Source organism: Lentzea fradiae (genome assembly GCF_900100955.1).
Classification (GTDB): domain Bacteria; phylum Actinomycetota; class Actinomycetes; order Mycobacteriales; family Pseudonocardiaceae; genus Lentzea; species Lentzea fradiae.
In genome coordinates, this window is record NZ_FNCC01000001.1 from 340,458 (window position 1) to 395,791 (window position 55,334).

General features: G+C 72.2%; 53 protein-coding genes (2 of these 53 cut by a window edge). 29 read left to right on the top strand and 24 right to left on the bottom strand.

Translation table 11 applies throughout. The features are described from left to right. The 5 genes in view from BLT23_RS01575 to BLT23_RS01595 are tightly spaced (at most 45 nt apart) and all read left to right on the top strand, a layout consistent with a single transcriptional unit that may run on beyond the window. A protein-coding gene (locus BLT23_RS01575; protein WP_090044718.1) for a GAF domain-containing protein crosses the window boundary here: on the top strand, nt 1-401 show its end. 721 nt of this gene lie to the left of the window's left edge; the window shows 401 of its 1,122 coding nt (coding positions 722-1,122); its start codon lies off the left edge, out of view; the stop codon is at nt 399-401. A gap of 23 nt (nt 402-424) precedes the next feature. Then, nucleotides 425-1,174, top strand: coding sequence for a hypothetical protein (locus BLT23_RS01580; RefSeq protein ID WP_090044719.1), 750 nt, complete (start codon nt 425-427; stop codon nt 1,172-1,174). A gap of 44 nt (nt 1,175-1,218) precedes the next feature. After that, nucleotides 1,219-2,082 carry a PfkB family carbohydrate kinase gene (locus BLT23_RS01585; RefSeq protein WP_245743430.1) on the top strand — a complete coding sequence of 288 codons (864 nt, stop codon included), beginning with the start codon at nt 1,219-1,221 and terminating at the stop codon, nt 2,080-2,082. A 45-nt stretch (nt 2,083-2,127) separates the two neighbouring features. Continuing rightward, nucleotides 2,128-2,871 carry a DUF4397 domain-containing protein gene (locus tag BLT23_RS01590; RefSeq protein ID WP_143035779.1) on the top strand — a complete coding sequence of 248 codons (744 nt, stop codon included), beginning with the start codon at nt 2,128-2,130 and terminating at the stop codon, nt 2,869-2,871. Nucleotides 2,872-2,881: 10 nt separating this feature from the next. Beyond that, nucleotides 2,882-3,406 (top strand): class F sortase, encoded by a 525-nt coding sequence (locus BLT23_RS01595; protein WP_090044722.1) that lies wholly within the window; start codon nt 2,882-2,884, stop codon nt 3,404-3,406. On the opposite strand, the gene BLT23_RS01600 is transcribed toward BLT23_RS01595, so the two are convergent. From BLT23_RS01600 to BLT23_RS01620, 5 genes are read right to left on the bottom strand one after another with little or no spacing between them, the layout of a single operon-like run. Next, complete coding sequence (locus BLT23_RS01600) at nt 3,378-4,010, bottom strand: ABC transporter ATP-binding protein (protein ID WP_245743432.1); 633 nt, start codon at nt 4,008-4,010, stop codon at nt 3,378-3,380. The two genes, BLT23_RS01595 and BLT23_RS01600, sit on opposite strands and share 29 nt — an antisense overlap. Beyond that, a complete protein-coding gene (locus BLT23_RS01605) occupies nt 3,992-4,894 on the bottom strand; it encodes an ABC transporter ATP-binding protein (RefSeq protein ID WP_218133599.1) in 903 nt (300 codons plus the stop codon). The genes BLT23_RS01600 and BLT23_RS01605 overlap by 19 nt, the downstream gene beginning before the upstream one ends. Next, complete coding sequence (locus BLT23_RS01610) at nt 4,888-5,772, bottom strand: ABC transporter permease (protein ID WP_090044728.1); 885 nt, start codon at nt 5,770-5,772, stop codon at nt 4,888-4,890. Before BLT23_RS01610 ends, BLT23_RS01605 begins: the two co-directional genes overlap by 7 nt. Next, nucleotides 5,765-6,739: an ABC transporter permease gene (locus tag BLT23_RS01615; protein ID WP_245743434.1), complete on the bottom strand. Its 975-nt coding sequence runs from the start codon at nt 6,737-6,739 to the stop codon at nt 5,765-5,767. The genes BLT23_RS01610 and BLT23_RS01615 overlap by 8 nt, the downstream gene beginning before the upstream one ends. Beyond that, nucleotides 6,736-8,301, bottom strand: a complete 1,566-nt coding sequence (locus tag BLT23_RS01620; protein ID WP_090044730.1) for an ABC transporter substrate-binding protein — start codon at nt 8,299-8,301, stop codon at nt 6,736-6,738. The genes BLT23_RS01615 and BLT23_RS01620 overlap by 4 nt, the downstream gene beginning before the upstream one ends. A 132-nt stretch (nt 8,302-8,433) precedes the next feature. Here BLT23_RS01620 and BLT23_RS01625 point away from each other — a divergent pair, with 132 nt between their 5' ends. Further along, entirely contained in the window at nt 8,434-8,619 is a 186-nt protein-coding gene (locus tag BLT23_RS01625; protein WP_090044732.1) for a zinc transporter Slc39a7, read from the top strand. A gap of 67 nt (nt 8,620-8,686) precedes the next feature. Here BLT23_RS01625 and BLT23_RS01630 read toward each other — a convergent pair whose 3' ends face one another. Further along, complete coding sequence (locus BLT23_RS01630) at nt 8,687-10,390, bottom strand: dihydroxy-acid dehydratase (RefSeq protein ID WP_090044734.1); 1,704 nt, start codon at nt 10,388-10,390, stop codon at nt 8,687-8,689. 184 nt (nt 10,391-10,574) lie between these two features. Between BLT23_RS01630 and BLT23_RS01635 the strand changes: the two genes are divergently transcribed. After that, nucleotides 10,575-10,949: a DUF6292 family protein gene (locus BLT23_RS01635; protein ID WP_143035780.1), complete on the top strand. Its 375-nt coding sequence runs from the start codon at nt 10,575-10,577 to the stop codon at nt 10,947-10,949. A 60-nt stretch (nt 10,950-11,009) separates the two neighbouring features. On the opposite strand, the gene BLT23_RS01640 is transcribed toward BLT23_RS01635, so the two are convergent. Then, nucleotides 11,010-13,169, bottom strand: coding sequence for an MMPL family transporter (locus BLT23_RS01640; protein WP_090044737.1), 2,160 nt, complete (start codon nt 13,167-13,169; stop codon nt 11,010-11,012). A gap of 5 nt (nt 13,170-13,174) precedes the next feature. Further along, nucleotides 13,175-13,747: a TetR/AcrR family transcriptional regulator gene (locus tag BLT23_RS01645; protein WP_090044739.1), complete on the bottom strand. Its 573-nt coding sequence runs from the start codon at nt 13,745-13,747 to the stop codon at nt 13,175-13,177. 129 nt (nt 13,748-13,876) lie between these two features. Between BLT23_RS01645 and BLT23_RS01650 the strand changes: the two genes are divergently transcribed. Continuing rightward, the gene (locus BLT23_RS01650) at nt 13,877-14,419 is read left to right on the top strand and encodes a hypothetical protein (RefSeq protein ID WP_090044741.1); all 543 of its coding nucleotides are present in this window, start codon (nt 13,877-13,879) and stop codon (nt 14,417-14,419) included. A gap of 14 nt (nt 14,420-14,433) precedes the next feature. Next, nucleotides 14,434-14,724, top strand: coding sequence for a DUF1905 domain-containing protein (locus BLT23_RS01655; RefSeq protein WP_090044743.1), 291 nt, complete (start codon nt 14,434-14,436; stop codon nt 14,722-14,724). A gap of 121 nt (nt 14,725-14,845) precedes the next feature. Here BLT23_RS01655 and BLT23_RS01660 read toward each other — a convergent pair whose 3' ends face one another. Both BLT23_RS01660 and BLT23_RS01665 read right to left on the bottom strand, forming a co-directional pair. Next, complete coding sequence (locus tag BLT23_RS01660) at nt 14,846-16,069, bottom strand: MFS transporter (protein WP_090045674.1); 1,224 nt, start codon at nt 16,067-16,069, stop codon at nt 14,846-14,848. 63 nt (nt 16,070-16,132) lie between these two features. Beyond that, nucleotides 16,133-17,266, bottom strand: coding sequence for an endonuclease/exonuclease/phosphatase family protein (locus BLT23_RS01665; protein ID WP_218133600.1), 1,134 nt, complete (start codon nt 17,264-17,266; stop codon nt 16,133-16,135). A 202-nt stretch (nt 17,267-17,468) separates the two neighbouring features. Here BLT23_RS01665 and BLT23_RS01670 point away from each other — a divergent pair, with 202 nt between their 5' ends. Continuing rightward, a complete protein-coding gene (locus BLT23_RS01670; protein ID WP_090044745.1) occupies nt 17,469-20,078 on the top strand; it encodes an AfsR/SARP family transcriptional regulator in 2,610 nt (869 codons plus the stop codon). Between the two features lie 81 nt (nt 20,079-20,159). Here BLT23_RS01670 and BLT23_RS01675 read toward each other — a convergent pair whose 3' ends face one another. From BLT23_RS01675 to BLT23_RS01685, 3 genes are all read right to left on the bottom strand, one after another. Next, complete coding sequence (locus tag BLT23_RS01675; RefSeq protein ID WP_176946544.1) at nt 20,160-20,705, bottom strand: DUF305 domain-containing protein; 546 nt, start codon at nt 20,703-20,705, stop codon at nt 20,160-20,162. Then, a complete protein-coding gene (locus BLT23_RS01680; protein WP_218133601.1) occupies nt 20,681-21,700 on the bottom strand; it encodes a DUF1996 domain-containing protein in 1,020 nt (339 codons plus the stop codon). Before BLT23_RS01680 ends, BLT23_RS01675 begins: the two co-directional genes overlap by 25 nt. A 104-nt stretch (nt 21,701-21,804) precedes the next feature. Next, nucleotides 21,805-23,640 carry a sigma-70 family RNA polymerase sigma factor gene (locus BLT23_RS01685; protein ID WP_090044748.1) on the bottom strand — a complete coding sequence of 612 codons (1,836 nt, stop codon included), beginning with the start codon at nt 23,638-23,640 and terminating at the stop codon, nt 21,805-21,807. A 284-nt stretch (nt 23,641-23,924) separates the two neighbouring features. Here BLT23_RS01685 and BLT23_RS01690 point away from each other — a divergent pair, with 284 nt between their 5' ends. The 5 genes from BLT23_RS01690 to BLT23_RS01710 all read left to right on the top strand — a co-directional run bounded on the left by BLT23_RS01690 (nt 23,925) and on the right by BLT23_RS01710 (nt 29,178). Further along, nucleotides 23,925-25,949, top strand: a complete 2,025-nt coding sequence (locus BLT23_RS01690) for a glycoside hydrolase family 76 protein (protein ID WP_245743436.1) — start codon at nt 23,925-23,927, stop codon at nt 25,947-25,949. 161 nt (nt 25,950-26,110) lie between these two features. Then, nucleotides 26,111-27,019, top strand: coding sequence for a DMT family transporter (locus BLT23_RS01695; RefSeq protein ID WP_090044752.1), 909 nt, complete (start codon nt 26,111-26,113; stop codon nt 27,017-27,019). Beyond that, nucleotides 27,016-27,657, top strand: coding sequence for a serine O-acetyltransferase EpsC (gene epsC / locus BLT23_RS01700; RefSeq protein ID WP_245743438.1), 642 nt, complete (start codon nt 27,016-27,018; stop codon nt 27,655-27,657). Before BLT23_RS01695 ends, epsC begins: the two co-directional genes overlap by 4 nt. Before the next feature lie 24 nt (nt 27,658-27,681). Then, on the top strand, nt 27,682-28,677 hold the full coding sequence (gene cysK, locus BLT23_RS01705) for a cysteine synthase A (RefSeq protein ID WP_090044754.1): 996 nt from the start codon (nt 27,682-27,684) through the stop codon (nt 28,675-28,677). 6 nt (nt 28,678-28,683) lie between these two features. Then, nucleotides 28,684-29,178, top strand: coding sequence for a cupin domain-containing protein (locus BLT23_RS01710; RefSeq protein ID WP_090044756.1), 495 nt, complete (start codon nt 28,684-28,686; stop codon nt 29,176-29,178). Nucleotides 29,179-29,231: 53 nt separating this feature from the next. Here BLT23_RS01710 and BLT23_RS01715 read toward each other — a convergent pair whose 3' ends face one another. After that, entirely contained in the window at nt 29,232-30,656 is a 1,425-nt protein-coding gene (locus tag BLT23_RS01715) for a hypothetical protein (RefSeq protein WP_090044757.1), read from the bottom strand. A 227-nt stretch (nt 30,657-30,883) separates the two neighbouring features. Further along, on the bottom strand, nt 30,884-32,230 hold the full coding sequence (locus BLT23_RS01720) for a glycoside hydrolase family 10 protein (protein ID WP_090044759.1): 1,347 nt from the start codon (nt 32,228-32,230) through the stop codon (nt 30,884-30,886). 417 nt (nt 32,231-32,647) lie between these two features. Here BLT23_RS01720 and BLT23_RS01725 point away from each other — a divergent pair, with 417 nt between their 5' ends. From BLT23_RS01725 to BLT23_RS01735, 3 genes are read left to right on the top strand one after another with little or no spacing between them, the layout of a single operon-like run. Beyond that, entirely contained in the window at nt 32,648-33,424 is a 777-nt protein-coding gene (locus BLT23_RS01725) for an SDR family NAD(P)-dependent oxidoreductase (protein ID WP_425434339.1), read from the top strand. A 7-nt stretch (nt 33,425-33,431) separates the two neighbouring features. Continuing rightward, nucleotides 33,432-34,376: a phosphotransferase family protein gene (locus tag BLT23_RS01730; protein ID WP_090044761.1), complete on the top strand. Its 945-nt coding sequence runs from the start codon at nt 33,432-33,434 to the stop codon at nt 34,374-34,376. A gap of 16 nt (nt 34,377-34,392) precedes the next feature. After that, nucleotides 34,393-35,214, top strand: coding sequence for a nucleotidyltransferase domain-containing protein (locus tag BLT23_RS01735; RefSeq protein ID WP_176946545.1), 822 nt, complete (start codon nt 34,393-34,395; stop codon nt 35,212-35,214). Between the two features lie 58 nt (nt 35,215-35,272). Here the strand turns inward: BLT23_RS01735 and BLT23_RS01740 are convergent, their stop codons facing one another. Further along, entirely contained in the window at nt 35,273-36,034 is a 762-nt protein-coding gene (locus tag BLT23_RS01740) for a DeoR/GlpR family DNA-binding transcription regulator (RefSeq protein WP_245743440.1), read from the bottom strand. Between the two features lie 365 nt (nt 36,035-36,399). Between BLT23_RS01740 and BLT23_RS01745 the strand changes: the two genes are divergently transcribed. From BLT23_RS01745 to BLT23_RS01770, 6 genes are all read left to right on the top strand, one after another. After that, on the top strand, nt 36,400-37,530 hold the full coding sequence (locus BLT23_RS01745) for an SIS domain-containing protein (protein WP_090044766.1): 1,131 nt from the start codon (nt 36,400-36,402) through the stop codon (nt 37,528-37,530). Between the two features lie 3 nt (nt 37,531-37,533). Then, nucleotides 37,534-38,496, top strand: a complete 963-nt coding sequence (locus BLT23_RS01750; protein WP_090044768.1) for an N-acetylglucosamine kinase — start codon at nt 37,534-37,536, stop codon at nt 38,494-38,496. 87 nt (nt 38,497-38,583) lie between these two features. After that, nucleotides 38,584-39,432, top strand: coding sequence for a DMT family transporter (locus tag BLT23_RS01755; RefSeq protein WP_245743442.1), 849 nt, complete (start codon nt 38,584-38,586; stop codon nt 39,430-39,432). Then, nucleotides 39,429-40,346 carry a 1-phosphofructokinase family hexose kinase gene (locus BLT23_RS01760; RefSeq protein WP_090044769.1) on the top strand — a complete coding sequence of 306 codons (918 nt, stop codon included), beginning with the start codon at nt 39,429-39,431 and terminating at the stop codon, nt 40,344-40,346. Before BLT23_RS01755 ends, BLT23_RS01760 begins: the two co-directional genes overlap by 4 nt. Then, a complete protein-coding gene (locus BLT23_RS01765) occupies nt 40,343-41,173 on the top strand; it encodes a class II fructose-bisphosphate aldolase (RefSeq protein WP_090044771.1) in 831 nt (276 codons plus the stop codon). The genes BLT23_RS01760 and BLT23_RS01765 overlap by 4 nt, the downstream gene beginning before the upstream one ends. 86 nt (nt 41,174-41,259) lie before the next feature. Then, nucleotides 41,260-41,445 carry a hypothetical protein gene (locus BLT23_RS01770; protein WP_090044773.1) on the top strand — a complete coding sequence of 62 codons (186 nt, stop codon included), beginning with the start codon at nt 41,260-41,262 and terminating at the stop codon, nt 41,443-41,445. Between the two features lie 6 nt (nt 41,446-41,451). Here BLT23_RS01770 and BLT23_RS01775 read toward each other — a convergent pair whose 3' ends face one another. From BLT23_RS01775 to BLT23_RS01785, 3 genes are all read right to left on the bottom strand, one after another. Then, on the bottom strand, nt 41,452-42,201 hold the full coding sequence (locus tag BLT23_RS01775) for an SDR family NAD(P)-dependent oxidoreductase (protein WP_090044774.1): 750 nt from the start codon (nt 42,199-42,201) through the stop codon (nt 41,452-41,454). 100 nt (nt 42,202-42,301) lie between these two features. Beyond that, on the bottom strand, nt 42,302-45,013 hold the full coding sequence (locus BLT23_RS41980; protein WP_090044776.1) for an ATP-binding protein: 2,712 nt from the start codon (nt 45,011-45,013) through the stop codon (nt 42,302-42,304). Nucleotides 45,014-45,040: 27 nt separating this feature from the next. Then, entirely contained in the window at nt 45,041-46,519 is a 1,479-nt protein-coding gene (locus BLT23_RS01785) for a family 43 glycosylhydrolase (protein WP_090045683.1), read from the bottom strand. Between the two features lie 151 nt (nt 46,520-46,670). Here BLT23_RS01785 and BLT23_RS01790 point away from each other — a divergent pair, with 151 nt between their 5' ends. From BLT23_RS01790 to BLT23_RS01800, 3 genes are read left to right on the top strand one after another with little or no spacing between them, the layout of a single operon-like run. Beyond that, nucleotides 46,671-47,723, top strand: coding sequence for a TetR/AcrR family transcriptional regulator (locus tag BLT23_RS01790; protein ID WP_090045685.1), 1,053 nt, complete (start codon nt 46,671-46,673; stop codon nt 47,721-47,723). Further along, nucleotides 47,720-48,319, top strand: a complete 600-nt coding sequence (locus BLT23_RS01795; protein WP_090044777.1) for a transcriptional regulator — start codon at nt 47,720-47,722, stop codon at nt 48,317-48,319. Before BLT23_RS01790 ends, BLT23_RS01795 begins: the two co-directional genes overlap by 4 nt. Then, nucleotides 48,307-49,632: a PEP/pyruvate-binding domain-containing protein gene (locus BLT23_RS01800; RefSeq protein ID WP_090044779.1), complete on the top strand. Its 1,326-nt coding sequence runs from the start codon at nt 48,307-48,309 to the stop codon at nt 49,630-49,632. Before BLT23_RS01795 ends, BLT23_RS01800 begins: the two co-directional genes overlap by 13 nt. A 137-nt stretch (nt 49,633-49,769) precedes the next feature. Here the strand turns inward: BLT23_RS01800 and BLT23_RS01805 are convergent, their stop codons facing one another. Beyond that, entirely contained in the window at nt 49,770-50,354 is a 585-nt protein-coding gene (locus tag BLT23_RS01805) for a histidine phosphatase family protein (RefSeq protein WP_090044781.1), read from the bottom strand. Nucleotides 50,355-50,447: 93 nt separating this feature from the next. Continuing rightward, on the bottom strand, nt 50,448-51,182 hold the full coding sequence (locus BLT23_RS01810) for a D-Ala-D-Ala carboxypeptidase family metallohydrolase (RefSeq protein ID WP_090044783.1): 735 nt from the start codon (nt 51,180-51,182) through the stop codon (nt 50,448-50,450). Nucleotides 51,183-51,330: 148 nt separating this feature from the next. On the opposite strand from BLT23_RS01810, the gene BLT23_RS01815 reads away from it, so the two are divergent. Continuing rightward, complete coding sequence (locus tag BLT23_RS01815; RefSeq protein WP_090044785.1) at nt 51,331-52,026, top strand: YqjF family protein; 696 nt, start codon at nt 51,331-51,333, stop codon at nt 52,024-52,026. Nucleotides 52,027-52,029: 3 nt separating this feature from the next. On the opposite strand, the gene BLT23_RS01820 is transcribed toward BLT23_RS01815, so the two are convergent. Next, nucleotides 52,030-52,257 (bottom strand): DUF2188 domain-containing protein, encoded by a 228-nt coding sequence (locus tag BLT23_RS01820; protein ID WP_218133602.1) that lies wholly within the window; start codon nt 52,255-52,257, stop codon nt 52,030-52,032. Nucleotides 52,258-52,505: 248 nt separating this feature from the next. Here BLT23_RS01820 and BLT23_RS01825 point away from each other — a divergent pair, with 248 nt between their 5' ends. After that, entirely contained in the window at nt 52,506-53,744 is a 1,239-nt protein-coding gene (locus BLT23_RS01825) for a PP2C family protein-serine/threonine phosphatase (RefSeq protein WP_090044788.1), read from the top strand. Nucleotides 53,745-53,755: 11 nt separating this feature from the next. Here BLT23_RS01825 and BLT23_RS01830 read toward each other — a convergent pair whose 3' ends face one another. Continuing rightward, nucleotides 53,756-54,655 carry an NAD-dependent epimerase/dehydratase family protein gene (locus tag BLT23_RS01830; RefSeq protein WP_090044790.1) on the bottom strand — a complete coding sequence of 300 codons (900 nt, stop codon included), beginning with the start codon at nt 54,653-54,655 and terminating at the stop codon, nt 53,756-53,758. Nucleotides 54,656-54,758: 103 nt separating this feature from the next. Next, nucleotides 54,759-55,334, bottom strand: partial view of a helix-turn-helix domain-containing protein gene (locus BLT23_RS01835; protein WP_090044791.1) — the 3' portion only. 9 nt of this gene lie beyond the right edge of the window; 576 of the gene's 585 nt are visible here — the last part of the coding sequence; the start codon falls outside the window, past its right edge; it ends in the stop codon at nt 54,759-54,761.

Here is a 55,334-nt window from a genome sequence, read left to right on the forward strand (position 1 = left end):
AGCGCGGCAACCCGACGACGGTCCGCGCCGAGCTGCACCGGCTGAGGGCGCAGCTCGGCGGTGTCCTGCTGACCAGGCCGTACCGGCTCGACGCCGAGGTGCGCGGCGACTTCCTGGACGTGCGGACCGCGTTGCGGTCCGGTGACGCCGGGAAGGCCACCCGGCACTACGGCGGGGAGCTGCTCGCCCGGTCGGACGCGCCGGTGGTCCGGGAAGAGCGGGTGGACCTCGCGGCGGCGGTGCGCAAGGGGGTGCTGGAGCGGGGCGACGTTGACGCGCTGCTGGCCTTCGCGGACAGCGCCGAGGACGCCGAGGTGCTCGAACGGCTGCGGCTGCTGCTCCCCGAGTCGGACCCCCGGCACGCGCTCGTGTCCTCGCGCCTGAGGAGGGCGTTGGAATAGTCTCCCCTTCCGGGGAGGCCGAAGTGAGGCAGTGCATCAACTGCTTGAGCCGGTTGCCGCGCAAGGACATCACCGACGTCGCGTGGTGCGGCCTGTGCACACCGTGCGTGCGCCTGGTCGAGGACCAGATGAAGGTCCTGCACGACCAGCCGGGCGGTGCGGCCGTGCGGATCCTGCGGTGCGGCTGGTGCGGTGTCACCCGGTCGTGCGGAGTCGGCCGGCGAACGCGGTGCCTGGTGTGCCTGGACGACAGGTCGGTGCCCGACCCCGCGATGGAGGGGGTGGCGCGGCGGCTGGAGCTCGACGGGACCTGGCGCGAGTGCTCGGAGCTGATTGCCGCCACGACGGTGAAGATCCGCCTCGCGAAGTACGCCCGGCCGGGCTGGACCGTGCTCGCCACCGACGTGCAGGGGTTGCCGTGGAAGAACTTCCGGTGGCTGACGAAGTCGCACGGCACGTGGGGCCGCGACGACGAAACGGGTGAGGTCCGGCGGCTGCGGCACTCGCGCGGTGAGGAGACGCTGCTGTACCTGGTGCGGTACGGGAAGGTGCTCAAGTTCGGGCGGGGCAACGCGGACCGCGTCGGCGGGCACGTCGCGCAGGGCGCGGTGCCCGTCCTGGTGCTCTCGGCGCCGCGGGAGCAGGTCGCCGTCGCCGGGGACCGGCTCCGGCGCCTGCACCGCGCCGAGCTGGTCTCGCACCGCACGCCCGTCGACCTCTTCGCCGTGCTGCCCGGCGGCCTCGACGTGACCGACCGGTACCAGCGGAGTTGATCGGTCCGCGACTGGGCGGACCGGCGACTGGGTAGCCCAGCGGCGTGGACGAGATCGTCGTGGTGGGACAGCTGGCCCGTGACCTGGTCCTCGTCGTCGACGAGGTGCCCGGCCCCGGTGGCACGACGCCCGTGCGGGAACGCCGCGAGATGCTCGGCGGCAAGGGCGCGAACATCGCGGTCGGCCTGGCCCAGCTGGGAGCGCCGGTCGCGCTGGTCGGTGTGGTGGGGGACGACGACGTCGGCTCCCGGCTGGTCGCGCGGGCCGCGGCGGACGGGATCGCGACCAGAGCCGTGGTGCGCAGGGCGGACACCGAGACCGGTCTGATCACGAGCGTCGTCGCCGACGGCTGGCGGTACCTGGAGCACCTTCCCGACGCCGTGCGGCTGCGGGAGGACGACCTGCCGATCGACGTGATCGAACGAGCGAGCGCGGTGGTGTTGCAGCTGCAGCAACCGCCGGAGGTGGCGTTGAAGGCCGCCCGTGCGGCGCGGGGCCTGGTGGTGCTGGACGGGTCACCGGAACGGCTGCGCGACGAGCTGCTGGCGTGCGCCGGTGTGGTGCGGGCGGACCACCAGGAGGCCGAGCTGCTGTCCGGGCGGTCGATCAAGAGCGCCGACGACGCCGTCGAGGCCGCCCGCGAGGTGCTGGCGAAGGGCCCTGACCTCGTGGCGTTCGCCGTGGACGACGTCGGCAACGTGTTCGTCTGGGAGTCCGGGCAGCTCGTGTTGCCTCTCGGCGACGTCGAGGTGGTGGACACGACCGGGGGCGGTGACGCGTTCGTGGCCGCGCTGACGTTCACCCTGGCGAGTGGCGGGAGTCCGGAGGAGGCAGCTCGCCGCGCCGTCGAGGCGTCCGGGGACACCGTCTCGCACCTCGGTGGGCGGCCGACGCTCACCGGACGCTGATCAGGCAAGTTATCGTGGTGGACGTCCGCTGAGAGGAGGGTCCGCGTGCGAGTGCTCGCTGTCGTGCTGATGTTGCTGCTCTCCGCCGCGCCCGCGCACGCCGCCTCCGGCACGTACGTGCGGATCGGCCACTTCTCCACCGACCAGGCCAGGGTCGAGGCTAGCTTCGACGGCGTCGCCGCCGGCACCCTCGACTACGCCGACCTCCAGGAGTACCGGCGCGTCGAGCCGGGGGAGCACAACGTCGAGTTCCGCGCGGCCGGGTCCGATCCCGGCGACCCGGTGCTGCGGTCCGTGCTCGTGATCGCGAGCCCGGGACGGGCGTACACGGTCCTCGACGTCGCGAGCACCATGAAGGTGCTGGAGGACGACGTCAGCCTGCCGCCCGGCGGGCAGGCGCGGCTGCGGGTGGTCAACGGCGGTGACGCCGAGACGGACCTCGTGCGCGGCGGCACGGCCGTGCACCGCGCCGTGCAGGCGCACTCCGCGACCGGCTACGTCGACCTGGCGCCCGGCACGGCCGCGCTGGAGGTGCTGCAGCGCGGCAAGGAGCCGACCACGCTGGAGGCGCCCGTCGAGGCGGGGGCTGTCTACTCGTTGCTGGTCAGCGCCCGGCGCATCGAGCTGCGCACCGACGCCAAGGCCGCGGAGGTCGTGCCCGGCGGCGGGCAGGAGACGGGGTTCGGCGGCATGGCGGGCGGCTGGGACTGGCTCACCGCGCTGGTCATCGCGCTCATCGTGGGTGTCGCGATGTTCTCGGTGCGCGGCAGGCTCTTCCGGTTCGGCTGACGGGGCCGGCATGGGCAAGGGCAAGCTCGTGATGGGCTCCGCGGTCCTCGTGACGCTGATCTACGTCGTGAAGGGGCCCGGCGCGGACGAGGCGCCCGAACCGGTGACGGTGCGCATCCCGTCGATCGGCGTCGAGACCTCGCTCGAAGCGCTGGACGTCGACTCCGCCGGGGCGCTGGAGCCGCCCTCGCGCACCGACGAGGCCGGCTGGTACGCCAAGGGCATCACCCCCGGTGACGCCGGACCGGCCGTGATCGCGGGGCACGTCGACTCGAAGACCGGGCCCGGCGTGTTCTTCCGGCTGCCCGAGCTCCGGCCGGGCGCGGAGGTGCTGGTCGAACGGGAGGACGGCAGCACGCTGACGTTCGTCGTGAGCAGCAGCTACACGACGGAGAAGACCGCGTTCCCGACCGCCTCGGTGTACGCGCCGACGCCGTTGTCGGAGCTGCGGCTGGTGACCTGCGGCGGTGAGTTCGACCGGCTGGCGGGCAGCTACCGGGACAACGTCATCGTGGAGGCGGTGCTGAAAGCGTGACAGTCTCGTCCGCCCACCTGGCCAGCAGGCGGGAGTCGTGCGAGATGGCCAGCACGCCCGCGTTCGTCCGCTCCTGGTAGGCGCGGATCACGCCGACGAGCGCCGCCGTCGTGGAGGCGTCCAGCATCGTGGTCATCTCGTCGCAGATCAGGTAGCGCGGGTTCAGGGCGAGCGCGCGGGCGAGGCACGCGCGTTGCAGCTGGCCGTCGCTCACCTCGTGCGGGCGGCGGTCGAGCAGGTCGCCGGTGAGCATGACCAGGTCGGCCAGCTCCTCGACGCGGTCGCCCGCCGGTTCCGCGATGGCCCGCCGGAGGGTGAAGCGCGGGTCCACCGAGAGCCTCGGCTGCTGGAACAGCACGCCGATCCTGGTGCGCTGAGCCGCCTTGAACCGGAACCCGGTCACCTCCTCGCCGTCGATCTCGACGGTGCCGGCGAACGGCTTGTGCAGCAACGCGAGCACGCGCGCCACGGTGGACTTGCCGGAGCCGCTCGGACCGGCCAGGCCGACCGTCTGTCCCGGCCGGACGGTCAGGCTGACGCCGGTGACCACCGGCTCGCGATACCCGGCGGTGATGCCGGTGCCGGTCAGCACGGGACGTGGCACGCGACGGCGTGCGGGTCGTCGGTGAGCACGGGGCGTTCCTCGCAGAGTGCGGTGGCCTGGGCGCAGCGCGGGGCGAACGCGCAGCCGTCCGGCAGGTCGGTGAGCAGGGGAGGCTGGCCGGGGATCGGGAGGAAGTCCCGTTCCGGCAGCGCGTTGGCGAGGCCGCGCGCGTAGGGGTGCCTCGCTGCGTCGAGCACCTCGTGGGCGGGGCCGACCTCGACGATCCGGCCCGCGTACATCACCGCGATCCGGTCGGCGATCCGGTGGGCCGCCGCGAGGTCGTGGGTGATCAGCAGGACGGCGTGGCCGTCGTCGGCGAGCCTGCGGAACTCGTCGAGCAGCCCGTCCACCAGGTCGCGGTCGAGGCCGGTGGTCGGTTCGTCGGCGATGAGCAGCCACGGGTCGCCGACCAGCGCCAGCGCGTTCGCGACGCGTTGCGCCATGCCGCCGGACAGCTCGTGCGGGTAGCGGTCGAGGTGCTCGGGCAGCAGACCGGCCCGTCGCGCCGCGCTCTCCGCGTCACCGCCCAGCACGCGGGCGGCCTCCTCCAGCTGGGACCGCGCGGTGCGCACGGGCGTCAGGTGGCTCGCCGGGCTCTGCGGGACCAGGCCGATCTGCCGGCCGCGGACCGTCCTGGCGAGCTCCTGGTCGGTGGCCGCCAGCAGGTCGAGCTCGCCCAGCCGGGCGCTGCCGGTGGTCTCGGCGTTGCCGGGCAGGAACCCGAGCAGGGCGCTCGCCAGCACCGTCTTGCCGCAGCCGCTCTCGCCGACGAGCGCCACGCACTCGCCGGGCCGGATGCGCAACGACACGTCGTTGACCGCCTCGACGGTCGCGCCGCCGAGCGCGAACCGCACCGAGACGCGGTCGATCTCCAGGTTCACCACGTCAGCTCCGTGCGTCGCTTGGGGTTGAGCCGGTCCCGCCACACGCCGCTGACGCCGGAGATCGCCAGCGTCGTGACGACGAGCAGCAGGCCGGGGGCGAGCGACATCCACCAGCCGCCGGTCAGCAGCGACCGCTGGGCGTCGTTGATCATGTTGCCGACGCTGGCCGCGTGCGGCGGCAGGCCGAGGCCGAGGAACGACAGCGCCGTCTCGTGCCACACGGCGTGCGGGACCATCAGCGTCGTCGCGAGCAGCACCTGCGGGGCGACGTTGGGCAGCAGGTGCCGGGTCAGGACCTGCGTCCTGCTCGCCCCGCCGACGATCGCCGCGTCGATGAACGGCCGGGAGCGCAGCGACAGCACCTCCGAGCGCACGATGCGCGCGGCCGTGAGCCAGTGGGTCAGCGCGATCGAGACGACCACGGCGGTGAGGCTCGGCCGCAGCACCGCGACGATCACGATGCCCAGCAGCAGGTGGGGGACCGACGCGATGGTGTCGACCAGCCGCATCAGCAGCCGGTCGAACCAGCCGCCGATCGCTCCCGCCAGCGCGCCGACCGCCGTGCCGACGACCGCGGAGATCACCGCCGCGACCAGGCCCACCGTCAGCGACACGCGCAGGGCGTAGACGCAGCGCAGCAGCACGTCGCGGCCGAGCTCGTCGGTGCCGAACAGGTGGGCCGCGCTCGGCGGCCGGTTGGCGAGCGTGAGGTCGACGTACTGCTCGTTGAGCTCGACGACCAGCGGGACGACCACCACGACCAGCGCGACGACCGCGAGCACGGTCGCCGACGGCAGCAGCCGCCACTTCGGCGCGCGGGGCGGGCTCGCCGCGGTGAGGCGGCTGCGCGGCGCGGGACGCCAGGTCAGGTCAGCCATCGAGCGCCACCCTCGGGTCGGCCAGTGCGTACAGGACGTCGGCGAGCAGGTTGCCGAACAGCACCACGCCCGTCGCCATCACGGTGAGAGCGCCGAGCAGCGCGAAGTCGACGTTCAACGCCGCCTCGACCGTCGCCCGCGCGATGCCGGGCCACGAGAACACGGTCTCCACCAGCAACGCGCCCGTGATCAGCTCCGGCAGCCTGGCGCCCAGCAGCGTGAGGAACGGCAGCAGCGACGTGCGCAGGGCGTGGCCGGACACCACCAGGTGGTCGGGCAGCCCGCGGGCCCGCGCGCCGACCACGTGGTCCTGCGTGAACGACTCCAGCAGGTTCTGCCGGACGAACAGCACGAACCACGGCGCCTGCGAGATCGCCAGCACCGTCACCGGCAGCACCATGTGCACGGCCACCCCGCCGACGGACACCGGGTCGGACCCGGTCGTCACGCCGCCGCCGGGCAGCCACCGCAGCTGCAGCGCGAACACGTACAGCACGGCCAGCCCGACCCAGAACACCGGTGCGGCCTCCAGGGTGTAGCAGCCGCCGGTGACGAGCCGGTCGAGCCACGAGCCCTGCCGCCACGCGGCGAGGGTGCCGAGCAGCAACCCGAGCAGCAGCGCCAGCGTGAAGCCGACCGACACGAGCAGCACCGTCCACCCGAGACGGTCGCCGATCACCTCCGACACCGGTTGCTGCAACGACAGCGAGTCGCCGAGGTCGCCCGTGACCGCGTGCCGCAGCCACGCCCAGTACTGCGCGACGACGGGTTCGTCGACGCCCCAGTTCTCGCGCAGCTGGGCCACGCGTTCCGGCGAGGCGCCGATGATCCGGACGCCGAAGTAGCGCTCGACGGGGTCGAACGGGGACGCCTTGGCCAGTACGAACAACGCGAAGCTGACCACGAGCAGGACGGGGACGGCGAAGGCGAGGCGCCGCAGCGCCATCCGGGCGATCGACCTGGTCACGACTTCGGCGTCCAGCGTTCGAGGTTCCACCACACGGCGTGCGCGAGGCCGTGGTCGTGCGGCTCGACCTGGGTCTCCTGCCCGTTCCACCGGTCGCGCAGGACGTAGGTGTGGTCGAGGAACACCAGGAAGGCCCAGCCGGGGTCGGCCGCGTAGGCGCGCTGGAAGTCGTCGTACGCCTGCTTGCGGACCGCGGGGTCGAGGCTGCGGCGCGCGGTGTCGAGCGCGGTGTCCACAGTGGAGTTCCGGTACAGCGACATGTTCACGTAGCCGTCCTGGCCCGCGTACCTGCTGTGCAGCAACGTGTACGCGGCGGTGTCCGGGTCGTACGGGTCGCCGCCGCCCCAGACCGACGCGGCCTCGCCGCGGCGCTGGAGCATGACGTCGAACGTCGTCGCCTCCACGGGGGCGTCGATGCCGAGCTTCGCGATGTCGGATGCCGCGGCGAGCGCGAGCTCCTTGCGCAGCACGTCCGGTGCCGGGTAGAGCACGGGCAGCCTGGCCGGTTGGCCGTCCTTCGCGCGCTTGCCGTCCGCGCCCTTGCGCCAGCCTGCCGCGTCGAGCAGCCGTTCGGCCTCGGCGACGTCGTAGGGGAACGCGGAGTCCTCGCTGTACCAGTCCTTCAGGTGCGGCGAGATCGGCGTGGACGCGGGCGTGCCGGAGCCCACCAGCACGGCGTCGATCATCGCCTGGCGGTTGATGCCCAGGTTGATCGCGCGCCGCACCTCGGGGCTGGAGGTCAGCGGCAGCTCGGACGGGATGCCGATGCCGCGGTAGTCGGCGGACGGGCTCTGCACGATCTTGTACCCGGCCCGGTCGCGGTAGGTCCCCGCGAGCTTGGGCGGCAGCACCGTGCCGTCGAACTCTCCGGCGGCCATGCGTGTCGCGCGGGCGTTGTCGTCGGGCACGAAGACCACGGTCACGGACTTGATCGCGGGTGCGCCGCCCCAGTAGTTCTCGTTGGCGCGCAACACCATCCGGTCACCCTTGCGCCACTCGGCGACGGTGTACGGGCCGGTGCCGACCGGGGCGGTGTTGAACGGGGCGGCGTTGACGTCCACGCCGGAGAACTTCGCGGCGGGCACGATGCCGAGCGCGAGTTGCTGCGCGAACGGCGCGTACGGGTGGGAGAGCCGGAACTCGACGGTCTGCTGGTCGACGGCCACGACGTCGCTCATCGCGTCGAACCGCGACGCGATCGTGGAGTTCACCTTCGGGTCCAGCACCGACTTGTAGGTGAAGACGACGTCCTGCGCCGTCAGCGGTGTGCCGTCGGAGAACGTGATGTCCGTGCGCAGCTTCGCGGTCCACGTCAGGCCGTCCTCGGACGCCGTCGGCAGCTCCGAGGCCAGCGCGGGCTTCAGCGCCAGCGACGCGTCCCTCGTGACGAGGCCGTCGAAGATCTTCGCCGCGCCGTCCGGCGCGTAGCCGAGGATCGGGTTGAGGTTCTCGGGCTCGCTGCCCGCGCCGATGACGATCGACGTCGCCGGACCGGTCGTCTCGCCGTCGGGTGACGAGCACCCGGCCAGCAGGACGACGGCCAGCAGTAAAGCGCGCCGCATCCAGGTTCCTCCCCAGCAAGGCCCGTGTTCACGGACGATCTTGTCGCCAGCCGTAGCTAACAGCAAGTCAGTTGCAACAAGCAAGACCTTGCACGACTGCGGTCGTGTGACACTCGTGTCAGCATCAGAACCATGACCAACGGAGTGCACTCGCACGAGCACAGCCACGGCGACAAGACCCACACGCATCCCCACGGCGCGCACGAGCACGACCACGTCGAGCACTCGCACACCCACGTCCACGGCGGGGAAGAGCACTCACACGCCCACGTGCACGACGCGGGGCACCTGGAGGAGCACGAGCACTCTCACTCCTGAGCCTGGCCGGACGTCCTCAGGGCAGGTGCGGGCTCGCTGAAGTGCCGTCGCACCACCGGATCACCGGTCAGTGCGACTCGCGGGTGACCTCGCTGCCGCTGGAGCCGACCAGGAAGTCGAGGTCGGCTCCGGTGTCGGCGCCCAGCACGTGGTCGATGTAGAGCCGCTCCCAGCCGCGGCGCGGTGCCGCGAACGCCGCCGCCATCGCCTCGCTCGGGGTGCGGGTGAGGAAGTCCGGGTCCTCCACGTCGATCCGGCGGTTCGCGACGTCGAGCACGATGACGTCACCGGTGCGGACCAGGCCGAGCGGCCCGCCCGCCGCGGCCTCCGGCGCCACGTGCAGGACGACGGTGCCGTACGCGGTGCCGCTCATGCGCCCGTCGCAGATCCGGACCATGTCGCGCACACCCTGCTCCAGCAGCTTCCTGGGCAGCGGCATGTTCGACACCTCCGGCATGCCCGGGTAGCCGCGCGGTCCACAGCCGCGCAGCACCAGCACGGAGTCCGCGTCCACGTCGAGGTCCGGGTCGTCGACGCGCGCGTGGAAGTCCTCGATGCTGTCGAACACCACGGCCTTTCCCCGGTGCCGCAACAGGTGCGGGGACGCGGCGGCCGGTTTGACCAGCGCGCCGGACGGGGCGAGGTTGCCGCGCAGCACCGCGATCCCGCCCTCGGCGATGATCGGCTGCCGCCTGTCCCTGATCACCTCGGGGTCCCAGATCGGCGCGTCACCGAGGTGGTCGACCAGCGGGGTGCCGGTGACCGTCAGGGCCGAGGGGTCGAGCAGGTCGCGCACCTCCCGCAGGACGGCGAGCAGGCCGCCCGCGCGGTGGAAGTCCTCCATCAGGAACCGGCCCGCGGGCTGGAGGTCGACCAGCAGCGGGACGCCGGAGCCGATGCGGTCGAAGTCGTCGAGGGAGAGGTCGACACCGAGCCGTCCGGCGATGGCGAGCAGGTGCACCACCGCGTTGGTCGAGCCGCCGATCGCGGCCAGGGCGACGATCGCGTTGTGGAAGTTCGCCTTCGTGAGGAACGTGCTGGGACGCCTGTCCTTCTCGACCAGCTCGACGACGAGGCGGCCGGTGCCGTGCGACGCCTCCAGCAGCCTGGTGTCCGGCGCAGGGGTGCCGGCCACGCCGGGCACGACCGTGCCGAGCGCCTCCGCCACCAGTGCCATCGTGGACGCGGTGCCCATCGTGTTGCAGTGGCCGCGGCTGCGGATCATCGCCGACTCCGACCGCAGGAACTGCTCGCGCGACAGCGTTCCGGCGCGCACCTCCTCGGACAGCCGCCACACGTCCGTGCCGCAGCCCAGCGGCACCCCGCGGAACGTGCCGGTGAGCATCGGCCCGCCGGGCACGACGACGGCGGGGACGTCGACGGACGCCGCGGCCATCAGCAGCGCGGGGATCGTCTTGTCGCACCCTCCGAGCAGCACCACGCCGTCGACGGGGTTGGCGCGCAGCATCTCCTCGGTGGCCATCGCGGCCATGTTGCGCCACAGCATCGCGGTGGGGCGGACGTTCGTCTCGCCCAGTGACACCACCGGCAGGTTCAACGGGATGCCGCCCGCTTCGCGGATGCCGTTGGCGACGGAGGCGGCGACCTCGTTCAGGTGCGCGTTGCACGGGGTGAGGTCGCTCGCGGAGTTCGCGATGGCGATCTGCGGCCGCCGGAAGGCGTCGTCCGGGCCACCGCGGCGCATCCAGGCCCGGTGGATGTAGGAGTTGCGGTCGTCACCGGCGTACCACTGCTCGCTGCGAAGTCCCACTGCGCCTCCTCGCGGTCCCCGCCGACGATAACCACCTCGGAGGGTCCGGCGGCAGCCGCGAATGACGTAGATCGGCCCGCACATCTGACCGGTGGTGGAGACCGGGTTCTGGCCGAGCACCGCGTTGTCGGTGCTCTCGGCTCCTGTGACGAGTTTGCGTTCCCCCTGCCGGGGTAACCGCGTCGTGCGTCAAACAGTCGGCGCGGCTACCCCCGGTGGGCGGAAGGCGGTCGTCGTGATGGCGTTGGTGCTGGATTACGCGTTGCGGGTCACCAGGGAGCTCGGTCTCAGCGGCGAGTCGTCCTGCGTGGACCGGGACAAGCCGGTGCGCGTGTACATCGCGGTCGACGGCGAGCTTCCCGCCCATCCCGGACTGCACGTCGCTCTGCTGTGGACGCGGAGCCACGGCTGGGCGATCGCCGTGGAGGAGCCGGGCGGATCCGAGCTGAAGGTCGTGGCGCACCTGGGCGGTGTGGTGGAACCACCGCCCGCGACGGTCGCCCGCTGGGTGCGGCGGCAGCTCGCCGCCGGCCCCGCACCGGCAGGTCACGTGGCCTGACAGGTCCGGCCCCCACCCGCGCGAGCGAGTGGGGGCCGGACCTTCTTCACGTGGTGCGGGTCAGCCGACGGCGACCGGCTCCTTCTCGTCCTTCTTCTCGGACAGGCCGTCGAGCGCGGTGCCCTCGACGTCGAGCTCCGGCAGCCAGCGCAGCCACTTCGGCAGCCACCAGGCGCGCTCGCCGATCAGGGCCAGCGCGGCGGGCACCAGCACCATGCGGACGACGAACGCGTCCACGAAGATGCCGACGGCCAGGGCGAACGCGATCGACTTCACGGTCGGCTCGCCCGCGGGGACGAAGCCCGCGAAGACCGAGAACATGATCAGCGCCGCGGCCACGACGACCGGGGCCGCCTGGCGGAAGCCAGTGGTGATGGCCTCGATCGGCTTGGCGCCGCGGTGGTGCGCCTCGTGCATGCGGGACACCAGGAAGATCTGGTAGTCCATCGCCAGGCCGAACAGGATGCCGATCACCAGGATCGGGGTGAGGCTGATCAGCGGGCCGGTGCCGTCGAGGTTGACCGCGTCGGCGATCCAGCCCCACTGGAACACCGCGACGGTGGCGCCGAGCGACGAGCCGATGGTGAGCAGGAAGCCCAGCACGCCCACGAGCGGCACGAGCAGCGAGCGGAACACCAGGACCAGCAGCACCAGGGCGAGCCCGACGACCACCGCGAGGTAGATCGGCAGCGCGCGGTCGAGCGAGGTGGCCACGTCGACGCTCACGGCGGTGGCACCGGTGACGGACGCCTTGGCACCGTCCAGACCCGCCAGCTCGGCGCGCAGGTCGGCGACGAGCTGCTCGGTCTCCGCGCTGTCCGGGCCGGACTTCGGGATGACGGTGAGCATGGCGGACTGGCCGTCCTGGCTCGGCTGGGCCGGCGTCACGAGGGCGACGTCGGACAGCTTCGCGATCGGCTCGGCGGCCTTGGTGGCCGCCGCGGCGGCGTCGTCACCCTCGACGAGGACGACGATCGGGCCGTTGAAGCCCTCGCCGAAGCCCTTCGCGAGGATCTGGTCGGCGCGTTCCTGGGTGGAACCGGCCGGCGGCCGCTGGATCAGCGTGGTGTCCATGGACGCCACGGGGATCGACACGATGCCGAGCGCCACGACCGACAGCAGCAGGGCGACGAGGCGGTGACGGGTGATCGCGTTGCCCCAGCCGCGGATGACGCCGCGGTCCTTCGGCTCGACGGCCTCGGCGGCGCGTTCCTTGCGGGTCAGCACGCGGCGGCCGAGCATGGCCAGGACGGCGGGCACCAGCGTGATGGCGATCAGCACCGCGACGATGATCGTGGCGGCGGCCGAGACACCCATCTGCGTGAGGAACGGGATGTCCGCGATCGCGAGGCCCACCAGCGCGATGACGACGGTCAGACCGGCCGTCACGACGGCGGAGCCGGCCGTGCCGACCGCGGTGCCGACGGCGTGGCCGACGTCCGAGCCGTGGCGCAGCTCCTGGCGGTAGCGGTTGATGATGAAGAGCGCGTAGTCGATGCCGACCGCGAGACCCAGCATCGAGGCGAGGATCGGGGTCGTCGACTGCAGGTCCATGAACCCGGTCGCGATGGTGATGCCCAGCACGCCGATGCCGACGCCGATGCCGGCGCTCAGCAGGTTCATGCCCGCCGTCACCAGCGAGCCGTAGGTCAGGGCGAGCACGACCAGCGCCAGCACGACACCGATGGCCTCGGTCGGGCCGCCGACGTGCGGGATCTCCTGCATCGCGGTGCCGGAGACCTCGACGGTCAGGCCCGCTGCGCGCGCCTTGTCGACGGCCTTGAGCAGCTCGGCGCGCTGGTCGTCGGTGACCTCACCGGGCTTCGCGTCGTAGGTGACGGTGCTGTAGCCGACGTTGACGTCCTGGTTGACGCTCGGGGCCGCCGGGTCGAGCGGGTTCGTCGCCGACTTCACGCCCTGCAACGCGGACGCGTCGGTCACCAGGTCGGTGATCGTCTGCACGTGCTGCGGCAGCTTCTCGCCGTCCGGCGCCTGCAGGACGACGCGGGCCGCGGCGGACTCGCCGGTGCCGAACTTCTCCTGGATGCGCTCCAGGGCGGTCGTCGACTCCTGGCCGGGGATGGACATCGAGCTCGACGTCTCGCCACCCAGCGTGAACGCGCCGATGCCGGAGCCGACCAGCACGAGCAGCCAGATGAGGACGACCAGGAAGCGGTGCCGGTGGGCACCCTTCCCGAGTCGGTAGAGCAGTTTCGCCATGGTGGTCAGTTCTCCCGGTGCCCGAGTGCGTCGTAGCAGGTAGCGAGGATCAAGGGGCGCCACGTCGCCTTGTCGCCGCCCTCCTGGTTCGCCAGGAGGGTGAGCACGGCGACGGCGCTGAGCGCGCCGACGACGCGGATCGCGCGTGGCAGGTCGTTGTCGGGGTCGAGCACGAAGATCTCGTTGAGCAGCAGTTCGTCCTGGGCCTGCAGCGGGTCCCGCGCCGGTCGCTTGGCCTCGTCGGGGGCCGTCATGAAGCGGAACAGCAGGGAGACCATGCCGGGCCGGTCCAGCGCGTAGTCGGTGAGCAGCTCGATCGCCCGCCGTTCCCGCACCGGCCCGGTGGGCAGGTCCCGCACCAGGTCGAGCACGTGCCGGCAGATGACGCGGCTCTGCTCCCAGGCCGCCTCGAAGAGGGCGTCCTTGCTGGGGAAGTGGTGCAGCAGACCGGCTTTGGACAGGCCGACGGCGTCGGCGAGCGACTTCAACGACGTCTGCTCGAACCCGTGCCGCGCGAAGAGCGCGGCGGCGGCGTCGAGGATCTTCTCGTCGACGCCGGCTCGGAGCTGTCGTGACATGCGCTCGACTTTACGACGTTTACCGACCGGTTCGGTAGGTAAACCGACCGAATCGGTCGGTGGCGTTCGTCACTCCAACGGGGGAACGAATGACAACCAGCGGTAACCGGGGGCCATCACAATGGGCGGGTGATCGAGATGCGCGCCGTGGTCGAGGTGCCCGGCGGTTACGTGGAGCTGTCGGGGCGGATGACCCAGGACGACGTCGGCACCGCACTGGCCGCGATCGCCGGCTACGTCGTGGGCGTCGACGCCGAACCCGGTCCGGAACAGCTCCGCGCGCTGCTGGCCGAAGAGATGATCGTCATGGCCGGCGGCCTGTCCGTCCTCGACACCACGACCGGCGTGCGGATCGTGCCCGGCTGCTGCGCCGGTCTGGAGAGCTGGCGCGACTGGGCGCTGTTCCTCGACGGCGAGGTGCCGTGGCTCGGCCACTCGCCCGCGCCGGGCGTCGAGCTCACCGCGGACGTGGTGCGGCTGTGGCAGGACGAGGACGCCCAGGAACCGCCCTCGTGCGAGATCCCGCTGGCCGACCTGCCAGGCCACCTGCGGGGGGTGCGGCGGGACCTGGACGCTTTCCTGTGGCTCGTCCGGACGTGGGCGCCGCACGGGATGGGCGAGGACCTGGCGGCCCGGTTCGACGAGGACTTCGCCGTCAGCGCCCCGCTCTGAGGGAGAATGCGCGGATGTTCGTCTTCGACGCGGAACTGTGGCTGTGGGACGCCCGCCGCATGGACACGTGGACCTTCGTGACGCTGCCGGAGGACGTCTCGGACCAGATCCGCGACGTGGCCGCACCCGGCGCGGGCTTCGGGTCGGTGAAGGTGCGCGCCGGGGTCGGGGCCAGCACGTGGTCCACCTCGGTGTTCCCGGACAAGCGGTCCGGGTGCTACGTGCTGCCGGTGAAAGCGGCCGTGCGCAAGAAGAACGACGTGGCTCCCGGCGACGTCATCCAGGTGACGGTCGAACTGGTCTAGGCGCGCCCGGTCGAGGTCAGGACCCGAGGGGCCGGCAAGTGGTCGTTCTTCCCGCCGCTGTCAGCCTGACAGGTCGATGCGGGTGCCGGAGTGCGGACAGGGACCCATGTGCCGGTGAGTCCTAGGTGGCGCGACTCGCCTCGGGGTGCAGTCGTGCGCGGATGACCAAGGCGGCGACCAGCCCCGCCGCGGTGACGGCGGCGGTGGTGGCGAAGACCGCTCCCGTTCCCGCGACGCCCCCGACGACCCCGGCCAGGACGGGACCGGCGACCTGGCCCACGTACCCGGCGGAGACGTTGTAGCCGAGCACGAGGCCGACGGTGTCGTCCGGGAGGAGCCGGCGGATCGTGGCGACCACGGTCGGCGTGACCCCGCCGAGGGCGAGGCCGGTCGCGAACCGGAGCGCGGCGAACGAGATGATCTCCGGTGCCACCGCCTGCAACGCGAGGAGCACCGTCGCGGCGGCGAGGCTGCCGGCCAGCACCCTGAGGTGTCCCGCCCGGTCGGCGATCCTGCCCAGCCACGGTCCGGACAGGATCGTCCCGGCCGCGGTGAGCGAGAACGTCACCGCGGCGAGCAGGGCGACGTGGCCGGTGCCGCCGGTGAGGTGCTCGACGTGGACGGTGATGATCGGCTCGACCGAGATCGCCGCGAACACCAGCAGTGCCGACAGTCCCAGCAGGGCCAGCACGAGCGGTTTCCTGGTGACCCCTGCCCAGCCCCCGGTCCTCACCGACGCGGAGCCGCGGGGCGCGGACCGGGTCTCCTTCAACAGGAACGCGGTGCCGAGGAACGCGCAGAAGATCAGCACGCCGGTGGCGAGGAAGGCGACGTCGACACCGGCCGTCTGGGCGATCGTGCCGCCCAGGAGCGGCCCGGCGACGTTGCCCGCCATGATCGCCGACGACAGCACCCCCAGCGCCCAGGCCGACCGGTCTTCCGGGGTCTGCGCGGCGACGAGGATCGTCGACCCCGAGGCGTAGCCGCCGAGCAGTCCCGTGAGCAGGCGCAGCGCGACGAGCTGCCCCACGTCCTGGGCGAGCCCGGTCAGCGACATCGCGACCGCCATGCCGAGGCTCGCGCGGATCAGCATGGGCTTGCGCCCGTACCGGTCCCCGAGTCGGCCCCACAGCGGAGCGGTCAGCGCGGCCGTGAGGAACGTGGCCGCGTAGGCGATGCCCGACCACGTGGTGACCGCCGCCGGATCGGTGACGCCGAGGTCGCGGACGTACAACGGCAGGATCGGGAGGATCAGCGTCATCCCGACGATGGTCGTGAACGACCCCGCCGCGCAGACGGCGAGGTTGCGGCGCCAGTGCGGTGCGGTGCTGGTGGAAGCGCTCATGATGAGCGCCAACCTACGAGTGCGCAGGTCACCCGGCGTACGTGAGAATGGTCGCAGGCCCGCTCACCGCGTCCAGTCGATGTCGGCGTAGATCGCGGCGTGGTCGCTGGCCGCGTGCACCTCGCTGGTCATCGTCTCGTAGACGTCCCAGCGGTTCCTGGTCCGCGGGCCGCGCCAGACGCCCTTGCGGAACACCCCGCCGCCGACGGCCTTCGCGAACAGCGGCGGGGTGAGCAGCACGTAGTCGATCTTGCCCTGCTCGTTCACGCCGCGGTACGTGCCGAGGCGGTGGTCCCAGTCGAAGTTCTCGTGCTCGCTGATGTCGCGCAGGCCGGTGCGCTCGAACAGCGGGCGCAACGCCTCGCTGTCCGCCGTGTCGTTGAGGTCGCCGACGACGGCGACGTGCTCGTGGCCCTCGTCGCGCAGGCGGTTCACGATGCGGGCGATGCGGACGGCCTGGCGGAAGCGGCGGCGGGCGCCGATCGGGTCGCCGGGGGCGCCGTAGCCCTTGGACTTCAGGTGGTTCACCAGCACGACCACCTCCGGGCCCGCCGGGGTGCGCACGTGGTACTCGGCGCAGTCGCGGGAGAAGACCACACCGGAGGAGTCCCGCGCATACACGTGCGTGCGGATGGTGATGACCTGGTGGGCGTCGCGGGTGAGCAGGCCGACGTTGATGCCGCGCTCGTCGTTGCCGTCGATCAGGTGGACCTCCTCGTACGGGGTCCAGCCGACGTTCTTGAGCATGCTGGCGGAGAACAGGTGCAGCAGCTCACGGGACTCCGCCTCGACGACGCCGAGGACGTGCGCGCCGACGTCGCGCATCACCTGGGCGGTGTGGCGGGTCGCCAGCTCGCTGATGGGTTCGGTGGTGAGCTCCACCCAGCCGACCCACGACTCCCTGCCGCTCGCCACGACCGACGTCTCGCCGGTGCGGTGCCTTGCCAGGAAGCGGCCCCGGATGCGGCGCAGCACCGCGTACCTGCTCCGGTCGGACCGCAGCAGCTCCAGGGTGGTCAGGAGCTCCTTGAGCTCCTCCTTCACCTCGGGCGTGTAGGTGTCGGCGGCGACCAGCTCGTTGAACCGGGCGTGGGCGGCGAGCACCGGGGCCGCGTGCCGGGTGGCGGTGCGGCCCATCACCTTGGGGCGCTCGAACATGTTCTGCACGTTGAACGACCCGATCCGGGTGGTGCTCACCACCTCAGGGTCGCATGTGGAGCAACGCGTCCGCCCTGGGCCGCTCGGGTGATCTTTGCGCAGGTCGCGGGGGTGGTGGGACGGCGGGAAGACCCCGTGGCTTGGGCTGCCGGGTCGTTGGTGACCGGGGCCTTCCCGTCCGGTGACGACGGTGCCGGGTGTACCTAGGATGAACCTTGAATCCGCTGCTGAGAGGTGATGAGTGGAGTTCGGGCTGCTCGGCGCCGTCGAGGTGCGCGACGGGGGTGCGCTGGTCGACGCCGGCCACGTCCGGCAACGGTCGGTGCTGGTGGCGCTGCTGGTGGAGCAGGGCAGGCCGGTTCCGGTGGAGCGCCTGCTCGACCGCGTCTGGGGCGATCGGGCGCCGCTGCGCGCCCGCGAGACGCTCTACGGGTACGTGTCGAAGCTGCGCAGGCTGCTCGGGCCGGCGATCGAGCGCTCACCCGCCGGGTACCGGCTGACGGTCTCTCCCGACCAGGTCGACCTGTTCCGGTTCCGCGCACTGGTGCGGCGGGGCGAGCTGGACGAGGCGCTCGCGTTGTGGCGCGGGCACGCCGTCGAAGGGCTGGAGTCGGAGTGGTTCGCCGCGTTGCGGGAGAGCCTGCACGCCGAACGCACGGCCGCCGAGCTGGACCGCAACGACGTGGCTCTGGCGGCGGGGCGGCACGCGGCGCTGCTGCCGGCGCTGCGGCAGTCGGCCGAGGAACGACCGCACGACGAACGCCTTGCCGCGCAACTGATGCTCGCGCTGCACCGGTCGGGCAACGACGCGGAGGCGTTGCTGCACTACGACACCGTGCGGCGGCGGCTGGCCGACGAGCTCGGCGTGGACCCGAGCAAGCCGTTGCGGGAGACGTACCAGCGCGTCCTGGCCGGTGGTTCGGCGGTGACACCGCGGCAGCTGCCCGCGCCGCACCCGTGGTTCACCGGCCGCGCGGAGGAGCTGGCGGCGCTGAGGTCGCCCGGCACCACCGCGATCGGCGGCAGCGGCGGCATCGGCAAGACGGCGCTCGCGGTGCACTGGGCTCACCGGCACCTCGCCGAGTTCCCGGACGGCCAGCTCTACGTGAACCTGCGCGGCTTCGACCCCGCCGCCGAACCCACGCCGCCCGAGGCCGTGCTGCGCGAGTTCCTGGAGGCGCTGGGGGAGGAGACGATCCCGTCCGGGCTGGACGCGCGGGCCGCGCGCTACCGCGGCCTGGTCGCGGGCAGGCGGATGCTGGTGCTGCTGGACAACGCCCGCTCCACCGACCAGGTCGTGCCGCTGCTGCCGGGCCAGGACGCCACGGTGCTGGTGACGAGCAGGGTGAAGCTCGCGGGTCTCGTCGCCGCGCACGGTGCCCGGTCGGTGTCGCTCGACGTCCTCGGCCAGGCCGACGCGCACGAGTTCCTGGCGGTGCGGCTCGGCGCCGCCCGCGTCGCCGCCGAACCGGGCGTCGTCGCGGACCTGGTGACGTGGTGCGGTGGTCTGCCGCTGGCGTTGTCGATCGTGGCCGCGCGTGCGGCGATGGACCCGGACCTGCCGCTCGCGGTGTTCGCGGAGGAGCTGGCCGAGCAGCCGCTCGACGCGCTGGACGCGGGGGAGATCGGCACGAACCTGCGTGCGGTGTTCTCCTGGTCAGTGGCGGCGCTGTCGGAGCCTGCGGCCCGTGCGTTCGCGTTGCTCGGGACCGTGGGCTCGGCGGACCTGAGCCTCACGGCCGCGGCGGCGCTGCTGGACCTGCCGGTTGCGCGAGCGCGGATGGTGTTGAGGGAGCTGGAGAACGCGCACCTCGTGCAGCAGCACGTGCCAGGCCGCTACCGGATGCACGACCTGGTCGGGCTCTACGCGGCGGACCTGCCCGCCGACGCCGGGTCGCGGCTGGCCGACTTCTACGCCGCCACCGCCCGTGCCGCCGCGCTCACGCTGGAACCGCACAAGTCGTTGCCGGAGCACGAAAGCGGCCACGTCCTGACGTTCACCGGCAACGCCGCGGCGATGGCCTGGTTCGACGCCGAGCACGCCTGCCTGCTCACCGAACAACGCCGGGCACTGGCCGGCGGGCGGTTCGGCGTCGCGTGGATGATCGGCCGCGCGCTGAACAACTACCACCTCCGCCGTGGCCGCACCCACGACGACGTCGAGGCGTGGCTGGTGGCGCTGCGCGCCGCGGAGGCGCTCGGCGACGAGCTGAACCAGGCCACCGCGCACGTGTGCCTCGGCGCCGACTACGTCGAGCTCGGCCAGTCGGCGCTGGGGCACGAGCACTTCGACCGCGGCCTCGCGCTCTTCGAGGGCATGACGAACCACGAGGCGCACGGCGGCGCGCACCGGGCGATGGCGTGGGCGGCGGAGTTCGAGGGCGACCGGGAGAAGGCCCTGGAGCACTCGCTGCGCGGCCTCGAGCAGTTCCGCGCGGCCGGGTCGGAGGTCCGGGAGGCCGAGTCGCTGAACGAGGTGGGCTGGCGGTACGCGTGCCTGGGCCGGTACGCCGAGGCCCGCGCGTTCTGCGAGGAGGCCATGCTGCTCAACGGGAAGCTCGGCCACGCGGAGGGGTCCGCGGCCACTTTGGACAGTCTCGCGCACATCGCCCACCACGACGGAAGGCACTCCGACGCCGTCACGCACTACCGCGATGCCCTGGAGGTGTACCGCGAGCTCGACAACTCGGTCGAGCAGGCGACGGTGCTGGAGCACCTCGGCGACGTCCACGCGGCGGCCGGGGAGGTTGAACTGGCGCGGGAACAGTGGGAACGGGCGTTGGCGCTGTACCGGGAGCAGGGCCGCACCGCGGAGGCGACGGCACTGGCGGCCCGCGTCCCGGCGAGCTGAAAACGGTCCCCGTACGGGGGAACACCGCACGGGGACCGTCGTCTTCCGGTCAGGTCCTGTCGCCCTCGTGACCGGTGCGCGCTACAGAGCGTTCAGGGTGGCGAGGTAGGTCTCTCGCGTCTTGTCGATACAGCCGCCCAGCTCGACCACCGTCGCGTTCGTCCCGGCCGAGAGCGCGGAGCGGGCGACGGTGCGTGCTTCCTCGAACTGGTTGCGCAGCAACGACTTCAGGTGGTCGTCGGGGTCGGGCGCGTGCTCGGCGGCGGCCAGCTCGGCCGCTGTGACCATGCCGGGCATGTCATGACCGTCGTGCTGGTCCGACTCCGGCCTGCCCGCCCGCGTGAGCACCTCCCTGACCCGCGCCAGCTCGGCCCGGTAGGCGGGGGCGACCTGGTCGGCCAGCGGGCGCAGCGCGGAACCGGGTCTCACCAGGGCGAGCGCGGCGAGCGCCGTCTCGTTCTGGGGGATCACCAGGTCCAGGAACGCCAGGTCGGTGGCCGACAGCTCAGGTGCGGGAGAAACAGGGTGTGGCGCAACGGGTGCAGGGGCCGCTGCGCCACACCCCGCCGCCGCCAGGACGGCGGCGACGACCAGTGCCCGCACTACGGACGGCCGTCGGGTCCGCACTTGACGATCCGGTTGATGCAGTCGCGCACCCGCAGCGCCATGTCCTCCTCGGGCCAGGCGTTGAAGAAGTCGCCGTGCATCGTGAAGCCGGGGCCGGACGCGAGCTTGATCCGCGCCGGGTCACCCGTCACCGGGTAGCGCAGCACCTGGCGCAGCTTCGGCACGGGCACCGGGTGCGTCGACGGGCACTCGTTCGCGACCGGGTAGGCCATGTGGCTCTTGTGGTCGGCCGAGTCGAGGTCCTTGCCGTTCCAGCACTGCGGGAAGTCCAGGTAGGACTCGAGCATCGAGCCCTCCGGGCAGTTCACGAAGTCCTTGGACGGCTCGACGTGCCCGGCGTGCAGGCAGGACCAGCGGGACTGGGTGCTGCCGTCGGGCGCGGTGGCCTTGGCGTTGCCCGCGACGATCCGCAGCCCGTGCGGGAGCGGCTGGATGCGCGCGGTCACGTCGTCACGCACGCCTTCACCGAGGTAGTAGAACGTCGTGCCGGTCGGCTCGACCGGTTGGCCGTCGACGAGCAGCGTGGGCACCCAGTAGGACGAGAGGTCCTTCTTGGGGTTGCACGAGGTCTCGGCCTTGTCGAGGTCCTCGACGGTGGTGTGGGCGTTCGTGGAGACGTTGCCGAAGAAGCTGTGCATGTGCGATGCGCCGGGCAGGTTCGGCAGGACGATCGGGTCGTCCGGCAGCCGGTGCGTGAACGGGCACTCCGCGACGAACTCGGCGACGCGCACGGCGTTCGCCGGGATCGGCTCCTGCGCGGGCAGGTTGAGAGCGGCCTTGGGTGCGTCCTGGGCGGTCGTCGCGCCGGACGTGCCCTCCGCCGGAGCGGTGGCGGGAGGAGCGGCCTGCTGCTGGTGCTGCTGTTCCGGCGTGGAGGCAGGGGGCGTGGTCGACGAGGTCGCCGCGGGCGGGTTCTTGGGGGGAGTGAAGAACATCGCGTTCGCGGTCACCGCGGACGCCGCAACACCCGCCACGGCGAGGGCGGCGATCAACACGCGCCTCCGCATCCGGGACGGAATCGGGGCGTGGGCCATCGAATGATCCTTTCGAGCAGGGAGAACTTGAACAGGGACGGTGGCGGTTCAAGGGCGGCGCGGGATCAGCCCGCGTCGCGGTAGGCCAGGCCGGCCTGGTTGGGGGTGCCGCCGGGGGCGTAGAGACCGGTGCCCGGTTTGTCGGCGGGCAGCGCGAACCACGCGTAGCGCTCGACGTAGGGGAGGCTCTCCATCATGGCGGCGGAGCCGCGGGCGAAGGCCGCCTGCTGCTCGGGAGACGGGTAGCGGGGTGACCCGCCGGAGAAGTCGATGAGGGCGTACTCGGTGAGCCACAACGGTTTGCCGTACCGCTTGTGCACGGCTTCCAGGTAGTTCCTCAGGTGTCCGACGGCGGCGTCGCCGAAGTCGGAGCCGTACCAGTGCACCGCGATGAAGTCGACGCGCAGACCTCGTTGCGCCGCACCGGACATGAACCGGTCGAGCCAGCCGCCCGGCTTGTCGCCGCTGTGCGCGACGGCCGGGCTGCCGAGCCGCAGCCCGGTGGCGGCGAGCTTCGGCCAGAGGTCGAGCGCCTGCTCCGGCGACATGTCGGCCTGGTCGGGGAAGTCGGGCTCGTTGAACCCGAGCAGCACCTTGCCGTTGGCCTTCGCGCGGGCGATCGTGGCGTCGTCGGTGAACTTCGTGCCCCAGATCATCGGCACGAACTCGACGTTCGGCGGCGTGGCGACACCGTCGGGGTGCACGGCCCAGTTGTAGTACCAGCCCGCGCGGACGTCGGTGAGCGCTTTGCCGACGCCGTCGAAGTTCCAGGTGCTGACGCCCTTCTTGGCCGCGACCGTCACCGGCGTGACTGGCGGAGGAGGAGGCGGCGCCGCGACGGACGTCGACGACGGGACCGTGGTGGTGGTCGTGACCGGCACGGACGAGGACGCGACGGTGGTGACCGGCGGCGTGCGTCCGGTCGCGACCGCGATCGTGTTCGCGACCGGCTGCTCCTCGCGGGACGGCACCACGGCGACGACGATGCCCGCGGCCACCACCGCGGCCGCCGCGGCGGCGACGGGTTTGACGAACGCGCCCTTGAGCAGCAGCCCGATCTTGCCGGTGGTGACCGGGTCTCCGGCGGCGTGCGAGAGGACGGCGTGCGCCCCGGCCGGGGCGGACGGGTCGAACGCGAACGCCGCGGGCAGCGGCACCAGCGGCAGCCGGGCGATGAGGCCCTCGACCGCCGCGAGGTCGGTGCCGCAGCGCTCGCAGCGCGCGCAGTCCCGGGCGTGCCGGGCGATCCGCTTGCGCCACAACGGACTCGGGTCACCGTCCCAGTCGGCCACGACCTCGGCCAGGTCGGGGCAGCGGGGCGTGCGTTCGAGCGTGCGCACGACGATCCGCGCGGAGTCGAGCTGCGCCTTGACCCGTTGCACCCGCACAGCGGTGTGCTGCGGCGTCAGGTCGAGCGCGTTGGCGACCTCAGCGCGGGTGAGCCGCCCGGCCGCCTCCAGCCACCACAGCGACAGCAGCTCGCGCTCGTCCGCGCTGAGCCACCGCGTCGCCGCCACGACCTCGCGTCGCTGCCCGGACAGCTGCAGCCGCATGATGGTGAGGTCGACGAAGTCCGCGCCGGGGTCGGCGATGTCCTCGACCATCGGACCGGTGACCGGCACCCGCTCGCGTTCGCGGTGCCGCAGCCGGATCTGGTTCATCGCGATGACGACGAGCCACGACCGGAACCCCGCGGGGTCGCGCAGCGACGACAGCCCGTGCACCGCGCGCAGCATCGTCTCCTGGACGACGTCGTCGGTGTCCTCGTGACCGCCGAGCGCGTGCCCCACGATGTTGTAGACGAGCGGCAGGTACCCGCTCACCAGGTCGTCCAGCGCACGCTGGTCGCCGTCGCGTGCGGCTTCCACCGTCGCGACGCCGGGCTCCCGCGCTGCCGTCATGCTCACCTCACTTGCCGGTCCAGGACTCTCTCTGAACAGGAGATGTCCGGGCTTCACGGCGATAACGAAAAATTCTCGGCGACTTGGGCCGAGCGTCTCAACTGGCCTGTCGAGGGGGCGTGTCACCGGCCCGCCGCGACGGCGGAAGTAGACCACGAGGCCGTGTGAGATCCGGGTAGGGACGCGGGAATTTCTGTCCGGGACATGAACGCGCCAGCCCGTTGACCTGGAGCTGCCCGGGTCACGACCATGAGAGCGTTCCCACGAACGCGGGGGTGGTCGGCGTGCTGAACCTTCTCGTGGCCCTTCTGGTGGCGCTCGCGCTCGCACCCGGCAGCAGCCCTTCGTGGACGCCGCCTGTTGAGACGGTTTCGGCCGGCGGTGCGCCGGACGGCGTAGCGGCCGGGGACGCGTGGGGTGGGGCGGCGGAGACGGAGGCCGCACCGCTTGGCGCCGCGCCGCCTTCCGGCCCGCCGAGCAGCACCGCACTACCAGCCGCCCAGCCCGACTCACCGCAGCCCACCGCACCACCTCTAGCCGCCCCGCCCGGCACGCCGCAGCCCACCACTCCACCTCTCGCCGCCACCGAGCTCGTCTGCGTCCTGCACTGCGACACCCGCGACCCGTCCCGGGCGGCCCAGGAGACGTTCCCCGTGCCGGAACGGCAGGTCAACGGCCGCCGCCTGGTCCTGCACGTCTCCGACCGCGACGGGATGGCGTGGGGCAGCATCGACAACGGCGTCACGGGCGACTCGGTGTGGCTGGACCGGTCGTGGGACGGCGGTGCGAGCTGGGAGGGGTTGCTGGACCGGGCGAGCGTCCCGGCCTCGTGGACCGGTACCCGCACGCTGATGTACAACGTCACCGACCCGGTCCACCACCGGCGCGGCCTGATCCGCGCGTGCGGGGACGCGGCGGCGGTGACGTGCACGGACTGGATCTACCCCGCGGTGTGCGACGTCCTGTGCGACGGGGCGGGTGCCACGCAGGCCAACGGTGACGCGCAACCCGTTCCGCCGGCGACGTTGTCCGGTCGCACCATCCGGCTGCACACCGACCTGAACGGCATGGCGTGGGGCACGGTCGAGGCGGGCGGGCCCGGTGACGAGGTCTGGCTCGACCGGTCCTGGGACGGCGGGGCGAGCTGGCCGGGCGGGTCGTCGCTGGGGCGGACGTCGACGCCTGCCGGTGCGACGGGCACGGGCACCACGTTGTTCGCCACCCGCGACCCGCGTGGCCGGCACTTCGGTGGTGCCGTGCGCGCGTGCGGGCGGGAGGCGGCGCACCAGGAAGGCAGCTGCACGGCGTGGGCGCGGCCGGTGCCGGGCCGGGTGCGGGCGGCGGCGGACGCGTTGATGTACGACTACGACCCGTCTGCCGCCTGGTGGCCGACGAGCTGGTGGAACTCGGCGACGACGCTCACGGCGCTGCTGGACTCGGGAATCCGGGAGTACGACTGGGTGGTCGCGCGGACGTTCGACGTCAACCGCGGCACGTTCGCGGCGGGAGAGCGCGGCACCGACCCGGTCGAGGGGAACTTCATCAGCCGTTCGATCGACGACAGCGCCTGGTGGGGGCTGGCGTGGGTGGCCGCGTACGACCGCACGGGCGACCGGCGCTACCTGGCGATGGCGACCACCATCGCGTCGTACGTGCACCAGTACTGGGACACCCGCACGTGCGGCGGTGGTGTTTGGTGGGACCGCGAGCGCACGTACAAGAACGCCGTGACGAACGGCCAGTACGTCAGGCTGACCGCGTCGATCCACCGCCGGACGCCCGGCGACACCCTGTGGCTGCGGCGCGCCCGGACCGCCGCTGACTGGTACCTGGCCAGCGGCATGGTCAACTCGGCGAACCTGGTCAACGACGGGCTGAACGGCTCCTGCCGCAACAACGGCGGCACGGTCTGGTCCTACAACCAGGGCCTCGCCATCGGCGGGTTCACCGAGGTGTGGCGGGCGACGCGGGACAGCCGGTACCTCGACGCCGCGCGACGGCTCGCGGACGCCGCGATCACGAGCCCGGTCTTGACGCGCGACGGCGTGCTCACCGAGTCGTGCGACCTGTCCGCGTCCTGCGACGACAACCAGAAGCAGTTCAAGGGCGTCTTCATGCGCTACCTGAACGACCTCGCGCGGGCCACCGGGGCCGGCGCCTACCAGCAGTACGCGCGCCGCCAGTCCGACTCGGTGTGGACGGCGGGGCGGGACGCGCTGAACCGGATCGGGCAGCGCTGGGCCGGTGGCGCGCCGAACCAGGTGGACTGGCGCACGCAGGCGAGCGGGCTCGACGCCGTCGTCTCCTGAAGACGTTCACTCACAGCGACGAACGACGCCGTCCGTTTGGCCATGCTCCGATCGCGCCCGAACGCGCTTCCACCTGCGTTGAGGCCGTGACTCGACCACGACCCTAGTTACTCATGGTGAAGTTTTGGGACTAACTGACAGATGACCCGAATCGAGAAGCAATGGACAAGGCATCCGTCGCGCGCTTCCTGCTGCTGGCGCTGCTGTGGGGAAGCAGCTTCACCTTCATCAAGGTCTCACTCGAAGGTCTGACACCGGGCCAGCTCGTGCTCGCCAGACTCGTGCTCGGAGCGGCGGTCCTGCTCTCGATCGTGGCCGTCCGCAAGGTGACGCTGCCGCGGTCGGCCGTGGTGTGGGGCCACATCGCGGCCGCCGGGCTGTTCGGCAACGTCATCCCGTTCCTCCTGCTGTCCTACGGCGAGAAGACGACCGGCGCGGGCATCGCGGGCGTCCTCATCGGGGCCACCCCGCTGCTCACCCTGGCGCTGGCCACGGCCGCGCTGCCGACCGAGCGGGCCACCTCGCGCAAGGCGGTCGGGCTCGCGCTCGGCTTCGTCGGCGTGGTGCTGCTGATCGGGCCGTGGCACGAGTCGCTCGGCTCGCTCAGCGGGCGGATGGCCTGCTTCGGCGCGGCCGTGAGCTACGCGATCGGCTTCGTGTACGTCCGCAAGCACCTGTCCCCGCTCGGGCTGGCGCCGCTGGCGCTGGCCGCGTCGCAGCTCGTCGCGGCGGCGGTGCTGCAGGCGCTGGTGACGCCGTTCCTCGACTGGCGCGTGCCGGACCTCACCACGCCGGTGACGCTCAGCATCGTGCTGCTCGGCGTGCTCAGCACCGGACTGGCCTACGTGCTGTACTTCCGCCTCATCGGCGACGTCGGCGCGACGACGGCCTCGGCGGTGAACTACGTGGTGCCGGTGTTCGCGGTGCTGATCGGCGTGACGTTCCTCGGTGAGCCCGTCACCTGGAACCTCCTGGCCGGTGGCCTGGTGGTGCTGGTGGGCGTGGCCTACGCGGAGAACCGGCTGGGCCAGCTGCGGGCGGACCGCGAGAAGGCCGGAGCCCTCCGGTGACCCCGCGGGCGCTGCTGCGAAGGCTCGCCGCGGACCTCGACATGGTGATGGACCGCGACCCGTCGATCCTGTCGCGCAGCGAGGCACTGCTGCACCCGACGGTCATCGCTACGTGGGGCCATCGCGTGTCGCACCTGCTGCACCTGCGGGGTCACCGCCGCGGCGCCCGCCTGGTCATGGTGCTCGCGAGGCTGCTGACCGGCGGCATCGAGATCCACCCCGGCGCGACGATCGGCCGCGGGTTCTTCATCGACCACGGCGCCGGTGTCGTGGTCGGCGAGACGGCGGTGATCGGCGACGACGTGACGATCTTCCACCAGGTCACGCTCGGCGCGGTCGGGTGGTGGCACGACAACCAGCGGCCGGAGGGCTCGCGCCGCCACCCGAAGCTCGGCGACCGGGTCGTCGTCGGCGCGAACGCGACGCTGCTCGGGCCGATCACCGTCGGCCACGACTCCGTGGTGGGCGCGCAGGCGCTCGTCATCCGCGACGTGCCGGCGGACTCGCGGGTCCTCGCTCCGTTCTCCATCCCGAACGTCAGGTCGACCCGCGGTGTGGCGAAGGCGGCCAGGCCCCGCCAGTCCGTCGTCGTCGCCGGCCAGAAGCACAAGGGCGCGGCCGTGTTCCCCAGCTGGTGACCACCGAAGCAGATCGGAGGGCTCGTGGAGACCCGAGTCAGTCAGCCCCTCACCCGACGACCACCCGCTCAGTCGCTCGTGGACCTGGTCGGCGGCACCCCCACCGTCCGGCTCGACCTCGGCGTCACCACCGCGCACCTGCACGCCAAGCTGGAGATGGCGAACCCGCTGTCGAGCGTGAAGGACCGCGCCGCGCTGTACATGATCGACGGCGCGGAACGGCGCGGGCAGCTCACCAGGGGCTCCGGCACGATCGTCGAGGCGACGTCGGGCAACACCGGCATCTCGATGGCGGCCATCGCCGCCGCGCGCGGCTACCGGTGCGTGATCGTCCTGCCGGACAGCGCCACCAGTGAACGCGTCCAGCTGCTGAAGGCGTTCGGCGCGGAGATCGTGATGACGCCCCACCAGGAGGGGTACGTCGCCGCGATCGCCAAGGCCGAGGAGATCCACCGCGACCGGCCGGGGTCGTGGTTCGCCTGCCAGCACGAGAACCCCGACAACGTGGCGGCGCACTACGCCACCACCGGACCGGAGATCTGGAACGACTTCGACGGCGACGTGGACGTCTTCGTCTGCGGCGTCGGCACCGGCGGCACGCTCAGCGGCACCGCGAAGTACCTCAAGGAGCGCAACCCCGCCGTCCGCGTGGTCGCGGTCGAGCCGGAGGGCTCGCCCGTGCTGAGCCAGGGCTGGGGCGGCCTGCACCGCATCCCCGGCCTGAACGGCGGCTTCGTCGCGCCCACCACGGACGTCGGCCTCATCGACGAGGTGCTCGCGGTGTCCGACGAGGACGCCTACCGCACCGCGCGGGAGCTGGCGCGCACGGCGGGGCTGCTGGTCGGCGTCTCGTCCGGCGCGGCGGCCCACGCCTGCCGGGTGCTCTCCGCGCGGCCGGAGCTCGCCGGCAAGAACTTGGTGACCGTCTTCCCGGACACGGGTGAGCGGTACCTCTCGTGGTTCAACCAGGAAGACACGACCGACAGCGGCGAGACGACCGCGGCCATCGACGAGGAGTGACCGGACATGACGCAAGTGCCCAACATCCTGCTTCCCGGTGAAGGCGAGTCGGTGCAGATCGGCACCACCACGCACACCACGTTCAAGGCGCGGGGCAGCGAGACGGACGGCAGGCTCGGTCTGTACGAGCACCGGATGGACCCCGGTGCCCCCGGCGCCTCGCCGCACGTCCACAACGAGCAGCTGGAGGCGTTCTACGTCCTGGGCGGCGTGGTGGAGCTGCACCTCGACGGCAAGTCGTTCGCCGCGCCGCCCGGCACGTACGTCAACGTGCCGATGGGTGTCTCGCACGGGTTCCACAACCCGTACGCGGACCAGGCGAAGATGCTCATCATCTTCACCCCGGCGCTCAACCGCGAGGAGTACTTCCGCGGCCTCGCGGAGCTGTACGCGGACGGCAACAAGCCCACCGAGGACGAGCTGCTGACGCTGATGGAGAAGTACGACCAGTTCGAGGTCGACCTCAACGGCCACAACGTGCCGAACTGGGGCAGGCACTGAGCTTCCGGTGGTCCGGGCGGCGCCGCTCCTGAGCGCCGCCCGGACCGGTCCCGCTACCGGGTGGCGGTCACGGTCGTCTCGGCCACGCGCTCGTTGTCGGCCGGGTTGTTGTCGTCGCCGGAGGCGAGACGCACCCGTGCCTTCAGCGTCGCCTTGCCGATGGCCGCGTCCTCACCGGTGTAGGTGTAGGTGAACGGCACGACCGTCGTGCCGTTCTTCGCCACGTGCCCGTCCGCCGTGCCGACGACGGTCCAGTAGCCCGTGGGCAGGCGCCGCAGCAGCTCGACGACGATGTCCTCGTCGTACCGCGTGGTGGACACCGACACCGTGACGTCACCGGTCGAGCCGGCCGTCGCGGTGGCGGGCGCGACGAGGTCCGCCACGGTCACGTCGTGCGTCTCCACCTTGAACTTCCGCGTGGTGGAGCCGGAACGGCCGTCCGCCGTGTACCCGCTGACGGTCAGGTCGTACTCGCCGTCCGCCGCGTAGCGGTGCGAGACGGTCGCCGTGCCGGGAACGGCCGGGATCGCGGCGGCGGCGCCGTCACCGAAGCGGACCTCGCCACCCGCGAGCCAGCGGCCCGCCGGGTCACCGGGGTCGATCTCGAACACGATCTCGTCGAAGACGCCCGGCCGCGCGGGGGAGAAGTACCGCAGGGCCGGTGCGATCCCCGGCGCGTCCGACAGCCGCAACGTCAGCGCCGCCGCGTCGTAGTCGCTGTTCGCGATCCGCACGTAGTAGGTCTCGCCAGGGGTGGCCGTGAAGATCGCCGGGGCGTGGCTCGTCTGCCGGCACTCCACCTCGGTGAGATCGCTCTTGCGGAAGACCGCGACCGAGGCGGCGCTGCTCCTCTGGGTCACCTCCGCGGCGACGACCCGTTCCCGGCCGGTGGTGTAGCGGTACCACAGTGACCGGTCGGAACCGGTGTCGCAGCTCGCCTCGACCTCGTCCTGCTCCACCGTGGCGGGACCGGTGTCGCCCGCGACGTCGGTGTCGAGCGGCACGTCCGCCGCCGCCGCGAGGTCGTCGTTGGCCGCCCTCGGCACCGGCGTGAGGCTGAGCGTGACCGGGCCCGCGTACCGGGTGTCCTGCACCAGCAGGTGGTAGGTCGTGCCCGCCTTCACCGCGAACGTGTCCGAACCGCCGCCGTGCGGGTACTGGCAGGCCCCGGCCCAGCTCAGCGCGCCGCGGTCACCGGTGTACACGGAGACGGCGGGCTTGCGGTCCTCCTCCCGGTCCGTCGCGAACGCCACGAAACCGTCGGCGGGCGCGGTGTAGCGGTACCAGACGCTGCTGGTGCTCCACCAGCAGAGCTGCGGGTCGTCGGCCGCGGCCGTGCCCTCCTTCGTGTCCACGGTGGACGTGAAGGGCAGTGCGGTGACCGGCGTGGCGCCGGAGAAGTCGTCGTTGGCTGGCGGTGCCGCGTGGGCCGCCGCCGGTGCCAGGACCGCGGCCAGCAGGGCCGCGGCTCCGATCATCAGTACGCGCAAGTCGTTCCCCAGTGTCCGTGAGCCGCTTCGGTGCGGCCCTCTGATCACTGGACGCCGCGGGCGGTGCGCGGGGATGGGCCGCGGCGCGAAGTTCGGTCGAACGACCGAACCGGGGACAGCCGAAAGGCCCAGTCACGGGGTGAGGTGACCGGGCCTTCGTCCACTGTGGAGTGGAAGGGTGGGGCCTCCTGCTCAGAGGCCCCACCCGAGCTGGATCAGGCTGTCCTGCAGGAGATGCTGGGCCAGTTCCAGTTGCCGCCGTGCATGATCGTGAAGCCGAACGAGTTGCCGTTGCCGTTCGGCCGCGCCGTCATCACGTTGGCGGAGTCCCAGCTCGCGCTGGTGTTCCAGGTGGCGATGATCCGCTGTGGCGAGCTGACCGTCACCGTCACGATCCAGTTGTTCGAGCCCGAGACCGTGACGTTGCCGTTGAAGCGGTCGTTCCACTTCTCGCCCTCGGAGTACGTCGCCGTGCAGCCCCCGCCGCCGGGGTTGGACGGAGTCGTGGGCGAGGTGGGCGTGCTGGGCGACGTCGTGCCCGTGCCGCTGTTCAGCGCGCTGAGCACCGAGTTGTACGCCTGCTTCTTGTTGCCGCTGCCGTCGAACAGCAGCGGGGTGCCGGAGGCGCGCCACGAGTCGCTGTCGCGGATGCCCCACACGGTGATGCCGGTGCAGCGGGCGACGGCGAGGCAAGCCTGCGTGACGCCCTGGAACTGCTGCGCCTGCGAGCTACCGGAGCCCTCGATGTCGAGCTCGGTGATCTGCACGTCCACGCCGAGGTCGGCGAAGTTCTGCAGCGTCGTGTGGTAGTTCGAGGGCACGGGGTTGCCGCTGTTGAAGTGCGCCTGGAAGCCGACGCAGTCGATCGGGACACCCCGGGACTTGAAGTCGCGCACCATGTTGTAGACGCCCTGCGTCTTGGCGTGCGACCAGTTGTCGGTGTTGTAGTCGTTGTAGCAGAGCTTCGCGTTCGGGTCGGCCGACCGCGCCGCGCGGAACGCGGCCTCGATCCAGTCGTTGCCCGTGCGCTGCAGGTTCGAGTCACGACGTCCGCCGCTGTTGCCGTCGGCGAACGCCTCGTTCACCACGTCCCAGGCGTAGATCTTGCCGCGGTAGTACGTGGCGACCTGGGTGATGTGGTTCAGCATGGCGTTGCGCAGCTGGGTGCCGCCCATGTTCTGCATCCAGCCGGGCTGCTGCATGTGCCACGCCAGCGCGTGGCCGCGGACCCGCTTGCCCTGGCCGATGGCCTGGTTCACGATCCGGTCCGCGGTGCCGTAGCTGAACTGGTTCTGGTTCGGCTCGAGCGCGTCCATCTTCATCTCGTTCTCGGCCGTGACCATGTCGAACTCGCGGTTCAAGATGTTCACGTAGGTGCCGTCGCCGAGCTTGTTCGCCGCGACGGCGGTACCGAAGTAACGGCCGCTCTGCTGAGCCGCGGCGGCGAGGGTGTCGGCAGCGCCACTGGCGGGCGCGGCCGCGAAGATCGCCATGCCCGCGGCGGCAGCCACGAGTGAGGACACGAGCGTGACTCGTCCTACTGACTTCACTGTCAGCGTCATTATCGGCGCTTTCTGGGGAGCACCCGCGCAAAGCGGGTGGAATGTTTGGCAGGGACGTTCAATCGTCTTCTACTCGGGGCACGTGGCCTGCGCCGTGGCCACCCGCCGGTCGACTGGAAGCGGTGTGAGTATTAAACGAACTGGTATGCCCGATCAACCCCTGTGTAGCTCGAATGCGTTATTCAGGAACGTTTCGAAAAACACTGGAAACTATCGAAACAGTTTCGAAAAGGTATGCTGACCTCAGCTTTCTCGTCGAATACGAGGACAGCTCACCTGAGTTGATTCAGAACACACACCGTCACCGACCGCCGAATACGGGATCGCGGAAATGCGCGTTGACCTGCGGATAAGTGGCGATTCGGCCCTCCGCGCCGCCGAACTCGACCGTTCGCGCCGGGGGACTAGGCTGTGATCATGATGGATCGCCGGCCGGGTGGTGTGCTCGTAACAGGAGCGTCACGGGGGATCGGCCGCGCGACGGCCGTGGCGTTCGCCGCGCTGGGGCACCGCGTCGCCGTCCACTGCGGCAGCCGCCGTGACGAGGCGCAGGAGACGCTCTCCCTCCTGGCGGGCGACGGGCACGCGCTGGTCGCGGGCGACCTCGCCGACCAGGAGACGGCCCGTGCCGTGGTCGCCGAGGCGGTGGCCCTGCTCGGCGAGGTCGACGTGCTGGTGAACAACGCCGCGGTCGCGCCGGCGCCCGGCAACCTGCACCGGATCGGTGAGGCGTCGTGGGACGAGTGGACCTCGGCCTGGCGGACGATGGTGGACGTCAACCTCCTCGGCGCGGTCAACACCACCTGGGCCGTGGCACGGCACCTCGTCGAACGCGGCGCGCCCGGCAGCATCGTCAACGTCGGCTCGCGGGGCGCCTTCCGCGGCGAACCCGACTTCCCGGCCTACGGCGCGACCAAGGCGGCGCTGCACGCGTTCGGTCAGTCGGCGGCTGTCGCGCTGGCCCCGCACCGGATCTCGGTCACGTCGGTCGCGCCGGGGTTCATCGCGACCGAACGCCAGGCGGCGAAGCTGAGCGGAGCCGAGGGGGACGCGGTGCGCGACCAGAGCCCGTTCGGCAGGGTCGGCACACCGGAGGAGGTCGCGGCCGCCGTCGTGCACCTGGCCTCGCCCGCCGCGGCCTGGTCGTCCGGCGCGGTGGTGGACCTCAACGGCGCCTCGTACCTGCGCTCGTAGGTCTGCCGTGGACGAGCGCACCCTGAACCGCGTCCTGGCCGCCGCCGGTGTCGACCCCGCCACCGTCACCGGCTGGGCCGAGCTGACCGGGGGAACCTTCAACGCCGCCTACCGGATCGGCACCACCGGGGGCGGGTACGTGCTGAAGGTGGCGCCACCCCCAGACTCCCCGGGACTCACCTACGAACGCGACCTGATGCGGACCGAGACGGCCTTCTACCGCGCCGTTCGTGGGCACGCACCGGTGCCCGAGGTCGTGCACGCCGACTTCAGCCGGGGCCTGGTGGCGTCGGACCTCCTGCTGATGACCGAGATCCCGGGGCACACCCTGGCGGCCTCCCCGCCGCCGGCGCGGCGGAAGTCGTTGCTGCGCGCGGATCTGGGCCGGGTCGTCGCCGGGTTGCACGAGGTGACCGGCACCGGCTTCGGCTACCCGCAGCTCGGTCTCGCCCCGACGTGGCGGGAGGCGTTCGCGGGCATGGTGGACGCCGTGCTCGCCGACGCCGCCCGGTACGGCGTCGTGCTTCCCGAACCCGCCGCGCGCATCGCGGACCTGGTGCGGTCGCACGGGAACCTGCTCGACGAGGTCACCCGCCCGGTGCTCGTGCACTTCGACCTGTGGGACGGCAACGTCCTTGCCCACGACGGACGGGTGACCGGACTCGTCGACGGAGAGCGCGCGTTCTGGGGCGACCCGCTCGCGGAGCTCGTCTCGCTCGCGCTGTTCGGCGACATCGAGCAGGACCACGACTTCCTGGCCGGGTACGGCGCCGCGCCGTTCACCCGGAGCGCCCGGCTGCGGCTGGCGCTGTACCGCGCCTACCTGTACCTGATCATGCTGGTCGAGGGTGTGCCCCGCCGGCACTCCGGTCCCCGGCACGAGGAACAGCGACGACGCGTCCGCGACCACCTGGGTGCCGCGCTGGGTGTCCTTCGACCGGGCGCCCACTGATCCCGGGGGAGTGCACGTGGACCTGAGGCGAATCCTCGATCGCGTCCGGGACGGCCTGGCCGACGTGCCGGGCGTTCTCGGCCTGGCGTTGGGCGGATCTCACGCCCGTGGCACGGCGAAGCCGGACTCCGACGTCGACGTCGGCCTGTACTACGACCCCGCCACCCGCCCGGACTTCGACGTCCTGCTCGCCGCCGTCACCGAGCTGGACGACCGCCGCGCCCCGGACGGCTTCGGCCGCTACGGCGAGTGGGGACCGTGGATCAACGGCGGTGTGTGGCTGCGCATGGCGGAGACCAAAGTGGACGTTCTGCTGCGCGACACCGGCCGGACCCGCCGGGTGCTGCGCGACTGCGCCGCCGGTCATGTCGACATCCATTACCAGGCAGGGCATCCGCACGGTTTCAGCACCGCGATCTACGCGGGAGAGGTGTTCCAGAACGTCCCGTTCCACGACCCGCACGGCGTCTTGGCCGAACTCCGCACGCTCGTCGACCCGTACCCGGAACCGCTCAGGACGGCGGTGGTCGAGAGGTTCGGCTGGGAGGCCGGTTTCTCGTTGTCCACCGCGAAGTCCGCGGCCGGACGCGGTGACGTCGCGTACGTGACGGGGTGCGTTTTCCGTGCCGTCTCGTGCCTGACGCAGGTCGTGTTCGCCGCGGAACGCCGGTACCTCACCAACGAGAAGGGCTCGGTGGCCTTGGCTGACGGGTTCGGTGCGGCGCCGGAGCGGTATGCCGAGCGGGTCGCCGAGGCGATGTCGCTCGTGGGGCGGTCTCCTGTGGAGGCGCTGAACCTGGTGCGGTCGTTGCACGACGAGGTGCTGGCCGGGATCTGACCGTCCTGCGCGGAGTCGTCGAAAGCCTTTGAACCAGGCGAAGGCTCGCTTGAACCGGTCACTTGGCCGCCTTGACCTCCACGACGGTCACGCGCACGCCCGCCGCCCGGATCGCCGCCACCGCGGCCGGATCGGCCGACAGGTCGGTGACGACCTCGTGCACGTCCTGGATGTCGGCGATGCGGGCGAGCGTGGCCTGGCCGAGCTTGCTGCCGTCCGCCATGACGACGACGCGCTTGGCGCGGCTGAGCATCGCGCGGTTGGTGCGCGCCTCGTTCTCGTCGTGCGTGGTGATGCCCGCGACGGCGTCGATGCCGTCCACGCCGATGAACGCGGTGCCGATGCTGATCGACGCCAGCACCTGCTCCGCCCACGGACCGACCAGTTCGTACGACTGCGGTCTCGCGACGCCGCCGACGACGACGAGCTTGTGGCGGGGGTGCAGGGCCAGCTCCATCGCGATGTTCAGCGCGTTCGTCACGACGGTCAGGTCACCGCGGCTGGGCAGCTGCTTCGCCAGCTCGCTGGTGGTCGACCCGCCGGTGAGCGCGATGACGTGCGATCCCGACGGCAGCATCCGGACGGCCTGGCGCACGATCGCGCGCTTCGCCTCGCGGGACCGGCCGTCGCGGTAGCGCACCGGCACCTCGTCGACGGCGCCCTGCGGTTTCGCGCCGCCGTGCGTCCTCGTCAGCAGCCGCTGCTCCTCCAGCACGGCCAGGTCGCGGCGCAGCGTCGCCGACGACACGCCGAACCGCTCGCCCAGCTCGGCGACCTTCAGGGAGCCGGTTTCCCGGAGCACCCGCAGCATTTCCGACATGCGTTCGCTGCGCGTGGTGCGCTTTTTTCCGGACCGGTTCCGGCTGGTCACGGAATCGGTCTGACTGGTCACGGAATCGGTCGCGTCGGCCATGCGGCGGAGCCTACGACAACTCCGGGTCAGTGAGCGATTGCACAGGGAGCGTCGGCATCACACTCGGGGCTGACCTGCGGAAACGTCTCAAAACGCTCATCTGAGATGTTCACTTCGCCGTGGAACCTTGCCACTCGCGCAGGGTCGGCCGTACGAATGCAGCACTTGCCGAACCGCGGCGGAGAGGCCGGCGGCTCGAAGCGATCAACGGCATTCGGGGAAAGCGCCCCGGACACGTCCGGGAACTGTCCCGGTAATCGAAGGGCGACACCATGGGTGAGCATGGGCTCGGCGGCAGCGCGACCGCGGAGGAGATCTGGCAGCAGCCGGTCGTCTGGCCGCGGGTGGCGGACGCGGTGGACCGGGTCCGGCAGTCGGCCGGCGAGGTGGTGCGCGCGGCGCTCGCCGACCAGGGCACGAGGATCGTGCTGACCGGTGCGGGCACGTCGGCGTTCGTCGGCGAGGTCGTCGCCCCGGCGCTGGCGCGGCACCTCGGCAGGCCGGTGGAGCCGATCGCCACCACGGAGATCGTCGCCGACCCGCACACCGCGGCCGCGGGCGGAGGGCCCGTGCTGCTCGTGTCGTTCGCGCGCAGCGGCAACAGCCCCGAGTCGCTCGCGGCGGCCGAGCTGCTGCACCGGCTCACCCCCGGCCTGCGGCACGTGGTGATCACCTGCAACCCCGGTGGGGACCTCGCCCGGCGGTGGGACGGCGCGGACGGGGCCGTCGTCGTCGCGCTCCCGGAGGAGACGAACGACCGCGGTTTCGCGATGACGTCGTCGTTCACCGGCATGGCGCTCGCGGCGCTGCTGGTGTTCGGGCTCGACGTGGACGTGGCGGCGCTGGCGCGCAGCGGCGCCGACGTGCTCGCCGAGGCGGCCGGACGGGCGTCGGGGATCGCGGAGGCCAAGCCGCAGCGGCTCGTCTACCTGGGGTCGGGGCCGCTGCACGGACTCGCGCGGGAGGCCGCGCTGAAGTGCCTGGAGCTGACCCGCGGCGAGGTCGTCGCGCTCGCCGAGTCGTCGCTGGGGTTCCGGCACGGCCCGAAGTCCGTGCTCGACGACCGCACGATCGCGTTCGTCTTCCTGTCTCCCGACCCGTACGCGCGGTCATACGACGTCGACATCGCCCGTGAGCTGGTGCAGTCCGTCGGAGCGGAACGCGTTGTCGTGGTGGGGGACGCCAGCCCCGAGGAGTTCGACGGCGCTCAGGTCTGGCCGGTCGGTGGCGCGTTCACCTCGCCCTCGGTGTGGGCGCTGGCCGCGGTCATCACGGCGCAGACCACCGCCCTCGCGTGCTCGCTCGCACTCGGCCTGACGCCGGACAACCCGTTCCCCGGCGGCGAGGTCAACCGCGTGGTGCAGGGCGTGGTCATCCACGACCTGCCGGAAACCGGGGAGTGAGCCGTGTTCCTCGGTGTCGACGGCGGGGGCACGAAGACGGCGTTCTGCCTGGTCGATCTCGACGGCCGGGTGGTCGCGGAGGCCCGCACGGCGAGCGTGTACCACCTCCAGGACGGGATCGGCATCGTGGAACCCCTGCTGCGCCAGGGGATCACGGAGGTCTGCGCCACCGCGGGCATCCCGGTCACCGGCATCACCTACGCGTTCATCGGACTGCCCGCCTACGGCGAGGTCAGCGGTGACGTCCCGGTGCTGGACGCGTTGCCCGCGAAGATCCTCGGCGGTGACCACTACCGCTGCGGCAACGACATGATCTGCGGCTGGGCCGGCTCGCTCGGCGGGGTCGACGGCATCAACGTCGTCGCGGGCACCGGCTCCATCGCCTACGGCGAGCACGACGGCAGGCAGTGGCGCGGCGGTGGCTGGAGCGAGCTGTTCGGCGACGAGGGCTCCGGCTACTGGGTCGCGGTCCAGGGGCTCAACGCCTTCAGCCGCATGGCCGACGGACGCCTGCCTGCCGGGCCGCTCGCCGACGGGATGCGCTCGGCGCTCGGCCTGGCGACCGACCTCGACGCCATCGACGTCGTGGTCAACCGGTGGCACGGCGACCGCGGCCGGATCGCGAGCCTGAGCAAGGTGGTCGACGTGGCCGCCGGCGCCGGTGACGCGGTGGCCGCGGACATCCTCCGCAGTGCGGGCCGTGAGCTCGCCCTGCTCGTGAACGTGGGCAGGGAAGCCCTCGGTTTCCCCGCCTCCCAAGAGGTTCCGGTGTCCTACTCGGGCGGCATGTTCGCCTCGGAGCACGTGCTGTCGTCGTTCCGCGAGTCACTCGCCGACGGCGCCGGCCTCCGCGCACCACTGCTGGAACCGCACATCGGCGCCGCACTCCACGCGGCCCGCCTGCACGGACACCCGTTGCGGGCAGAACACATCTCCACCGCCGCCGCCGCAGCGCTCTCGCCCTGAGGAGCCCATGATGACCGGACCCGCCGCGTCCGCTTTCCGCACCAACAGCTGGATTCCCTACGCGGGACTGCTGGTGTTGTTCTGGGTGTGTGGGGAGCGTTCTCCGCGCTGCCCACCACGCTCTACGACTACCCCGACCCGATGGTCTACGTCGTGTGGTCGCTGACCATGCTCATCCCCGCGTGGTTCTCGTTGCGGGGCAAGAAGTTCGACCGCAGCCGCACGGCCGCGGGCTACGGGCTGGCGATCGGTCTCACCGGCGCCGGTGGCCAGCTGCTGCTGTTCAAGGCGCTCACCATCGGACCGGCGTACGTCATCTTCCCGATCGTCGCGCTGTCCCCGGCGATCACCGTGCTGATGGCGTTCGGGCTGCTGCGCGAACGGCTCGGCGCCCTGTCCTGGGCGGGCGTGGTGCTCGCACTCGCCGCCATCGTGCTCTTCTCGGTGTCCACCGACACCTCGGAAAGCAACGGGTGGCTGTACCTGCTGCTCGCGGTGCTCATCTGCGTCGCGTGGGGTGTGCAGGCGTTCTTCATGCGCAAGGCGGCACTCGCCGGGGTGGACGACGCGTCGACGTTCGGCTGGATGACCATCAGCGGCCTCGTGCTGATCCCGGTGGCGCTGCTGATGATGGGCGGGCTGCCGCTGGACTTCCCGTGGCAGGCGCCCGCTCTCACCGCCGGCACGCAGGTGCTCAACGCCGTCGGCGCGTTGTTCCTCGTCATGGCGATGAGCCGTGGCAAGGCGTCGATCGTGGCCCCGGTCACGAACGCGCTGGCGCCCGTCCTGACGATCGTCCTGTCGCTCGCGGTGTTCGGCGCTCGGCCGAGCGTGTTCCAGGTCGCGGGCATCGTGCTGGCGCTCGCCGGGTCGACGCTGATGGTCTACCGCGCCGAGAAGAGCGGCGAGGCGGAGCTGGTGGGGGCGGCGAGGTGACCGGCCGGATCGTCACCGTCACGCTCAACCCCGCCATCGACGTGACCTACCGCGTGCGGGCCCTGCGCGTGGGGGAGACGGTCCGGGTGCCCGTCGTGCGGTCGAGGGCCGGCGGCAAGGGCGTGAACGTCGCCGCGGTGGTCGGCGCGCTGGGCGGGGACAGCCTCGTGCTCGCGCTGACCGCCACGGCGGAGCCCGACGAGTTCCGCACCGGCCTGGAGCGGCTGGGGCTGCCGCACCGGCTCGTCCCGGCGCTCGCGTCGGTGCGCAGGACCGTCGCCGTCGTCGCCGACGACAGCACGACGATGTTGCAGGAGAACGGTTCTCCCGCGGTCGAGGGCGCCGAGGCGCTCGTCACGGCCGCGCTGCGGGACGAGCTGGAGACCGGGGCGGGTGCCGTCGTGATCTCCGGCAGCGTCCCGGCGGGCCTGGACCCGGAGGTGCCCGCACGCCTCGCCCGGCTGTGCGCCGGGCTGGGCGTGCCGGTCATCGCCGACGTCTCCGGCCCGGCGCTGCACGCCGCCGCGCGCAGCGGCGCGGTGCTGATGCCCAACTCCGACGAGCTGGCGGAGCTGCTCTCCGCGGGACCGGTGGAGGACCTGGTGCCCGGGGGAGCGGCGGCCGTCGTCGCGACCGCCGGACCCGGCGGCGCGACCGCGCTGACCGCACGGGGCTCCTGGCGGGCCCGTCCTCCCGAGGTGGTCAGCGGCAACCCGGCGGGCGCCGGTGACGCGGCCGCCGCCGCACTGGCACTGCACCTGGCCAGGGACGGCCACGACGTCGACTGGCCCGCCGCGCTGGCGGACGTCGTCGCCACGTCGGCCAGCGCCGTGCTGCGGCCGGTGGCCGGCGAGATCGACCGCGGGGCCAGGGCCCGCTGGATCCCCCTGACGACCGTAGAGGAGACACGATGACCGCGGAGTGGACGACCCTGCTCGGCGAGCTGCGGGCGGAACGCCGCGCGGTGGGCGCGTTCAACGCGATCATGATCGAGCACGCGGAGGCGATCGTCGCCGGTGCCGAGCACAGCGGGCTGCCGGTGATCCTGCAGATCTCGCAGAACGCCGTGCGCTACCACGGGTCGCTGGCGCCGTTCGCCCGCGCCTGCCTGCAGATGGCCGCCGACGCGGCCGTGCCCGTGCTCGTCCACCTCGACCACGTCGAGGACGAGGAGCTGGTCGACGAAGGTCTGCGGCTCGGCATCACGTCCGTCATGTTCGACGCGTCCACACTGGACTACGCGGACAACGTGGCACGGACCCGCGCCGTCGTCGAACGCTGCCACGCCGGCGGTTGTCTCGTCGAGGCCGAGCTCGGCGAGGTCGGCGGCAAGGACGGTGCGCACGCCCCCGGTGTGCGCACCGACCCTCGCGAGGCGGCCGAGTTCGTCGCCGCGACCGGTGTCGACTCGCTCGCGGTGGCCGTGGGGTCGTCGCACGCCATGACGGACCGCAGCGCCGTGCTGGACGAGGCGCTCATCGCCGAGCTGGCCGCGGCGGTCCCCGTCCCGCTGGTGCTGCACGGGTCGTCCGGCGTGACCGACGACGGGCTCCGCGGCGCGGTCGGCGCCGGCATCGTGAAGGTCAACATCGGCACCCGCCTCAACCAGGTGCTGACGCAGGCCGTTCGCGCCGTGCTCGGCGAACGCGAGCAGCTCACCGACCCGCGCCGCTACCTGGCCCCCGGCCGGGACGCGGTCCGCGACGAGGTGGCCAGGATGCTGACCGTGCTCGCCAAGTGACCCCGCCGGGGGTGGAGCAGGCTCCACCCCCACAACGGCAGCGCGGGGGATCGGATCGCGAGCCCGCGATCCCTAGATTTCTCGGCATGACGAACAACAACACCGGCACCGTCCAGACCCGCCGCCCGCTCCTGTGGACCGGCCTCGCCATCAGCCTCGCCGTGAACGGCACCACGTCCGTCCTCGGCGCGCCCCTCGCCGTCAGCGTCTTCTTCGGCGTGCTCGCGCTGATCTTCGCCGTGGCGCTGTTCCTCGGCAGGGACAAGCGCTGAGGCGGGTCAGCCGTGGCACGCGCCGAAGGAGATGTTCACCTGGGTCGAGGCGATGCTGCGGCCCTTCTCCGACGCCACGAACGCCGCGACGGCACCCACGTCGGCCAGCGTCGCCGCGCGCTTGAGCGGCGACGCGTCGATGATGCCCTGCCGGGCGCCCTCCATCTCCGGCACGTCCGGGAACGTGTCGACGACCCCTCCGGTCAGCAGCGTCACCGTCCGCACCCCCGACGGCGCCAGCTCCACCGCCCACTGCCTGCGCAGCGACTCGACGGCGTCGAAGCCGACCTGCACGTTGCCCATCCCGGCGGTGGCGTTGGCGGGGTCGGAGCCGCCGAAGAACAGCAGCACCCCGGACTGCTGCTGCACCATGTGCCTGGCCGCGGCCTTCGTCGTGACCAGCTGCGTGGTGAGCGTCCTGCCGATGGCCGCGGTGAACGCGTCCGCCGGGATGTCGGCGAGCGGCTGGAACAGGCCCTCCATCGTGATCACGTTGACCGAGACGTCGACGCCGCCGGTCTTCTCCACGACGGCGTCGACGTGGTCGTTCACGGCCGCGGCGTCCAGGGCGTCGACGACGGCCGTCTCCACCTGACCGCCCGCGTCCCGGATGCGGGCGGCGACGGCCTCCAGCCTGTCCGGCGTCCGCCCGGCCAGGAAGACCCGCGCGCCCTCGGCGGCGAACGCGTCCGCCATCGCACCGCCGATCGAGCCGCCGCCCCCGTAGATCACCGCGGTCTTGTTCTCCAGCAACATCTTCCGCTCCTCTCGTCGGAGCAGAAGGTAGGCCGGGGCCGTCCCCGTCCACATCGGTCGCGTGACTGGCGTGCGACCGGCGCGGCGGGCCGCGGGTAAGTCATCGCAGCCCGAGCCGCGTCAGCTCGATCCGCCGGGTGACCCCCAGCTTGGGGTAGGCGCGGTAGAGGTGGTGCCCGATCGTGCGCGGGCTCAGGAACAGCTGCGCGCCGATCTCCTTGTTGCTCAGCCCCGCCGCCGCGAGCCGGACGACCTGCACCTCCTGCGGCGTCAGGTTCTTCAGCACGTCCTCGGCGACTGGTTCGAGCGCGGGACGTTCGCCGAGCGCGGTCAGCTCGGCGGTCGCGCGGGCCGCCCACGTCGTGGCGCCCAGCCGCGTGAACCCGGTCAGCGCGGCGGACAGCTCGGCCCGTGCCTCGCCGCGCCTGCGTCTGCGCCGCAACGACTCCCCGTACAGCAGGCGCGTCCTGGCCTCGTCGAACCGCCCGACCGGCAGCTCCAGGGCCGCCCGGTAGTCCTCGTCCGAGTCGTCCAGCAGAGCCCGGCAGCGCAGCAGGAGCGCCGTGCTCACCGGGCTCTCCACGTGCACCGCCCACCGCTCGAACGCCTTGAGCTCCTCGGTGACGTCGCCGGGACGCCCGTCGCGCACCGCCGCCTCCACCAGGTCCGGGACCGCGCGGACGAGGAAGTCGTGCCTGGCCGGTCCTGTGCACACGGCCCGCAGTGCGTCGAACGCCGTGCCGTACCGGCCCGCGGCGAGGTCGAGCAGGCCGAGCCCCCAGTGCGTCATCGCGGTGCCGACGGCGTGCCGTCCTTCGAGGACCCGCAGCACCTCGGCGGCCAGCGCGCGGCACCGCGGCTCGTCGCCGGTGACCGCGGCCAGCCAGACGGACGTCGCCCGCAGCACCGCCGCCTCCACGTCCAGCCCGAACTCCGCGCACAGCTCCAGCGCCTCGGCCAGGCACGTCTGCGCGGTCACGAGGTCGCCCTTGAACGCCCTGGCCAGCGCGACGATCTCCTGCGCGTAGGGAATCCACATCAACGCCCCGGCCGCACGCGCGTCCGACGCCATCAGCTCCATCACGGCGCTGGTCGCGTCGTCGTCGGCCAGCATCAGGCCGCTGAACCCGGCCACCACCCGGTGCAGGGGCTCCTCTCCCGGCTCCCGCGCGCGGCCGAGCACGGCCCGCAGCGGCCCCGCCGCGTGCTCCGGCCGCCCGCTCAGCACGTCTCCCCAGCTCATCAGCGCGTCGGCGGCCTTGCGCGCCGTGGAGTCCGGCGGCAGCCGCAGCCCCGCCATCATTCGTGCGCCCTCGGCGACGAGTGCCGCGGCACCCGCGTCCCTGCCCGTGCAGAGCATCTCGGTCAGCATGACGACGGCGCGTTCGGGATCGCTGTCCAGGACCAGCGTCGCCGCCTCGCGCGCGAGCAGGGCGTCCGCCTCCGGCGAGGTCCGCTCGTACTCGATCTGGCCGCGCAGCAACGTCATGTCGGCGACGATCGCCGGGTCGGTGGTGAGCGACCCGACCTCGACGGCCAGCCGTGCCGCGCGGTCGGGTTTGCCCGCGTCGTAGGCGGCGAGGGCGGCCTTGGCGATCCGCCGCGCCTTCAGCGCGGGATCCACGCTCAACCGCCCGGCCCGGTCGTAGGCCGCCGACACCGCCATCGCACCGCCCCGGCGTTCGGCCCGCAGCGCCGTGGCCTCCAGCTCGGCGGCCACCTCCTCGTCCGGCTCGGTCGTGCCGGCCGCGAGGTGCCAGGCCCGCCGGTCGCGGACGTCCGGCGTCCGCAACGCCTGCGCGAACGCCCGGTGCACCGCGACCCGCTGGTGGTGGGTGGCGCACTGGTAGGCCGCCGCCCGCACGAGCGGGTGCCGGAACGCCAGCTCCCCGTCCGTGACGGTGACGAGCCCCGCGCGTTCGGCCGCGGCCAGGTCCGCCGTGTCCGCGCCGGCGGCCCGCGCGACGGCCAGCACCGTGTCCATCCCCGCGAACCGGTCGGCCGCCGCGACCAGCAGCACCGCCTGGGTCGCCTCGGGCAGCCCGGTGATCTGCTCGCGGAACGTCTCCTGCACCCGGCGCGCGACCGGCAACGGCCCGACCTGGTGCGCGGGCTCCGCACGGCCCTCGCGTTGCGCCGCCAGCCGCGCCGCGCCCAGCTCGAGCAACGCGAGCGGGTTCCCGTTCGCCTCCTCCAGCACCCGCGCCCGCGTCGGCGCGGTCAGCCGGGGACTGCGCGCGTCGAGCAGAGCCGCCGCCGCGTCCGGCTCCAGGGCGGTGAGCCGCAGCTCGTCGATGCCGGGTGAGCGGAACGGCACGGCCGTGTCGCGGACCCCGAACAGCACGACGACCGGGTCCGCCCGGAACCGGCGCGCGGCGAACAACAGCGCGTCGGACGACCCGCGGTCGAGCCACTGCGCGTCGTCCACCACGCACACCACCGGCTTCTCCGCGGCCAGCTCGGCGAGCAGCGTCAACGTCGCCGCGCCGACCAGGAACGGCGTCGCCGTCTCCGCGCTCAGCCCGAACGCGCTGCGCAACGCCGCGGCCTGCGGCTCCGGCAACCGGTCGAGCCGGTCGAGGTACGGGTACAGCAGCAGGTGCAGCGCGCCGAACGCCAGCTCCGCCTCGGACTCGATGCCGACTCCGCGCAGCACCCGCGCGTCACCCGCCGCGGCGACGGCGTGGTCGAGCAGCGCGGACTTGCCCACCCCCGCCTCGCCGCGCACGACCAGCGCCGCGCCGCGGCCGGACGACGCCTGCCCCAGCAACCGTTCGACCTGGTCCCGTTCACCGTCACGGCCGACCAACATGGACGGGAGCCTAGACCTGGATTTCTGTCAGCGATGCGCGACGACGAAGTCGTCGAACCCGGCCGCCGTGCCGAAGACGCGGACTCCGTTGGCACCACTGGAGAAGCTGGTGTCGGTGACCGAGATCCGCGGTGCCGTCAGGTCGCCGACGTACACCTTGATCGACGGTCCCGCTGCCTCCACCCGCAGGCGGTGCGCCACGTTCGGCCGGACCGCGACCGGTGCCGACGCGAGCTGCGTCCAGCTGTTGTCCGCCTTGCCGAGCACCACCCTCCCGTTGCCGGTGATGCCCGCGTAGTAGCCGCGGTAGGCGTCGGTTCCGGTGCCTGCCCGCGTCACGCGGAACACCACCCCGCTGTCACCGCGCGACGACCTCGGCGTGACGTCCACGTCCTGGGTGAAGTCCGCGAAGTTGGTGTCCAGCAACGACTTGCCGCCCGACGACGAGCCCGTCTCGTATCGGCCGTCCCGCGCCGTCCAGGTGCCGCCGTGCGTGCGCCAGCCGATCGCGTTGCCGTCCTCGAAGTTGTCCTTGACCCGCATGGTCACCGGCTGGATCGTGCCGTCGGCGTGGAAAGTCATGCGGTCGTAGGCGATCTGCCGGTCGTTGGCGCCGGACAGGCTCAGCGGGCGGCGGTGGTAGACGATGTACCAGATGTCCGTTCCGGGGACGTTGAGGACCGAGTTGTGGCCAGAACCCCGTGCCACGGCGCCGTCCTGGCCCAGCACGCGGCCGATCTTGGTGAACGGCCCGGTGGGGGAGTCGGCGATCGCGTAGGCGACCGCGTAGTTCGGGCCGGTCCAGCCGTCCTCCGACCACATGAAGTAGTACTTGCCGTCCCGTTTGAACATCTGCGACCCCTCGGTGAAGTTCGCCGGGGTGATCTCCTTGTACGTGCTGCCGTCGTCGAACCGGCCGAGGCTCGTCATGTCCGCGTTGAGCTTCACGACGTTGGCGTGGCCCCAGCCGCCGTAGTACATGTACGCCTGGCCATCGGTGTCGATGAAGACGTCCTGGTCGATGGGCTGCGCGCCGTTGACGAACCGGTCGACCAGCGGCTTGCCGATCGCGTCCCGGTAGGGGCCTTCCGGCCGGTCGGCCACGGCGACGCCGATGCCGCCGAGCTCGGAGTCGCTCTGGATGTCGTTGGCGCCGAAGTAGAGGTAGTACTTGCCGTTGCGCTGCACGGGAGCGGGAGCCCAGACGGCCCGGCGTGCCCACGAGACGTCCGCCGTCGTGAGGACGTTCGGGTGCTTCGTCCAGTGGACCAGGTCGGTGGAGGAGAAGGCGTCGAGGTAGGTCTGCTCGTCGTAGGGGCGCGACGAGGTGGGGAAGACCCAGTACCTGTCGCCGTAGACCTCGACGTCCGGGTCTGCGTACCACCCGTCGACGAACGGGTTGCCGGCCTCCGCCGTCGTGAAGTCGGGTGGCTCCGGCGACGCCGACGCGGGCACGCCGCCGAGCAGCAGGGCGGCCAGCACGGCCGCGACGGTCCTGTGGGTCAACGTCTCGTCCAATCTGCGGGGTGGACTCTCTTACAACGTTGTAAGTGCGTTGTGCCTCGATCCAAACACCGTGCGTGACAGCCTGTCCAGGCCGTCGGAGTTCGGAGGATGAGGTAATCTGGATGTTCACATCATCTGAAATGGGGTGGCGATGGTCCGGCTGACCCGAGCGCAGCAACAGGCGCGCACCAGGGCGGCGGTGCTGGCGGCGGCGAGGGACGAGTTCGCGGAGCACGGCTACGCGCAGGCGAAGGTCGACCGCATCGCGGAACGGGCCGAGCTGACCCGCGGCGCGGTGTACTCGAACTTCCCCGGCAAGCGGGCGCTGTACCTGGCGGTCCTGATCGACCTCGTCGGCCGCGACGCCGAACCCGCGGCCGAGGCGCCGCCCGCGTCGGTGGCGGACGCGCTGGGGGTGTTCGCCAGGGTGTGGCTCGAACGCCTGCCGCTGACCGGCGAGTCGTCCGGCGGCGGACGGCTCCGGCTGCGGTCGCTCGACGGCGTCCTCGACGACGGGCACGTGCTCGCCCAGGTCGCCCGGCTGGAGGCGGTGCTGCTGGCCGCCGCTCTGGAACGCGGCGGCCGGGACCGGCGGGTGCGGCTCGCCGAGCTGGTGCTGACGTTGCTGGACGGCGCGGTGCACCGGGCGGAGACCGCTCCCGGCGCCGGTGACCCGTTCGACGTCGCGCACGCGTGCCGGCACCTGGCCGGGATCGACCTGGCGGACACCTGGGCGCCTCCGCACCTGCCGTACGTCACCCCGGCCCGACCGTGCGAGGACCCCTGGACGGCCCCGGAAGGGCTGGTCGACCAGCTCGGTGGCGAGGTCGGCCTCGCGGACGGTGTCGTCGTGGTGCTCGGGGCGGGACGGCTCGGCGCGGCCGAGGAGGCGATCCGGGCCGCGTCGCCGGGAGAGCAGGTCGTGGTGGTGGTCGTGACGAGCGATCCCGAGGAGACCGGGCGGCTGGTCCGGCTCCGGGTGACGGACCTCGTGGGGTGCCTGCGCCGGGTGTTTCCCGCCGAGGGCGGCCTGCGGCTGGTGCTGGACGACGAGCGGACGGTGGCGTCGGCGCTCGGCCTTCCGGACGCCGGTGACGAGACCGAGGAGGCCGTTCGCGTGCGTGACGGCGTCGTCGTCGCGCGTGCTCGTGGACGCGGTGCCGGTCACGCGGTCGCGGTGCTGCGTCAGGAGGCGAAGCCGTGAGCCAGGTCCTGCACGCCCTGCGGTGCGTCGGCAGCTCGGGAGTCACCCGCGTCGCCGCGTTCACCGGACTGGACGAGGCCGCGGCGGAGTCCGAGCTGATCGACCTCGCGGTGGCCGGGTTTGTCACCCACCACACCGGCTTCGGCGGCTGGGCGCTCACCGACGCCGGTCGCGAGGCGGACGCGGGCAACACCTCGGCCGAGCTGGAGACCGCGGGCGGCCGGGACGCGCTGACCGGGCCGTTCGACGACTTCCTGGTGCTCAACCCGGAACTGCTCGACCTCTGCACGGCCTGGCAGGTCCGGTCCGTCGACGGCGTCACGACCGCCAACGACCACACCGACCCCGCCTACGACCACCGCGTGCTCGGCCTGTTCGCCGACTTCCACGAACGCGCGTCCGTCGTGATCAAGGCACTGGCCGCCGTGCTGCCGCGCTTCGGCCGCTACGAGTCGCGTCTGGCCGGAGCGCTCACCCGTGCGCAGACGGGAGAACTGGCGTTCCTGGCCGACGACTTGGCTTCGTACCACGTCATCTGGGCGGAACTGCACGAGGACCTGCTCGCGACGCTGGGGATTCAGCGATGGCGTGGGTGAGGCGGCTGCACGCCGACCTCGACGAACCACCCGAGGTGGTGGGCGGCAAAGCACACGGCCTGGTGCTGCTGCACCGCCTCGGACTGCCCGTCCCGCAAGGGTTCGTCGTCACCACGGCGGCCTGCCGCGCGTTCCTGCGCGACGGCCGGCTCCCTCGTGGGCTCGCCGAGGAACTGGCGGCCCAGGTGACAGCGCCGGTCGTGTCGGTGCGTTCCGGGGCGGCCGTGTCGATGCCGGGGATGATGAACACGATCCTCAACCTGCACCGCACCCCCGAAGCGCTCGAAACCGCCGTGCAGTCCGTCTTCTCGTCGTGGAACACCCCACGCGCCCGCACTTATCGTGCCGTGCACGGCATCCCGCACGACCTCGGCACGGCGGTGGTCGTGCAGGACATGGTGTTCGGCGACCGGGACCAGCACAGCGGCTCCGGTGTCGCGTTCAGCCGCGACCCCGGCACCGGCGAGAAGAGACCGTTCGGCGAAGTCCTCTTCGGACACCAGGGCGACGACGTCGTCTCCGGCCGCGAGCTCACCTCGCCGCTGTCCGCTGTGCAGCAGGAACCCGTTGTCTGGCAAGGACTCCTGGACGCGTTCGACCGGATCGAACAGCACCACCGCGACGCCTGCTACGTCGAGTTCACCTTCGAGTCGGGAACGCTCTGGCTGCTCCAGGTGCGCCCTGGCCGTTTCACCGGCGCCGCCGCCGTCCGGCTGGCCACCGACCTGGTCGACGAGGGCCTGATCGACCGCGCCGAGGCCCTGCGCCGCGTCGCCCCGAGCCACCTCCGGCACGTCCGCACACCCCGCATCGCCCCGGGCGCGGACGTGGTGGCACGGGGCCTGGGCGTCTGCCCCGGCGTGGCCACCGGCCGTGTGGCGCTGACCGCAGGCGAAGCCGTCCGGCTCGCTCCGGACGGGCCGGTGGTGCTGGTGCGCCCGGAGACGTCACCCGAGGACATCAGCGGCCTGGCCGCCGCCACCGGCGTCCTCACCGCCAGGGGAGGCCCGGCCAGCCACGCCGCGGTGGTGGCGCGCTCGATGTCCAAACCCGCCGTCGTCGGGGTGGCGGACCTGGTCGTGGGCGCCGGTGCCGCGACGGTCGGCGGGCGCGAGATCCGGGCAGGGGAGCTGGTCACCGTGGACGGGACGAGCGGCGAGGTGGCGCTCGGACGTGCCGCGGTGGTGACCGGGGTGGCGGACGGGTGCCTGGAGCGGCTGCTCGGCTGGGCGGACGAGGTGTCGGGGGAGCGGAGCGACCGGCCGGAGGAGGAACGGCTGGCAGCGGCCCGCGCCGTGCTCGGGATCGGGTGAACGCGCCGGGCGGAGGCCGCGCGAGAGGAACGGGCCGCCGCGCCGCCGGTCCCATCCGCACCGCCTGTCAGCCCTCGCGGATCCCGCCACGCCCAAGCCGCCCGAGCTGTCCGGCCCTCACCGGCGAGCCCGGTCGCTCAAGGCCGCATCCCCGGCCCGAACCCCGTCCACCGCAGCTCCTCCGGCAGGTGCCCCATGTCGTTGTAGGCCAGCAGCGACGGCGGCGTCGAGTCACGGTGCTGGATCGCGGTGACGGAGGCGTTGCCGCAGCTCATCGCCAGCCACCGATCGGCGGGGGCGCCGAGGGCGTCGCGCACCAGCCAGGCGACCTGGTAGGCGTGCGTCACCAGCACCTCGTGCGTCTCGGTCTCGGCGGGCCGGGCGAACCGGGCGGTCAGTGCCGCCGCGAGGCGGGCGCCTTCCGCAGCCTCCGCCGCGTCGAAGCCGTCGAAGAAACCCGTCCAGGCGGGCGGCGCGTTCTTCGGCACGTGCGGGACGTGGTCGGTCAGCTCCGCCGCCTCGGCGACTTCGGCGCCGGTCAGGGAGCCCAGGACGAGGGCGGTGTCGGCGGCCCGGGGCAGGGGCGAGTGCCACACGATGTCGATCGGGGACCGGGCCAGGCGTTCGCCGAGCAGGTGCGCCTGGCGGCTGCCGGTGCCGGTCAGCTCGCCGAACGCGCTCGCCGCGCCGTGGCGCACCACGTACAGGTGTCTGGTCGCCATGTCTCCAACCACGATGTTCGCATCACTCGGATGATGTGAACATCCTAAATGCCTGCCGCGCGAGCCGGGAAGGTCGCGCGGCAGGCGGACAGGTCAGGACACGCCGCAGTTGGGCGCCGACCAGAAGCGGCCGGAGCGGTGGGCGACGTGCACGTGGTCGTTGTGCCCGGTGTAGCCCGGCCCGAGGATCTCGGCGAAGCCGTGGTTGCGGGCCTGCTTCGCCAGCGCGCAGAAGCCCATCGAGCCGGCGCCCAGGTCGACGGCGTCGCCGTACAGGTGGCGGCTGTTGGCCACGCCGCCGACGTTCCTGTTGCAGGTCACGCTGCGGAAGCCGCCGTTGACGGTGATGGGCCTGTCGCCCAGCGCGTGCCGCATGGCCTGCAGCTTCCACATGGACACCAGCGCGTTGGCGCGGGCGGTCGCCGCCGAGACGTTGCCGCCCGACCAGTCGGAGTTGCACCGGTTGAGCTCGGCGTAGGTGAAGTTGACCGGCGTGCAGTCGTTGTCCTGCAACGCGTAGAGCTTCGAGAACGTGGCGGGGCCGGCGATGCCGTCCGCGCCGAGGCCGTACGCCTGCTGGAACCGCGTCACGGCCGCCTTGGTGGCGGGGCCGAACGAGCCGTCGATGCCGAGCACGGCGCCGTAGCCGGGGTAGCCGGCCACGCGGATCTGCAGCTGGCGGACGTCCTCACCGGACGCTCCTTGCGAAAGAGTGCGTCCCCAGGTGTAACACGCGTCGGCCGCCACCGGGTCGGCCTGTGCGGCGGCCGGTGCGACACCGAGACCGACGACCAGGCCGAGCAGGGATAAGACGATGCGAAGTCTCATGACAGCGCTACCTTTCGATCACAGGGACGTGCAGACTGTCGAGTCCCCGGTGCGTCTGTCAATGAGCAACTAAATGAACTTCGAGTGCGACGAAGAGGAACCACCCGGATAGCCGCCGGAACCGCCGCCCTCGGGTTGAATCGGGACCATGACCTTCGCTTCGCCGAGGACCATCGGCCGGTCGGCGCTGACGCAGTGGTGGGGTGACGTCACGTTCCTCCATTGGGCGGTGTCCCCTGACACCGTGGGACATCTGCTGCCCGCGGGTGTCCGGCCGGACACGGTGGACGGACGGACGTTCGTGGGGCTCATCGCGTTCCGGCTGTCGCCGCTGGGCTGGCCGGCGCTGGCGGGCCGGTGGAGCTTCCCGGAGACGAACGTGCGGCTGTACACGGTCGACGGTGCGGGACGGCGTGGCGTCGTGTTCCTGTCGATGGACGCGGGCGACGTGACGTTCGTGGCCGGTGCGCGGCTCACGCTCGGACTGCCGTACATGGTGTCGGACATGGCGGTGCGCCGGGACGGCGGCGAGATCACCTACACCTGCCGGCGCAGGTGGCCGCGTCGTCCCGGCGCGACGAGCACGCTCACGGTGCGGCCGGGGGAGAGGATCGAGCCGAGCCCGGTGGACGAGTTCCTCACGGCCAGGTGGGGACTGCACACGTCCTGGCTGGGCCGGACCACGTACCTGCCGAACCACCACGCGCCGTGGGACCTCCACCGCGCCACGGTCGTCCACGGTGACGACAACCTGGTGGCGTCGGCGGGGATCGCGGTCACAGGACCGCCCATGAGCGTCCTGTACTCGCCGGGGGTGCGGGCGAGGTTCGGGCTTCCGGCGTGACGGTCAGTCGGGGATGTCGCGCGGGTCGCTGCTGCGCGGGTAGGTGTTCTTCTCGCCGATGGTGCCGTCCATGTTGCGGATGATGTGCTCGACGCCGCGCTCGATGGCCATCTCGCGGCCCTTGGCGACGGCCTCCGCCTTGGTGTCGTGCGTGCTGGATGCCTGTGAGTTGCCTTCCACCTTGTTCTTCCACGTCCCGTTCTCGTGGTAGGTCTCCACATCGCCCTGCATCACGGCCTCCTCGCTCGTGGGGTCGGGGGGAGGGTGCCCAGTCCGCCGATCATCGACACCACCGGGGGCGGAACGATGCGCGAGTCCGAAGTGGACTGCCGGTGGCCGGCGTCACGTGACGCGGCTCGTCCCGGCCGCCGGCGTTTGTCATGCGACAATGGTCCGGACGGTGACGGCACGGCGGCGGGGGCTTGGTGGGGACGGATGAGGCTGCGGTGCGCACCTTTCTGTGACCTTGGTCTGGTGGCATGACGACAGGGCTGCCCGCCGCGACCGGCGGTGTCGAGGCGTTGCGGGCGCTGCTGCGGTCCCTCTGCGACGAGCACGGTGTGGACGTCGAGCTCCGGGCCCGTCTCGTGCTCAGCGCGACGCTGCTGGCGCGCGGCCACCTCACGGCCGAGCCCGCCACCGCCCGCGCCGAGGTGCGGACGGACCAGGACGGCGCGGCGACCCTGGTGGTCACGGTGCCGTTGCGCGCACCGCTCGACCGCACGCGTCCGCTGAACCTGCCGTTGCTCCCCGAACCCGTGGACGGACCCGCCGCCGTGTGGCACGTCCCGTGCGGCGGGCAGTCGCGCGACGACGGAGCAGCCGACGACGGGGCAGCTGACGACAGGGCAGCTGACGACGACCTGCGCGCCACCGAGCTGGAGCTGCGGGCGAGCCTGGGGCGCACCGAGGAGCTGGAGCGCGAGCGCCGGCAGCTGCAGGAGGAGCTGGCCGAGACCAACACCGGCGTGCTCGCGATGTACGTCGAGCTGGAGCAGCGCGACGAACAGCTCCGCCGGGCCCACGCGGTGATCTTCCGCGAGCTGGAGGACGCCCTGCGCCCGCCGCCTCCGGTCGTCGCGGGCGTCGAGCTGGCCGTGCACTACAAGCCCGCTGACCGGGACGCGCCCACGGGCGGCGACCTGTACGACTGGTTCGTCCTCCCGGACGGCAGCCTGCAGATCATCGTCGTCGACGCCGTGGGCCACGGCGTCACCTGCACCCGCAACGCCCTCAACGTCACGCACACCATCCGCACGCTGACCCGCGAGGGCCACGCGTTCGAACACCTGGTGCGGCGGGCCGCCGAGATCGACGAGGGCCCGATGGCGACCGTGCTGCTCGCCCGGCTCGACCCGCGCACCGGTGAGCTGCGCCTCGCCGGTGGCGGCCACCCGCCCGCACTGCTGGTGCCCGCCGCCGGAGAACCCGTCTACCTGCACGCACCCGGCCGTGGCGTGGGGTTCCCCTCACCCGGCAGCACCGAGGTCCGCACCGCCCTGATGAGGCCCGGCGACCAGCTGCTGCTCTACACCGACGGGCTCGTGGAGAGCCGCGGCGACGTGGACGAGGGCGAGGAACGGCTCGTCAGCGCGGCCGGGAAGCACGCGAAGGACCCGCTGGACACGGCGCTGTCCGCCATCGTGCGGGAGATGCACGACGTGGTCGTGTACACCGACGACACGGTCCTGCTGGGCCTCCGGTTCGGCTCGGCCTGACGCAGCCCTGCCTAACGCACCACCAGGTCCTGCCGGACCCAGTCGGGCATCGAGCCGTGAGAGGGCTTCCACCCCAGCTCGCGGGCACGGGTGGCGCGGACGCGGCTGTTCGCGCCCAGCGCGTACCGGGCCTTGCCCTCGCCCCAGGCCGCGGCGGCGTCGGCCAGTGGCCACGGCTGGACCGGGCCGAGCCCGAGCCGGTCGGCGACGGCCGCGCCGATCTCCGCGAACGACGACTCGCCGTTCTCCACGAAGTAGAACCCCGCGGCGGAGGGGTCGGTGAGAACCAGCGAGTACAGCGCCGCCATGTCGTCGAGGTGCACGGTGGACCAGGTGTTGGCGCCGGTGCCCACCACCCGGACGACCCCGCTCGCCCGCGCCTGCTCGACCAGCGGCGTCAGCAGCACGGTGTCGGGGTTGGGCTGCCGTCCGGTGCCGTAGATCAGGGAGTTGCACAGCACGACACCGCGCACGCCGTCCGCCGCGACGACGTCCATGTCGAGCGCGAACCTGGCCTGCCGCACGGGATGGGAGTCCGCGACCACCTCGTCCGCGTCGTCGAAGACGTGCGGGGACAGCGCGAGCCCTCGGGCGTCGTCGCCGATGAGGCTGGTGCCGCTGGTGTGCACCAACGGCTTGCCGCTTCCCCGCAGACCGCGCAGCAACGCCTCGGCGGCGCCGCGGTGGTCGCTGTTCGCCGCGTTGACGACGCCGTCCGCGCGTTCCGCCTCCGCGGCCAGCAGACCGGCGTCGTCCAGGTCGCCCTGGACGGGCACGACCCCGGCCTCCCGCAGGAACGGCGCGTGATCGGGGTTGCGGACGAGGCCGCGCACCGCGTGGCCCTCCGCGGTGAGCCGTGCGCCGATGGCGCCGCCGATGTATCCGGCAGCGCCGGTGAGGAAGATGTTCATCGTGCCCTTCTCGGTGGTGACCGTCTCGTCCCGACGCTAGGCCGGACGGCGGGACACCACCGAGGAAGTTTGACCGGCGGGCAAAACGCGGCCGCCGGTCCGGTCAGACGGCCACCCGCGCCGCGGCCCGCACCTTGGCGCGTTCGCCCTGGTGGCCGAGGATGCTGAGCACCTCGACCGGGTGGTCGTCGGCGGGGCCGAACCAGTGCGGCGTCCTCGTGTCGAACTCGGCCGTCTCACCGGGGTTCAGCACGACGTCCTCGCCGCCGAGGACGAGCCGCAGCCGCCCGTCCAGGACGTAGAGCCACTCGTAGCCCTCGTGGCTCGCCACCTCCGGCATCCGGCGGCGCCGAGGGGAGATGACGAGCTTGTACGCCTGCAGGTTCCCCGGCCTCCTGGCCAGCGGCAGCAGCGTCATCCCGTTGCGGCTCACGGGTTTCAGCCGCAGCCGGGGATCACCGGTCTCGGGCGCGGCGACCAGGTCGTCCAGCGACACGCGCAGCTCGCGGGCGAGCACCAGCAGCACCTCCAGGCTCGGCCGGCGCTGCCCGTTCTCCAGGCGCGACAACATGCTGACGGACATCCCGGCCGCCCCGGACAGCTCGGCCAGCGTGAGCCCGCGGTGCCGGCGCAGGCTCCGCAGCCGGGGCCCGATGGCGTCCACCGTGGAGGTCACGTC

What these genes read in the sequence shown, in the direction of transcription:
- BLT23_RS01595 (WP_090044722.1), top strand. Translation starts at nt 2,882, where the DNA reads ATGGGCAAGGGCAAGCTCGTGATGGGCTCCGCGGTCCTCGTGACGCTG.
- BLT23_RS01610 (WP_090044728.1), bottom strand. Translation starts at nt 5,772, where the DNA reads ATGGCTGACCTGACCTGGCGTCCCGCGCCGCGCAGCCGCCTCACCGCG.
- BLT23_RS01620 (WP_090044730.1), bottom strand. Translation starts at nt 8,301, where the DNA reads ATGCGGCGCGCTTTACTGCTGGCCGTCGTCCTGCTGGCCGGGTGCTCG.
- BLT23_RS01625 (WP_090044732.1), top strand. Translation starts at nt 8,434, where the DNA reads ATGACCAACGGAGTGCACTCGCACGAGCACAGCCACGGCGACAAGACC.
- BLT23_RS01640 (WP_090044737.1), bottom strand. Translation starts at nt 13,169, where the DNA reads ATGGCGAAACTGCTCTACCGACTCGGGAAGGGTGCCCACCGGCACCGC.
- BLT23_RS01645 (WP_090044739.1), bottom strand. Translation starts at nt 13,747, where the DNA reads ATGTCACGACAGCTCCGAGCCGGCGTCGACGAGAAGATCCTCGACGCC.
- BLT23_RS01655 (WP_090044743.1), top strand. Translation starts at nt 14,434, where the DNA reads ATGTTCGTCTTCGACGCGGAACTGTGGCTGTGGGACGCCCGCCGCATG.
- BLT23_RS01660 (WP_090045674.1), bottom strand. Translation starts at nt 16,069, where the DNA reads ATGAGCGCTTCCACCAGCACCGCACCGCACTGGCGCCGCAACCTCGCC.
- BLT23_RS01685 (WP_090044748.1), bottom strand. Translation starts at nt 23,640, where the DNA reads ATGACGGCAGCGCGGGAGCCCGGCGTCGCGACGGTGGAAGCCGCACGC.
- BLT23_RS01695 (WP_090044752.1), top strand. Translation starts at nt 26,111, where the DNA reads ATGGACAAGGCATCCGTCGCGCGCTTCCTGCTGCTGGCGCTGCTGTGG.
- BLT23_RS01710 (WP_090044756.1), top strand. Translation starts at nt 28,684, where the DNA reads ATGACGCAAGTGCCCAACATCCTGCTTCCCGGTGAAGGCGAGTCGGTG.
- BLT23_RS01715 (WP_090044757.1), bottom strand. Translation starts at nt 30,656, where the DNA reads ATGATCGGAGCCGCGGCCCTGCTGGCCGCGGTCCTGGCACCGGCGGCG.
- BLT23_RS01720 (WP_090044759.1), bottom strand. Translation starts at nt 32,230, where the DNA reads ATGACGCTGACAGTGAAGTCAGTAGGACGAGTCACGCTCGTGTCCTCA.
- BLT23_RS01725 (WP_425434339.1), top strand. Translation starts at nt 32,648, where the DNA reads ATGATGGATCGCCGGCCGGGTGGTGTGCTCGTAACAGGAGCGTCACGG.
- BLT23_RS01740 (WP_245743440.1), bottom strand. Translation starts at nt 36,034, where the DNA reads ATGTCGGAAATGCTGCGGGTGCTCCGGGAAACCGGCTCCCTGAAGGTC.
- BLT23_RS01745 (WP_090044766.1), top strand. Translation starts at nt 36,400, where the DNA reads ATGGGTGAGCATGGGCTCGGCGGCAGCGCGACCGCGGAGGAGATCTGG.
- BLT23_RS01765 (WP_090044771.1), top strand. Translation starts at nt 40,343, where the DNA reads ATGACCGCGGAGTGGACGACCCTGCTCGGCGAGCTGCGGGCGGAACGC.
- BLT23_RS01770 (WP_090044773.1), top strand. Translation starts at nt 41,260, where the DNA reads ATGACGAACAACAACACCGGCACCGTCCAGACCCGCCGCCCGCTCCTG.
- BLT23_RS01775 (WP_090044774.1), bottom strand. Translation starts at nt 42,201, where the DNA reads ATGTTGCTGGAGAACAAGACCGCGGTGATCTACGGGGGCGGCGGCTCG.
- BLT23_RS41980 (WP_090044776.1), bottom strand. Translation starts at nt 45,013, where the DNA reads ATGTTGGTCGGCCGTGACGGTGAACGGGACCAGGTCGAACGGTTGCTG.
- BLT23_RS01790 (WP_090045685.1), top strand. Translation starts at nt 46,671, where the DNA reads ATGGTCCGGCTGACCCGAGCGCAGCAACAGGCGCGCACCAGGGCGGCG.
- BLT23_RS01800 (WP_090044779.1), top strand. Translation starts at nt 48,307, where the DNA reads ATGGCGTGGGTGAGGCGGCTGCACGCCGACCTCGACGAACCACCCGAG.
- BLT23_RS01805 (WP_090044781.1), bottom strand. Translation starts at nt 50,354, where the DNA reads ATGGCGACCAGACACCTGTACGTGGTGCGCCACGGCGCGGCGAGCGCG.
- BLT23_RS01810 (WP_090044783.1), bottom strand. Translation starts at nt 51,182, where the DNA reads ATGAGACTTCGCATCGTCTTATCCCTGCTCGGCCTGGTCGTCGGTCTC.
- BLT23_RS01815 (WP_090044785.1), top strand. Translation starts at nt 51,331, where the DNA reads ATGACCTTCGCTTCGCCGAGGACCATCGGCCGGTCGGCGCTGACGCAG.
- BLT23_RS01820 (WP_218133602.1), bottom strand. Translation starts at nt 52,257, where the DNA reads ATGCAGGGCGATGTGGAGACCTACCACGAGAACGGGACGTGGAAGAAC.
- BLT23_RS01825 (WP_090044788.1), top strand. Translation starts at nt 52,506, where the DNA reads ATGACGACAGGGCTGCCCGCCGCGACCGGCGGTGTCGAGGCGTTGCGG.
- BLT23_RS01830 (WP_090044790.1), bottom strand. Translation starts at nt 54,655, where the DNA reads ATGAACATCTTCCTCACCGGCGCTGCCGGATACATCGGCGGCGCCATC.